At 36.5% G+C, this 57,671-nt stretch carries 51 protein-coding genes and 2 tRNA genes (2 of these 53 only partly in view); 21 read left to right on the forward strand and 32 right to left on the reverse strand.

Annotated features, from left to right (window positions below; translation table 11 throughout):
• Positions 1-691: the 3' end of an RNA polymerase factor sigma-54 gene (gene rpoN, locus OLM61_RS06020; protein ID WP_264525506.1), read on the forward strand. Its footprint begins 770 nt before the window's first position; 691 of the gene's 1,461 nt are visible here — the last part of the coding sequence; its start codon lies off the left edge, out of view; it ends in the stop codon at positions 689-691.
• A 325-nt stretch (positions 692-1,016) separates the two neighbouring features.
• Here the strand turns inward: rpoN and OLM61_RS06025 are convergent, their stop codons facing one another.
• Both OLM61_RS06025 and OLM61_RS06030 read right to left on the reverse strand, forming a co-directional pair.
• Positions 1,017-1,445, reverse strand: a complete 429-nt coding sequence (locus OLM61_RS06025; protein WP_264525507.1) for a hypothetical protein — start codon at positions 1,443-1,445, stop codon at positions 1,017-1,019.
• A gap of 33 nt (positions 1,446-1,478) precedes the next feature.
• Positions 1,479-2,069, reverse strand: coding sequence for a thymidine kinase (locus OLM61_RS06030; RefSeq protein ID WP_264526364.1), 591 nt, complete (start codon positions 2,067-2,069; stop codon positions 1,479-1,481).
• 236 nt (positions 2,070-2,305) lie between these two features.
• On the opposite strand from OLM61_RS06030, the gene OLM61_RS06035 reads away from it, so the two are divergent.
• From OLM61_RS06035 to OLM61_RS06065, 7 genes are all read left to right on the forward strand, one after another.
• Complete coding sequence (locus OLM61_RS06035; protein WP_264525508.1) at positions 2,306-3,445, forward strand: hypothetical protein; 1,140 nt, start codon at positions 2,306-2,308, stop codon at positions 3,443-3,445.
• Between the two features lie 39 nt (positions 3,446-3,484).
• Positions 3,485-4,216, forward strand: a complete 732-nt coding sequence (rsmI, locus tag OLM61_RS06040) for a 16S rRNA (cytidine(1402)-2'-O)-methyltransferase (RefSeq protein ID WP_264525509.1) — start codon at positions 3,485-3,487, stop codon at positions 4,214-4,216.
• Between the two features lie 126 nt (positions 4,217-4,342).
• Positions 4,343-4,687: a HopJ type III effector protein gene (locus OLM61_RS06045; RefSeq protein WP_264525510.1), complete on the forward strand. Its 345-nt coding sequence runs from the start codon at positions 4,343-4,345 to the stop codon at positions 4,685-4,687.
• Between the two features lie 178 nt (positions 4,688-4,865).
• Positions 4,866-6,566: a single-stranded-DNA-specific exonuclease RecJ gene (gene recJ, locus OLM61_RS06050; RefSeq protein WP_264525511.1), complete on the forward strand. Its 1,701-nt coding sequence runs from the start codon at positions 4,866-4,868 to the stop codon at positions 6,564-6,566.
• Positions 6,556-7,836, forward strand: a complete 1,281-nt coding sequence (locus tag OLM61_RS06055; RefSeq protein ID WP_264525512.1) for an MFS transporter — start codon at positions 6,556-6,558, stop codon at positions 7,834-7,836. Before recJ ends, OLM61_RS06055 begins: the two co-directional genes overlap by 11 nt.
• A 141-nt stretch (positions 7,837-7,977) precedes the next feature.
• Complete coding sequence (locus tag OLM61_RS06060; RefSeq protein ID WP_263362077.1) at positions 7,978-8,334, forward strand: hypothetical protein; 357 nt, start codon at positions 7,978-7,980, stop codon at positions 8,332-8,334.
• A gap of 83 nt (positions 8,335-8,417) precedes the next feature.
• Positions 8,418-9,632: a cytochrome c3 family protein gene (locus tag OLM61_RS06065; protein WP_264525513.1), complete on the forward strand. Its 1,215-nt coding sequence runs from the start codon at positions 8,418-8,420 to the stop codon at positions 9,630-9,632.
• Here OLM61_RS06065 and OLM61_RS06070 read toward each other — a convergent pair whose 3' ends face one another.
• From OLM61_RS06070 to OLM61_RS06085, 4 genes are all read right to left on the reverse strand, one after another.
• A complete protein-coding gene (locus OLM61_RS06070) occupies positions 9,633-10,376 on the reverse strand; it encodes a UDP-2,3-diacylglucosamine diphosphatase (RefSeq protein ID WP_264525514.1) in 744 nt (247 codons plus the stop codon). It abuts the gene before it with no gap.
• A 64-nt stretch (positions 10,377-10,440) separates the two neighbouring features.
• Complete coding sequence (locus OLM61_RS06075) at positions 10,441-10,893, reverse strand: 6-pyruvoyl trahydropterin synthase family protein (RefSeq protein ID WP_264525515.1); 453 nt, start codon at positions 10,891-10,893, stop codon at positions 10,441-10,443.
• Positions 10,894-10,924: 31 nt separating this feature from the next.
• The gene (locus tag OLM61_RS06080) at positions 10,925-11,101 is read right to left on the reverse strand and encodes a hypothetical protein (protein WP_249966463.1); all 177 of its coding nucleotides are present in this window, start codon (positions 11,099-11,101) and stop codon (positions 10,925-10,927) included.
• Between the two features lie 179 nt (positions 11,102-11,280).
• Positions 11,281-12,045 (reverse strand): enoyl-CoA hydratase/isomerase family protein, encoded by a 765-nt coding sequence (locus tag OLM61_RS06085; RefSeq protein ID WP_264525516.1) that lies wholly within the window; start codon positions 12,043-12,045, stop codon positions 11,281-11,283.
• A 107-nt stretch (positions 12,046-12,152) separates the two neighbouring features.
• On the opposite strand from OLM61_RS06085, the gene OLM61_RS06090 reads away from it, so the two are divergent.
• Positions 12,153-12,226, forward strand: a tRNA-Ala gene (locus OLM61_RS06090).
• A gap of 57 nt (positions 12,227-12,283) precedes the next feature.
• Here the strand turns inward: OLM61_RS06090 and OLM61_RS06095 are convergent.
• Positions 12,284-12,460 (reverse strand): hypothetical protein, encoded by a 177-nt coding sequence (locus tag OLM61_RS06095; protein WP_264525517.1) that lies wholly within the window; start codon positions 12,458-12,460, stop codon positions 12,284-12,286.
• Positions 12,461-12,734: 274 nt separating this feature from the next.
• Between OLM61_RS06095 and OLM61_RS06100 the strand changes: the two genes are divergently transcribed.
• Positions 12,735-13,133: a hypothetical protein gene (locus OLM61_RS06100; RefSeq protein ID WP_264525518.1), complete on the forward strand. Its 399-nt coding sequence runs from the start codon at positions 12,735-12,737 to the stop codon at positions 13,131-13,133.
• A gap of 97 nt (positions 13,134-13,230) precedes the next feature.
• Here OLM61_RS06100 and OLM61_RS06105 read toward each other — a convergent pair whose 3' ends face one another.
• The 4 genes from OLM61_RS06105 to OLM61_RS06120 all read right to left on the reverse strand — a co-directional run bounded on the left by OLM61_RS06105 (position 13,231) and on the right by OLM61_RS06120 (position 21,059).
• Complete coding sequence (locus tag OLM61_RS06105) at positions 13,231-14,187, reverse strand: lipid A deacylase LpxR family protein (protein WP_264525519.1); 957 nt, start codon at positions 14,185-14,187, stop codon at positions 13,231-13,233.
• Positions 14,177-14,947 carry a monofunctional biosynthetic peptidoglycan transglycosylase gene (gene mtgA, locus OLM61_RS06110; RefSeq protein WP_264525520.1) on the reverse strand — a complete coding sequence of 257 codons (771 nt, stop codon included), beginning with the start codon at positions 14,945-14,947 and terminating at the stop codon, positions 14,177-14,179. Before mtgA ends, OLM61_RS06105 begins: the two co-directional genes overlap by 11 nt.
• A 64-nt stretch (positions 14,948-15,011) precedes the next feature.
• The gene (locus tag OLM61_RS06115; protein WP_264525521.1) at positions 15,012-19,892 is read right to left on the reverse strand and encodes a T9SS-dependent choice-of-anchor J family protein; all 4,881 of its coding nucleotides are present in this window, start codon (positions 19,890-19,892) and stop codon (positions 15,012-15,014) included.
• Between the two features lie 51 nt (positions 19,893-19,943).
• On the reverse strand, positions 19,944-21,059 hold the full coding sequence (locus OLM61_RS06120) for an NAD(P)/FAD-dependent oxidoreductase (RefSeq protein ID WP_264525522.1): 1,116 nt from the start codon (positions 21,057-21,059) through the stop codon (positions 19,944-19,946).
• Positions 21,060-21,370: 311 nt separating this feature from the next.
• Here OLM61_RS06120 and OLM61_RS06125 point away from each other — a divergent pair, with 311 nt between their 5' ends.
• Positions 21,371-23,272 carry a S9 family peptidase gene (locus OLM61_RS06125; protein ID WP_264525523.1) on the forward strand — a complete coding sequence of 634 codons (1,902 nt, stop codon included), beginning with the start codon at positions 21,371-21,373 and terminating at the stop codon, positions 23,270-23,272.
• 175 nt (positions 23,273-23,447) lie between these two features.
• On the forward strand, positions 23,448-25,889 hold the full coding sequence (locus OLM61_RS06130) for an ATP-binding protein (RefSeq protein WP_264525524.1): 2,442 nt from the start codon (positions 23,448-23,450) through the stop codon (positions 25,887-25,889).
• Here the strand turns inward: OLM61_RS06130 and OLM61_RS06135 are convergent.
• From OLM61_RS06135 to pdxA, 13 genes are all read right to left on the reverse strand, one after another.
• On the reverse strand, positions 25,886-27,235 hold the full coding sequence (locus OLM61_RS06135) for a sigma-54-dependent transcriptional regulator (protein WP_264525525.1): 1,350 nt from the start codon (positions 27,233-27,235) through the stop codon (positions 25,886-25,888). The two genes, OLM61_RS06130 and OLM61_RS06135, sit on opposite strands and share 4 nt — an antisense overlap.
• A gap of 129 nt (positions 27,236-27,364) precedes the next feature.
• Positions 27,365-27,661: a PepSY-like domain-containing protein gene (locus OLM61_RS06140; RefSeq protein ID WP_264525526.1), complete on the reverse strand. Its 297-nt coding sequence runs from the start codon at positions 27,659-27,661 to the stop codon at positions 27,365-27,367.
• Positions 27,662-27,674: 13 nt separating this feature from the next.
• A complete protein-coding gene (locus tag OLM61_RS06145; protein WP_264525527.1) occupies positions 27,675-27,980 on the reverse strand; it encodes a hypothetical protein in 306 nt (101 codons plus the stop codon).
• 47 nt (positions 27,981-28,027) lie between these two features.
• Positions 28,028-28,324: a hypothetical protein gene (locus tag OLM61_RS06150; RefSeq protein WP_264525528.1), complete on the reverse strand. Its 297-nt coding sequence runs from the start codon at positions 28,322-28,324 to the stop codon at positions 28,028-28,030.
• Positions 28,325-28,353: 29 nt separating this feature from the next.
• Positions 28,354-28,644 carry a hypothetical protein gene (locus OLM61_RS06155; protein ID WP_264525529.1) on the reverse strand — a complete coding sequence of 97 codons (291 nt, stop codon included), beginning with the start codon at positions 28,642-28,644 and terminating at the stop codon, positions 28,354-28,356.
• 29 nt (positions 28,645-28,673) lie between these two features.
• On the reverse strand, positions 28,674-28,970 hold the full coding sequence (locus tag OLM61_RS06160) for a hypothetical protein (RefSeq protein WP_264525530.1): 297 nt from the start codon (positions 28,968-28,970) through the stop codon (positions 28,674-28,676).
• 73 nt (positions 28,971-29,043) lie between these two features.
• Positions 29,044-29,340: a hypothetical protein gene (locus OLM61_RS06165; RefSeq protein WP_264525531.1), complete on the reverse strand. Its 297-nt coding sequence runs from the start codon at positions 29,338-29,340 to the stop codon at positions 29,044-29,046.
• A 294-nt stretch (positions 29,341-29,634) separates the two neighbouring features.
• Positions 29,635-30,984, reverse strand: a complete 1,350-nt coding sequence (gene accC / locus OLM61_RS06170; protein ID WP_017496276.1) for an acetyl-CoA carboxylase biotin carboxylase subunit — start codon at positions 30,982-30,984, stop codon at positions 29,635-29,637.
• An 84-nt stretch (positions 30,985-31,068) separates the two neighbouring features.
• Positions 31,069-31,557 carry an acetyl-CoA carboxylase biotin carboxyl carrier protein gene (accB, locus tag OLM61_RS06175; RefSeq protein WP_173966028.1) on the reverse strand — a complete coding sequence of 163 codons (489 nt, stop codon included), beginning with the start codon at positions 31,555-31,557 and terminating at the stop codon, positions 31,069-31,071.
• 23 nt (positions 31,558-31,580) lie between these two features.
• Positions 31,581-32,579, reverse strand: a complete 999-nt coding sequence (locus OLM61_RS06180; RefSeq protein ID WP_264525532.1) for a beta-ketoacyl-ACP synthase III — start codon at positions 32,577-32,579, stop codon at positions 31,581-31,583.
• A 174-nt stretch (positions 32,580-32,753) separates the two neighbouring features.
• Positions 32,754-32,948 carry a 50S ribosomal protein L32 gene (rpmF, locus tag OLM61_RS06185; protein WP_007137315.1) on the reverse strand — a complete coding sequence of 65 codons (195 nt, stop codon included), beginning with the start codon at positions 32,946-32,948 and terminating at the stop codon, positions 32,754-32,756.
• A 9-nt stretch (positions 32,949-32,957) separates the two neighbouring features.
• Positions 32,958-33,500, reverse strand: a complete 543-nt coding sequence (locus OLM61_RS06190; protein ID WP_264525533.1) for a YceD family protein — start codon at positions 33,498-33,500, stop codon at positions 32,958-32,960.
• 106 nt (positions 33,501-33,606) lie between these two features.
• Positions 33,607-34,656 carry a 4-hydroxythreonine-4-phosphate dehydrogenase PdxA gene (gene pdxA / locus OLM61_RS06195; protein ID WP_264525534.1) on the reverse strand — a complete coding sequence of 350 codons (1,050 nt, stop codon included), beginning with the start codon at positions 34,654-34,656 and terminating at the stop codon, positions 33,607-33,609.
• Between the two features lie 57 nt (positions 34,657-34,713).
• Between pdxA and OLM61_RS06200 the strand changes: the two genes are divergently transcribed.
• A complete protein-coding gene (locus OLM61_RS06200) occupies positions 34,714-35,304 on the forward strand; it encodes a riboflavin synthase (protein ID WP_264525535.1) in 591 nt (196 codons plus the stop codon).
• 33 nt (positions 35,305-35,337) lie between these two features.
• Here OLM61_RS06200 and OLM61_RS06205 read toward each other — a convergent pair whose 3' ends face one another.
• Positions 35,338-35,550 (reverse strand): hypothetical protein, encoded by a 213-nt coding sequence (locus OLM61_RS06205; protein ID WP_264525536.1) that lies wholly within the window; start codon positions 35,548-35,550, stop codon positions 35,338-35,340.
• Positions 35,551-36,574: 1,024 nt separating this feature from the next.
• Between OLM61_RS06205 and OLM61_RS06210 the strand changes: the two genes are divergently transcribed.
• From OLM61_RS06210 to OLM61_RS06220, 3 genes are all read left to right on the forward strand, one after another.
• Complete coding sequence (locus OLM61_RS06210) at positions 36,575-37,036, forward strand: hypothetical protein (protein ID WP_264525537.1); 462 nt, start codon at positions 36,575-36,577, stop codon at positions 37,034-37,036.
• A gap of 14 nt (positions 37,037-37,050) precedes the next feature.
• On the forward strand, positions 37,051-43,362 hold the full coding sequence (locus OLM61_RS06215) for an Ig-like domain-containing protein (RefSeq protein ID WP_264525538.1): 6,312 nt from the start codon (positions 37,051-37,053) through the stop codon (positions 43,360-43,362).
• A gap of 151 nt (positions 43,363-43,513) precedes the next feature.
• A complete protein-coding gene (locus OLM61_RS06220) occupies positions 43,514-45,697 on the forward strand; it encodes a TonB-dependent receptor plug domain-containing protein (protein ID WP_264525539.1) in 2,184 nt (727 codons plus the stop codon).
• Between the two features lie 186 nt (positions 45,698-45,883).
• Here OLM61_RS06220 and OLM61_RS06225 read toward each other — a convergent pair whose 3' ends face one another.
• Both OLM61_RS06225 and OLM61_RS06230 read right to left on the reverse strand, forming a co-directional pair.
• The gene (locus OLM61_RS06225) at positions 45,884-46,225 is read right to left on the reverse strand and encodes a LytR/AlgR family response regulator transcription factor (protein ID WP_264525540.1); all 342 of its coding nucleotides are present in this window, start codon (positions 46,223-46,225) and stop codon (positions 45,884-45,886) included.
• A 227-nt stretch (positions 46,226-46,452) separates the two neighbouring features.
• Positions 46,453-47,043: an outer membrane beta-barrel protein gene (locus OLM61_RS06230; RefSeq protein WP_264525541.1), complete on the reverse strand. Its 591-nt coding sequence runs from the start codon at positions 47,041-47,043 to the stop codon at positions 46,453-46,455.
• A 126-nt stretch (positions 47,044-47,169) separates the two neighbouring features.
• Between OLM61_RS06230 and OLM61_RS06235 the strand changes: the two genes are divergently transcribed.
• From OLM61_RS06235 to OLM61_RS06245, 3 genes are read left to right on the forward strand one after another with little or no spacing between them, the layout of a single operon-like run.
• Positions 47,170-47,751, forward strand: coding sequence for an RNA polymerase sigma-70 factor (locus tag OLM61_RS06235; RefSeq protein WP_264525542.1), 582 nt, complete (start codon positions 47,170-47,172; stop codon positions 47,749-47,751).
• Between the two features lie 2 nt (positions 47,752-47,753).
• Positions 47,754-48,710: a FecR family protein gene (locus OLM61_RS06240; RefSeq protein WP_264525543.1), complete on the forward strand. Its 957-nt coding sequence runs from the start codon at positions 47,754-47,756 to the stop codon at positions 48,708-48,710.
• A complete protein-coding gene (locus OLM61_RS06245) occupies positions 48,700-51,195 on the forward strand; it encodes a TonB-dependent receptor (RefSeq protein WP_264525544.1) in 2,496 nt (831 codons plus the stop codon). The genes OLM61_RS06240 and OLM61_RS06245 overlap by 11 nt, the downstream gene beginning before the upstream one ends.
• 71 nt (positions 51,196-51,266) lie before the next feature.
• Here the strand turns inward: OLM61_RS06245 and OLM61_RS06250 are convergent.
• From OLM61_RS06250 to OLM61_RS06265, 4 genes are all read right to left on the reverse strand, one after another.
• Positions 51,267-51,340, reverse strand: a tRNA-Ile gene (locus OLM61_RS06250).
• Between the two features lie 147 nt (positions 51,341-51,487).
• The gene (mce, locus tag OLM61_RS06255; RefSeq protein ID WP_264525545.1) at positions 51,488-51,892 is read right to left on the reverse strand and encodes a methylmalonyl-CoA epimerase; all 405 of its coding nucleotides are present in this window, start codon (positions 51,890-51,892) and stop codon (positions 51,488-51,490) included.
• A gap of 22 nt (positions 51,893-51,914) precedes the next feature.
• Positions 51,915-54,287 (reverse strand): hypothetical protein, encoded by a 2,373-nt coding sequence (locus OLM61_RS06260; RefSeq protein WP_264525546.1) that lies wholly within the window; start codon positions 54,285-54,287, stop codon positions 51,915-51,917.
• Positions 54,247-55,251: a hypothetical protein gene (locus OLM61_RS06265; protein WP_264525547.1), complete on the reverse strand. Its 1,005-nt coding sequence runs from the start codon at positions 55,249-55,251 to the stop codon at positions 54,247-54,249. Before OLM61_RS06265 ends, OLM61_RS06260 begins: the two co-directional genes overlap by 41 nt.
• A 174-nt stretch (positions 55,252-55,425) precedes the next feature.
• Here OLM61_RS06265 and OLM61_RS06270 point away from each other — a divergent pair, with 174 nt between their 5' ends.
• Together OLM61_RS06270 and OLM61_RS06275 are read left to right on the forward strand one after the other, a co-directional pair.
• Positions 55,426-57,114, forward strand: a complete 1,689-nt coding sequence (locus tag OLM61_RS06270; protein ID WP_264525548.1) for an Ig-like domain-containing protein — start codon at positions 55,426-55,428, stop codon at positions 57,112-57,114.
• A gap of 24 nt (positions 57,115-57,138) precedes the next feature.
• Entirely contained in the window at positions 57,139-57,582 is a 444-nt protein-coding gene (locus OLM61_RS06275; RefSeq protein ID WP_264525549.1) for a cytochrome c oxidase assembly factor Coa1 family protein, read from the forward strand.
• Between the two features lie 15 nt (positions 57,583-57,597).
• On the opposite strand, the gene OLM61_RS06280 is transcribed toward OLM61_RS06275, so the two are convergent.
• On the reverse strand, positions 57,598-57,671 hold the end of the coding sequence (locus tag OLM61_RS06280) for an amidohydrolase (RefSeq protein WP_264525550.1). 694 nt of this gene lie beyond the right edge of the window; the window shows 74 of its 768 coding nt (coding positions 695-768); its start codon lies beyond the right edge, outside the window — the gene reads right to left on this strand; its stop codon occupies positions 57,598-57,600.

Below are 57,671 nucleotides of genomic sequence, written 5' to 3' on the forward strand. Positions count from 1 at the left end.
AAAACCGGGAGGATCTTATACCGGAAACAATAAGGTAACAGAGAATGTAGTTCCCGATTTTGCGATTAGAATTGTAGATGGTGAACTGGAATTGACTTTAAACGGACGAAATGCTCCTTCCCTGCACGTTTCTAAAGATTATCAGGAAATGATGCAGACGTACAAAGATTCCCGTGATAAATCGTCGGCACAAAAAGATGCCGTTCAGTTTATCAAACAAAAACTGGATTCGGCTAAGTGGTTCATCGATGCGATCAGACAACGTCAGGAAACTCTTTTTGTGACGATGAATGCAATTATGCATTATCAGGAAGAGTACTTTTTGGATGGAGACGAAACCAAACTAAAACCAATGATCTTAAAAGACATTGCAGACATGGTTGGTTTGGATATTTCGACCATTTCGCGTGTCGCCAACAGTAAATATGTCGAAACACCATACGGTACAAAACTAATCAAAGAGTTTTTCTCTGAGGCCATGAAAAATGACCAAGGAGAAGACGTCTCGACTTTAGAGATTAAAAAAATCCTTCAAAACACCATTGAAGAAGAAGATAAGAAGAAACCTTTACCTGACGATCAATTAGCCGAAATTTTAAAAGAAAAAGGCTATCCAATTGCCCGAAGAACCATTGCAAAATACCGCGAACAATTAGATATTCCGGTAGCAAGGATGAGGAAAAAAATCTAATCCACAAACCCGACAGCTTTTTAAAACCTGTCGGGTTTAATTTTATAGAGCAAGAAAAGTTTACGCTACTAAATAAAAAACCTAACTGATTTTTAAATCTCGTTAGGTTTTTTTTATACCCAAAAACAACAAACCCGACAGGTATTGAAAACCTGTCGGGTTTAAATTTATAAAGCGAGAAAAATTTACGCTACTAAATAAAAAACAACAACCAATTTACCACCTTGTCTGGCTGAGCGAAGTCGAAGCCCGACAGTCGTTTTCAAAAACAACAAACCCGACAGGTTTCAAAAACCTGTCGAGTTTAATTTATAACATCCTTAAATTATTTATACTGATCCGGCGTTATCGTAATCTGAAACAAATAATTTTCTTTTTTATCATCGTAATTATAGATCAGGGTAAAACCACTGTCCCGAAAAGCTTTAAGCCCAGGATTTGCTTTAACCGTACTCAAAAGACTTGCTTCAATATTTTGTTTTATCGTTTCAATTTCTGCAGTCTCTTTTTCAACATTTAACAAAGTCAAATTGTACTGAACCACTTTATCTTTAGGCAAAGTAACATTATCCAGACGAATTCCCTCCTGAATGATTAAAGGACAATTTTCATTGTATTTATTAACCAATTCAACCATTGCCTTATCTTTCACAGGTTCTTTAAAAGAACGATACAAAACTAAAGCCAGCAATAATGCCGCAATGGCACTTACAATTAAAATCGTTGAATTCTTTTTTTTAGTAGGTTGCTGCATCTTTTAATTTGTTGGGTTAGAAAGAAAAAATCGTTATTTCTCCTGAATCTTTTTCATGGCATTATAATAAGCGGCACGGCTCAATGGCTCATACTCTTCGGTTTCACCAAGCATTACTAACTTATCGTTATCTGTTTTACGAAAACTATAATTGGCAAGATTTCCGGTACGGGTACAAACGGCGTGAACTTTTGTTACGTATTCGGCCGTCGCCATAAGTGCCGGCATAGGACCAAAAGGATTTCCTTTAAAATCCATATCAAGTCCTGCAACTATCACACGTATTCCCTGATTGGCCAGATCGTTACAAACCGTAACAATTTCATCATCAAAAAATTGTGCTTCATCAATCCCGATAACATCACAACCTTGTGCTAAAATAGAGATATTGGCTGCAGCCGGAACCGGAGTAGAACGAATTTCGTTGGCATCGTGAGATACCACCATTTCGTCATGATAGCGGGTATCAATAGCGGGTTTAAAGATTTCGACTCTTTGTTTGGCAAATTGGGCGCGTTTTAATCTGCGGATTAATTCCTCGGTTTTACCCGAAAACATTGATCCACAAATAACTTCAATCCAACCAAATTGTTCTTTGTGATTTACTGTATTTTCGAGAAACATTTTGTATTTTTCTACCTTTAAAAATGAATAGTTTTTATTACTTTGTACTGGTAATAAATCGACGTGAAAAATTGCAATTTTACACTTTTTCAAAAGTAGAAAATTTTTATCAAATCGGAGATTCGCAAACGCTTATTAACAGAAATAAAAAAATATCTTTCCGTTTTCGATCGCGAATAAAGACATTCAAATACAAAATATACTAAAATACCGTATTCACTATAATTTCAACAGTTATGAAAAAAAAATTGGAAGCCGATTTAATCAGCATTGCACATCGAATTTTAAAACTTAAAAACAAATCCGATATCAATCAATTGTATCTTGAAACGCAGAAATTATATGAAAAACTAGCGGTTTTAAAATTTGTAGACGAGAATTTCGATACTCTGAAGCCAACAATTGGTCACAACCAAATCCATTCTGAAATTGAATCTATCTTTGAAAAAGAAGAAACAATTGCAACAGAAGTTAAAATTGAAACTCCAATAGCAACGGAAGAAATAGCAGTAGAAGAAGCTATAGTTGCTGAAGAAATTGCGACTGAAGAAATCGCTGCTGAACCTGCAGAAGATCCAAATCCGGAACCGGAAGCTCCCGAAGAAGTAATTTCGGAGCCTACGGAAGATGCAAGTCCCGAGCCAGAAATTCTTGAAGAAGTAACCGCTGAAATTCCTGAAGAAACCGCAGCAGAGCCAATTATCGAAACTGTTCCGGAAATTGTTGTTGAAAAAGAGGAAGAACCGGTTGTTGAAAAAGAGGAAGAAGCAATTTCAGAAACAGCACAAGAAACAGAACCAGCCGAAGAACTTTCGTTTAGAACCGTTAGTGACTTTAAGCCAATTCCAGATTTCGTTCCGGCTTTTGAATTAGATAAATTAGAAGAAGTAGAAAAAGAGGAAGAACCGAAAAAAGAAGAGCCAAAAGCAGAAACTTCTTCAAAACCGGGCCCTGTACACATTTCTTTTGAAGAAATATTAGGGATTAATTACGCTGATGCCCATTTTGTAAAAGTAGACAGTTTCGAGGCTGTTTCTCCTACTTCAACACCATCAATCAATGAGTTGAAAGAGCCAAAAACTACTCAAACAACGGTATTAGAAACTCCTGCTGAACCCAAAGCGGTTACGTTAAATGAAAAACTGGCAAAAGGTTTTCACATTGACTTAAACGACCGTATTGCTTTCACCAAAAACCTTTTCGGGAACAGTTCAGAAGATTACAGCCGTGTTTTAAATCAGTTACTAACTTTTGATTCTTATGGTGAAGCAAAAGAATTTATTGAGGATATGGTAAAACCCGATTACAACAACTGGGATGGAAAAGATGATTACGCCGAGCGTTTCCTAGGAATCATTGAGAAAAAATTCTCCTAACCTCTCACATTTTACATTTCACATTTCACAAATAAAAACATGTCAAAATTATATATCGTTCCTACGCCAATTGGCAATCTAGAAGACATGACCTTTCGTGCCATCCGGATTTTGAAAGAAGTCGATTTGATTTTGGCCGAAGACACCCGTACCAGCGGTAAACTGCTGAAGCATTTTGAAATTGGCACGCACATGCACAGTCATCACATGCACAACGAGCATAAAACGACCGAAAATTTAATTGCACGTCTGAAAGCCGGTGAGACCATTGCTTTAATTTCCGACGCAGGAACTCCTGCAATTTCAGATCCCGGTTTTTTACTCACACGTGCCTGTGTTGAAAACAAAATCGAAGTTGAATGCCTTCCGGGAGCAACAGCTTTTGTGCCGGCTTTAGTCAACAGCGGATTACCCAATGACAAATTTGTTTTTGAAGGTTTTCTCCCTGACAAAAAAGGACGTCAGACCCGTTTTCTAACATTAGCCGAAGAAACCAGAACCATGATTTTGTATGTTTCACCACATAAACTGGTAAAAACATTGGCCGAATTCATTCAATATTTCGGAGAAGACAGACAAGTTTGTGTTTCGAGAGAATTATCGAAACTGCACGAAGAAAACGTACGCGGAACCGCAAAAGAAGTACTGACTCATTTTGAAAAAACAGCACCACGAGGCGAAATTGTCGTAGTCGTGGCCGGAAAAACCATAACAAAAGAGCCCAAGAAAAGTAAGTTTTCGAAGGATGATGACGAAAAAGAAGAAGATTAAAAACTCCATTGTTTTTTAAATCCCCGTTTGTCCCATCGAGCGAAGTCGAGATGCTGCAACCGGTTCTAGACTTCGCTCGAACTGACAATAAGATTATACATAAAATAATAGCAAAGCATAAACATCATGAGCATACAAGCCTTTTTAGAAAAAGTAAAACAAACTCCAAACGAAATAACCTTCCCGGAAACTATAGCAGTAATCGAAAACCACTACAACTTTACTCCAACAGCCTTCCAAAACGGAACACAACATAATGCAGCCGGAGAAAACTCTGGTTCATGCAAATTATTTTCTTTCGCAAAATTGCAAAACCTGACTAAAGACGAAACTTTGGCTTGTTTTGGTGCATTCTATTTTGATGAAGTTCTGGGAGATCCAAACGGTACGAACCATCAAAACATTAGAAATTTCATCAACTTAGGCTGGGACGGAATTCAGTTTGAAGGAAATGCTTTGGAAGCAAAATAACATTTGTCAAGCTCAGTAAAATCGAAATCTTTTCAATGCCAATATTTCCGCCACAGATTTCTCAGATTAGCACAGATTAAAATCTTTTTAAATCCTCTAATCTGTGGCAATAAGAACACCTACCCGATTAAACGATTTCAAAAATCTGAAATCTGAAATCTAAAATCTAAAATCAACCATGCGCTGGACCTTAAAACCAAAACCTTCTGAAGAAAAAATCAAACATTTGGCGCAAGCTTTAAATGTAGAAGATTTTGTCGCAACTCTTTTGATTCAGCGTGGCATTGAAACTTTTGACGAGGCCAGGGATTTCTTTCGTCCTTCCTTAGAACAGCTGCACGATCCGTTTTTGATGAAAGACATGGACAAGGCGGTTTCCAGAATCGAACTGGCCATTAAAAATCAGGAAAACATTTTAGTTTTTGGTGATTATGATGTCGACGGAACAACTGCCGTTTCATTGGTTTCGGCTTATTTGAAATCACATTATCCCCATATTGCCACTTACATTCCCGATCGTTACGATGAAGGTTACGGAATTTCTTTTAAAGGAATTGACTTTGCCGACGACAACGGCTTTTCATTAATCATTGCGTTAGACTGCGGAATAAAATCTATCGATCATATCGCTTATGCGAAAGAAAAAAACATAGATTTTATCATCTGTGACCACCACAGACCCGGAGATTCTCTTCCTGACGCTGTTGCCATTTTAGACCCGAAAAGAAACGACTGCTCCTACCCCTACGATGAATTGTGCGGTTGCGGAGTTGGTTTTAAACTGATTCAGGCTTTAGGGACAAACAGAAACGAAACCATTCAGGATCTCTTGCCCTACCTCGATTTAGTCGCGACTGCAATTGCTGCGGATATTGTACCGATAACAGGCGAAAACAGAATCCTCGCTTTTTACGGTTTACAGGTAATCAATTCCAATCCGAGGCCCGGAATTAAGGCTTTGGTGCATCAGGTAAAAAAGAAAACCTTAGACATAACCGATGTTGTTTTTATCATTTCACCCCGAATAAATGCCGCAGGACGAATCAAACATGGGAATCATGCTGTTGAATTGCTTACCGAGTTTAATTTTGAACAGGCGCAGCAATTTGCATCAGAAATTGAACAATACAATGCAGACCGAAAAGATCTCGATAAAAAAATAACCAAAGAAGCTTTTCAGCAAATCGCAGAAAACAACGAACAAGACCGATTTTCCACTGTTGTTTTTCAGGAAGACTGGCACAAAGGTGTCATCGGAATTGTAGCTTCCCGATTAATCGAGACGTACTATCGTCCAACTTTGGTTTTTACCAAAAGCGGTGACAAATATGCGGCATCTGCAAGATCGGTAAAAGGTTTTGACGTTTACAATGCTCTCGACGCCTGCTCTGAACACTTGGAACAATTTGGAGGGCATATGTACGCCGCCGGAATGACGCTCAAAGCTGAAAACTATAAAACCTTTAAAGAGGCTTTCGAAAAACAAGTCGAAGAAACCATTTTGCCCGAAATGCGAACTCCCGAAATAGAAATTGATGCCGAAATTAATTTCAGCGATATCACGCCAAAACTAATCCGGATTTTAAAACAATTTGAGCCCTTTGGCCCTTTAAATATGACTCCTGTTTTTATGACTAAAAGCATCAAAGACACGGGCTACGCCAAAACCTTAGGAGCAGAAGAGGAACATTTGAGACTTTTTGTAAAACAAAATAATTCAGATGGAATTGCTGCGATAGGCTTTGGTCTTGGAAAAAAATTAGACATCGCAAAAAATCAAAACCCGTTTCAACTGGCTTATTCCCTTGCTGAAAACGAATGGAATGGAACGGTTTCGAATCAACTTATGCTAAAAGACATCAGAACAAATGAAAACTAAACCACACAAGCAAGATCCTTATCAGGCGTTACGCTACAGAGAATTTAATGTATTCCTTATCTTGCGTTTTGCAATGGTTTTTGCCTGGGCAATGCAGTTTATTGTAATCGAATGGGAAGTTTACAGTATCACTAAGAATCCATTATCTCTCGGAATTATTGGTTTAATGGAAGTGATACCGGCTGTTTCAATGGCCTTATTTGCCGGGCACATCGTCGATCAGAGCGAAAAGAAAGGTTTGTTGGTAAAATGTATTTTAGGCTTTTCCGTAATCAGTTTTGGATTATTTTTAGTCACCTGGCCTAGAGTTGTCGGCGGCTTATCTTCAAATGTAATCCTGTATTCCATCTACGCTTTAGTCTTTTTGGGCGGTTTGGTCAGAGCTTTTCTCGGACCTACTATTTTTTCTCTTCTATCACTGATAATTCCTAAAAAAGCATATCCAAATGCAGCTACCTGGAGCAGTTCTGTTTGGCAAATTGGAGCCGTATTAGGCCCTGCAGTTGCCGGTTTTTCGATCAATTGGATTGGAGTTCACTGGTCAATGTGTCTTGTTTTCGGATTCTCAATACTTTCCTTAATTGCATTATCACAAATCAGTAAAAAGCCAATTATAAATCCAAAGATTGGAGAATCAATCAAAGACAGTTTAACAGAAGGTTTAACATTTGTATTCCGAAATCAGATTGTATTAGGGGCTTTGTCTCTGGATATGATCGCGGTACTTTTTGGCGGTGCCGTTGCTTTATTACCCATTTTTGCACAGGATATTCTAAAAGTTGGTTCAGAAGGTTTTGGTATCTTAAGAGCTGCTCCGGCAGTGGGTTCTTTTATAACGATGCTCATATCTGCATATGTACCTTTATATAAAAACGCCGGAAAAAAACTTCTAATTGCCATATTTATCTTTGGATTATCCATTATTTTATTTGGCTTTTCTACGTATTTCTGGCTCTCTGTTTTTGCTTTATTTTTAAGCGGACTTGCCGATGGAATTTCAGTAGTAATCCGCCAAACCATTTTACAGCTTAAAACTCCGGATCATATGCGTGGCCGCGTGGGGGCTGTAAACTCCATCTTTGTTGGATCTTCTAACGAGCTGGGAGCCTTTGAAAGTGGTGCAACTGCCAAATTAATGGGAACCGTAACTTCCGTAATTTTTGGAGGCAGTATTACACTCCTGACCGTTTTAGGTTTTGGGCTAATATCCCCTACGTTTAGGAATTTAGATCTTCAAAAAGACATGGACGATCATCAAAATATGGAGTAAGGAACAATCGATTAAATAAAACTCCAAACAGCATTAAACTGACATGACCAATATCTTGTTTATTTTTTCCAAATTTTAAGACTTTTTTATTTAGAATTAATATAAATAATATTTATATTTGTTGAAATAAAAGGATCTGTAATGAGAGAAATAGAACAATTATACCACAATAATTTTGGAATTGCCTTTTACTGGAAAAAGGAAAACGAAACTATCACTGACAAAATACAATTGGTTTTTAAAGAAACCGGATTTTACTTCACCGTTCAGGAACTCAATTATTTTTGCGATTTAATTGAGGACAGTATGATTGAAAATGCATGTTGCGAAGCTTGCGAACTAAAAAACTCTTGTCACAAATTTTTGCTTAAAACCCCATACGCAGCAATAGATTTGGCCGTTTCTATTAAAGAACTAAAATCGATCAAAGATTTAGTAGAAGGCTCTTTATTTAGAATTGAGCTAGACGAATATGTTTATGGAGTTGGCTTAAACTAAGAAGTATTCTAAACATTTTAACAACATCTTTTCGTTATTGAAATATATTTTGTTTGTATTCAAAATAAAGTATATTTACAACAATGAAAAAAACACGCATTCTTTTTGCCGTTGTTGCATTACTCTTTTTTGTAACGGGTTGCAAGAACGAGTCGGATAATTACATTGACCCCAGAGGAACTGATTATGCAGGTTCTGAAAGCTGTATTCAATGTCATAAAGTGCAATACGAAAATGCTTTTCACAGTTCACATTTCAAAGCCACCTCTCCCGCTTCTAAAGAAAACATACTGGGTCATTTTACAAAGGGACACAATACTTTCGTGTATGACAAAACCACCAAATTAGTCATGGAAGAACGCAATGACAGTTTGTATCAGGTACTTTACAAAAACGGAAAAGAGGTAGAAGCCTATCCTTTTGATATTGTATTTGGAACCAAACATGCCCAAACAAGTGCCTTTTGGAAAAACCATACTACTTACGAACTGCCAATATCCTACTACAAATCACTAAACAGCTGGGCTACAAGTCCCGGATATCCTGCCGATGCGGCTAACTTTACCCGAGAAATCCCCAAAGACTGTTATGCCTGTCACAGTTCGAATATTGCAGGCAGTTTTGTAACTACAAGTTCAGATCAAGTTAGAGGCATGTCAATGGAAACGGAACCTTTCCTGAATAAAAAAACGTTGGTTTACGGAATCGATTGTGAACGCTGCCACGGACCGGCCAAACAACACGTTCAAACCCATTTGAAATTTCCCGATTTAAAAAACAAACCCCAAAGTATTGTTTCTTTTAAAAAGCTGACCAGACAACAAAGATTAGATGCCTGTGCCCTCTGTCACTCCGGAAATGACAAATTAAAAATGAAGTCCCGTTTTCAATTTAAACCCGGGGATAATATTAGCGATTATTTCAGAGCTACTCCTACTTCAAACGACAGCATTCATTTTGATGTACATGGGAATCAACTGGGCCTGCTTGCCCAAAGTAAATGTTTCCAGAAAAGCGAAACTATGGATTGTATGAGCTGTCATAATCCGCACGCAAATGCTTCGCAAAATCTTGCGAGTTATTCGAAAATATGCATGAGTTGCCATCAGGATTTAAAACACAACGCCACAACTTTAAAAAACAGCTCTGAGCGTTTACTGGCAGACAATTGCGTAGCCTGTCATATGCCAAAGCAGCTGTCGAATGCCATCACATTTCAGCTTTCAAAAAGCAAACAGAAGTCAAATTATGTTTTGAGAACACACAAAATCGGGATTTATCCCAAAAATAAAAAGTAGTTATTGTTCGAATTTTTTAAGTTCAAAAGTCTCTCCGTCAAAAACTCCGTATGTAAAATAACCAATCCAATCGCCCAAATTGACATATTTGGAATCTTCTCCAACCGGAATGATCATTGGTAAATGGCGATGACCAAAAATAAAATAATTGTAGTGTTTGGTTTCCAGTTTGCGTTTGGCATACAAGACCAGCCATTCGTTTTCTTCTCCCAGGAATTTGACATCTTCATCACCCGAAATCAATTTGTTTTTGACTGATAAATACTGCGCCAGACTTACGCCAACATCGGGATGAAGCCATCGAAAGAGCCATTTTGAAAACGGATTCGTAAAAACCTTTTTCATACGTTTATACCCCTTATCACCTGGACCTTTTCCGTCGCCGTGACCAATTAAGAATGTTTTTCCGTTAAAGGTAAACTCCTTATTGTCATGATATACCGGAATATTCAATTCGGTTTCAAAATAATCGTTCATCCATAAATCATGATTTCCTACGAAAAAATAAACCGGGACACCGCTGTCACGAATTTCCGCCAGTTTCCCTAAAATACGCACAAAACCTTTTGGAACGACCGTTTTATATTCAAACCAAAAATCAAACAGATCCCCTAATAAAAAAATAGCTTCTGCATCTCCTTTCACCTCATCCAGCCATGCAACAAATTTCTTTTCACGTGGCAAACTCAACTCTGGCGTTGGAGCTCCGAAATGCTGATCAGAAGCGAAATATACTTTTTTCATTTAGTTTTTTTGTGAGATGCGATTTGTTTAGATGTGAAACGTTTGACCTTTCACCATTTACGTTTTAGTTATTATCAGAAGCGTACCATTCTGCAAATGAAGATTCTGTTTCCTGAAGTTTTAAGGAGAAAAGAGAAATTTCTTTTGGTAAACGCGCCATGATTCTATCGGCAAAATCTACGACCATATTTTCACTTGTTGGCTGGTAATTCACCAAAATAACGTGATGACCACGATTTTTTAGTTCATTTGCCAATTCGATATGTGGTGTTGTTTCATTAAAAACCGTAGCATGATCAAACTGATCGACGATTTCTTCTTTTACAATTTTCTTTAGATCTGAAAAATCAATTACCATCCCAAATTTCACATTCGATCGGTCCGTAATTGGCGAACCAATAACCGTTACCGATAATTTATAACTGTGCCCGTGAACGTTTTTGCATTTTCCGTCGTAACCGTATAAAGCATGTCCGGTTTCGAAACTAAATTGTTTTGTAATTCTGATATTACTCATCGATTTGAATTTTAGGTTGCAAATTTACAAATTAATAACCGTTCTCGTCTCTTTTTTTGGCTCTGTTATACATCCAATACGCAATTCCGATTAAAACAACGAAAGGAATAAAGGATCCGATCACTACTCCAATCTGATAACTGCTATCGGGAGCAGCCTTAATTTTCTCTGCAACATCCACTTGCTGCAACAACGAAATAATCCTCATCTTGATTTATTGTTTATGTTTCACTTTAAAAAAATCATTTCCAAACCTGAAAAGATTAATTTCAAGCTGTCATTGAAACCGTTTTAACATCCTTCAAAATTATACTTCTCTGCCGCTGCGTCCAATGACAAATGTCATAATTTAAACTGCTATAAAGAATCGGTTATTAACGAAACACTCTATTTCTTAAACTGTTCTAAAGCTTTTCTGCTAAAATCAGACAAAACTAGTTTTCCAGTAATTCCTGCACGCTCGATCAGCAATGATTCCCAGTTTTCCGTTCCTTCCCAAATAATTTTCTTCATTTCGTACAAAGCATCAGGGTTATACGAACTTAATTGTTGTGTGAAATTGACCACTGCCGTATCTAAATTTTCTGCATCATGGATTTCTGTAAACAATTTGTTCTCTAATGCCCATGCCGCCGATTTCCATTCGTGCGCTGCCAAAGTCATTTCGGTCATTGCGGCTTTGCCAATCTTACGCGAAACAGCAGGTTCAATCACAAAAGGCCCAATTCCGATCGCCAACTCCGATAATTTAACCGCACTTTCAGGAGTCGCTAAAACATAATCGCAAGCCGAAACAATTCCAACACCGCCACCAACTGCTTTTCCCTGCACACGTGCCACAATAATTTTAGAACAATTGCGCATTGCGTTTAACAAATGAGCAAAACCGGAGAAAAAGTGCGCCCCCTGCTGTTCATTTTTCACCGCCAGCAATTCATCAAATGAAGCACCTGAGCAAAAAACCTTAGTCCCTAAGCTCTTCAAAACAATAACCGAAACTGTTTTGTTCTCACTTAAAGTATTAATCTCTGAAGTCAACCGATCTAATAATTGTCTTGGGAAAGAATTGCCGGCCGGATGTCCAAATTCAACCGTTGCAACCGCATTATGGAAAGTAGTTTGTAAAGAACCGTCTTGTATTTCTGCACTCATAAAAAATAAATTTGATCGTAAAGTTACACTTTTGAAAAATATTTTCGGTTGAAGTGATTTGAAATTTGCTTTTTGAAAATTAATTGACTTAATTTGCTCTCGCATTTGGGGGATTAGCTCATTTGGCTAGAGTACTTGCCTGGCAGGCAAGGGGTGACCGGTTCGAATCCGGTATTCTCCACAAAAAAACCGTATTACTTTATTGGAATACGGTTTTTTTATTTTGAAAGAAATTTTCTTACTGTTCATTCGCAGAGTCTTCGGAATCTACCCTTTTTTTCTCCGCTTTCTTAAAATCATTATTTAACAAATCCGTCAGTTTCTTTTTCTCTTTCTGATTTTTTCTGATGGTAAATACGATCACGACAATTACAACTGCCGCTACAATCCCAATCACTATCCAATTGATTTCCATAACTTTAATTTTGAGTTAAAAATAAAGATTTAGATTTTTTACAACATTACCAAAAGGTTAAACCTTTGAACTATAAAGATTCAGAGTAGAGAATTTTGCCGACAAAGACCAACCTCTCTCGCTTATTACTGAATACTTTATCAAAAAGATTGTAGTCTGCTACTTTCATAAAAATGGAAGCTTTACCTATAAACAAAAGTTAAATCCATCAGAAAAACAGAGTTCGGAATTGTTTTTGTTAGACTTATCGAATATTACTTTTAAACTCCAAAAAATGAAAAATTTAATTTTACTTCTAAGCCTTATTTTTATTACTTCCTGTTCGTCAAGCGACGAAGATACACAGGGAGTTTTTTATTCTCCTTCCTGGATACAAGGAACCTGGAAAGATAATACAACGGGAGCTACCTTAACTTTCACAAAAAATGATATCAAATACAATTTGAAGGGAAGTACTTATTCTTTCAGTAAAAATCAAATCAAAACGGCATCAAATCAAACAATTCCACAGCAAATAGCCAAAACCGATGATTTGTATATTGTAGATTTTGGTCAGGGTCTTGAAGGATCTCTAATCCGATTTAACTTTTTGAGAAAAACAGACATCACTATTGAATCAAAAGGACATTTACCCGCAACTATACCAGGCAATAAACCCAGATGCGGCAAGTAAACAACAAAAAAATGCCCCGCCTTATAACAATAGTACAAAGACAAAGCTTTGCGCCTTAGCGTCTTTTCGAGCCAAAAACCTCCGCGACTAAAAAAAACTAATTCAACAAATACCCAAATCGAATCGACCCGTAAAAGTATCCCGCATTGGTATTGGTATACGGATCATTTAATTCTCTGCCGCGATACATAAACGAGTACGACATATTGAAGTTATTGTGATGTAATTTCAAACCCGCTTCCGCATTAAAACGAAGCGGTTCCAGATCAAAGGTCAGCGGACTGGAATTGCTAAACATACTTCCCTCAATTGTAGCATCATAAAACTGGTAATTGACGCTGGGCATTGCATAAAAATAAAACTCGCGAACATTATATTGCGGCACATCACTTACAGAAGCATCATGCAAATTAGAATCATAAATCGGGCGTAATTTTTTGAAACCAATTCGAGCCAGCAATCCCGTTGAAACCCCGGTAAAAATAGTCCCAACATTTGCTTCCGACTGAAAGTGAAGATCGACAAAATCATTGTGTTTTGCGGGAAATAATTTCTTCGAATACATGACATGGGCCTGAACAGCAATTGCATTGTGCAACTGATTGCCCCAGCCATATACTTTTTTGTAACCAATAAGATGGTGAAAACTTTCCTGAGTTTCCCTACCAAAAGCATTGGGCCCCATAAAACCCAACTGAAAATCAGTTTTCAAAACCGATTCGCTTTTATAGAAACAACTTTGCCCCCCTTCTACAAAAAGATAACTGGTAAAAGGGCGGTCATTAATCGTAACGGCTTCTTTGTTTATAAATCTCGGATTATAAATATACTGTCCGATACGAAATTCCGTGATCTTCTTGCTGATTTTATCGTTGTTATTCTCCGATAAATAACGATAAAAAAGCTCAATACCATTGGTGTAATACATATCGTTTTTGGACGAAGTGTATAAATCGTTATCTGTAATTAACCCCGTCTCTGTGGTTTTTATCTGTCCGAAAGTCAGAGTTGTTAGCAACAACCCACATAAAACAAAGACCTTTTTAGTTTGCATGGTAATTTATTTTCCCAACCGAACGCATTTCACGAACAATTCGTTCTTTTCTACGGTTGATATAACTGGAAGATCCTGTGGCTTTAAACTTTCTTGGATTTGGCAATATTGCTGCAATTCCCGCAGCCTGCATAGGCGTTAAACTCGAGGCATCGCGACGGTACCAATGTTCCGTAGCGGCATAAGCTCCGTAAACCCCATCTCCCATTTCAATGCTGTTCAGGTACACCTCCATAATACGCTCCTTACCCCAGATTAATTCAATTAAAACGGTAAAATAAGCTTCAAGTCCTTTCCGGAAATAACTTTTACCCTGCCATAAAAATACATTCTTGGCGGTTTGCTGTGAAATAGTACTTCCACCACGAATACGACGTCCACGTTCGTTGCTTTTATAGGCTTTTTGCAGTGCTTTGAAATCGAAACCATTGTGTTTTAAAAAGGTTCCATCTTCGCTTGCGATAACTGCTTTTTGCAGGTTCATTGAAATTTTATCGATTGGCTCCCAGTCATGGTCAAAATAGACTTCCTTACCGGCCATTTTGTTCTCTATGGCACGAATAATCATTAAAGGCGTAAAAGGCACGGGCACATATTTAAAAAATACCACCGACGCAATCGAGATTCCGAAGAACCATAAAAATAATTTGATAAAAAACCACTTTACTTTTTCACCAAATGTGCGACTGCCTTTCTTTGGTGCCGGTTTTGGTTTACTGGCGGTTGTTTTTTTTGGTGCCGGTTTTTTGGGTGTTGCCATTATATTAAATCTGCTAATTCTGTTAATCTAAAATGTAATTCTAAAAATAGTACAACTTAGAACATTACTTCTTTATTACTTTAAACGTTTCTTTTTTATCATCCTGAGTTACAACCAACAAATATACGCCTGAAGTATGATTTTTAAAATCAATACTAACTTTAGAATCCGAGTAGTTATTTATAGAAAGCAATTGTCCGCTTAAAGTATAAACTTCTACTTTCGAAAGTACCGAATTACTTTCTATATGTAAAACATTTTCTACGGGATTTGGATAATATTTAAAATTGGAAAAATGAGTTCCGTCAACACCCAGTGACGACGTTTTATCAAACACAAGATTGTCCAGATAAGCATTATCTCCGGCCTCAGATTTACCAATATGCTGTAATGACATTCTAATATCTGCCCCAACATATGGTGTCAGATCAACTGTGTATTTTTTATAATCATCACCGCTGGCCGACTCTGGTTTTATTACATCTCCCACTACATTCCCGTTTACGACAACTCTAAACATTGATTCTGTATTTGAAGAAACAAAGGTCTGTTTTAGATCAAAATGCATAAATAAACTGCTTGCATTTGCTGCATTTACTTTTGTATTTATCTTGGCGATACTACTTTCATTTCTTTCCCATACCGAAGAATTCTCAACAGCGGCTCCTTTCTTTATTTGAGAAGTTCCATTAACATTCTTCCATTCTGATGGTGTACCGTTTCCTTTCATCACCAGTATATTATTGTTAGAATCTAAAACAATTCTCTTGTTGCCCCCCTCAAAAATCAATTCTCCTGACGGCATTTTTGTAAAGTCATATGTTATTGTTTTTCCACTTCCATCAATAGAAGACGTATATCCTTCTTTCAATTCAAAATCATCAACAAGTAATCGTGAACCACCCGTATTGGCAAATTCCATCAAAAAGCTATAGTCTCCCGATACCAGAGGCGTGAAATAATAAGATACATCTCTATAATTGTATTCGGTCAGTCTATCGTTGTTCCCTGTTTGACTAATATTAAGTGACATATTGTAATCGTTTTGCCCTTTTCCAACATATAACCCAACACCCTGAATACGATACTCATAACTATTTCGCCCTTTCAGGTTAAACTTATAAGTAGTCCCCGCATTTAAATAAAACATAGGAGTCATGATCTGAGTCCAAAATCCACCGTTAAGATATAAATAACCGGTATCATCAAATCCGGACCTTTTATAATCCGGACTAAATCTATAATTAAGATCATCCTGAGCTGTATTTTCTAAAATAAGTTCACCTCTTAAAAACTTAAAACAATCCGGAAGGACATTTGTTCCGTAACGACTCAGATTGGTAAATTTCTCTTTCCACGGCAGTGCCAGTGCTTCGCATGTCGTTTCTATTTTTCGCGGTCCAGCTTCTAATGAATTACCGGATGCACAAGTGGTTTTGAAATAAAACTCATACGAGGTTCCGGTTTGCAGCTTAGATATCAGAATCTCATTCTTTTTGGTGATTACAATAGTTCCTGTACCTTTAGTAAAACCGGTTAATCCGTATTCTATCTGAACATTTTCTGTTGCCTGATTTTTAGAAGTCCAGCTTATTAACGTCGAATTATGATTAATATCAGAGAAAACTATATCTATTGGTTCGTAACATGCTGAAGTCTGATCATAACGAAAATCATCTATTAAAAGAGTGTTTCGTACGTAGTCTCCATTAGTTGATTCGGCCATATATTTAAAAACGATCTGTTTGTTTGCTCCCTGGTACTGAGAGAAATCAATATTAACCTCTTTTCCGTACAGTGGTAAACTATTAATTTCCTGCTCTGTAATGGTCAGATAAGGTTCGAATGTACTAAGATCCGCAGCATTTTTGATTGTTCCTACAATTAAAGTTCCGGCTCTCGAACTACCCGTCTGCGAACCTCTAAGCCAAAATTTTACTTTTTTGTTTTTATCAAAATCATCCAGATAAGGAGAAATCAACATTGCACTGTCTTTGTTTGTATACAATGCAAAAGCATAAGGCGCACTGGTAATATTCGTCAAATTAAATTCTGCTAATTGCGCATAAAGCTGAATATTGTAACTCCAGCAAAAAGTAGTACTTTGATCTAAATTCCTGCCATGTTCATCAAAATCCTCAACAAAAGGTGCTGTTTTTGAACAAGAAGTTTTAAAGGTATATCTATCACTCCAATCTGAGGTGATATTGGTATCGCAATATGCTCTTACTCTATATTCGTAAGTGCCACGAGCTAATCCCGCCAAATTATACGGATTTTCAGTGACCTTAATTATCGTTCCTGAACCACTTACAAAACCTTTAGATCCATACTCAATATCAAAACTTTGGGATGGTTTTAGGGTATTATTATCTTTCCAATCCAGCAAAACACTATCAGGACCTGACTGTCTTGCACCTAATACTCCGGGAATTGGACAGTTATTCTGAATGTATTGAAAATCATCTATAAAAAACCTGGTTGATCGGTGATTACTAATCTTTTGTTTGAACCCGATATATTTATCCGTTCCAAAATAATTAGAAAAATCAACATCATAGTTCAGCCATTTAGCCTTATTTGCAACCGGAACTACAATAGTTTTATAAGCTTTGAAAGTAGAATAATCTTCCGGATCTGAAAGGGTTCCTATGATAAGTTCCACTGATAGGTCATCTGAATCTTTAGGAACCTGCATCCAAAAGTTGATCTTTTTATAATTGTCAAAATCTTTAAATCTCGGAGAAACCAGCACTACTCTATCCGTTTTCTCTCCTGTTCCTGGAGGGTAAACAAGATCTAACTGACTTGAAAGCAAAACGGATTGGGAACCATTATGCACCGTAGAACTATTGTTAGTGATCGTATTAATATTCACAAAACGATCCTTACGATAATACCTCTGATAAATATAAGGCACAATTCTGGTCCAGCATCCATTTTTTTCAAAAACTGTATTTTCAAAATTTTCAGTATACCCGGCCGTTAATCCTAAACATTTGGTTTTAAAATTACCTCTGTCAGACCACGCGCTGTATTCACTTCCACATTTTGCACGAACATAAAAATCGAAATCTGTATCGTCCTGAAGCGATTCTAACTTAAACGGAATTGCTGCCGCATCAACGATCTTTCCTGAACCATGAGCAAATCCTTTTGGTCCGTATTCTATTTGAAATTGCGATGCAGGTTTATAATTTTCCCAACTAACAGTGGCAGAATCATAACCCAAACTGATGGTTTTAGGATTAAGAGGTTCCAGACATACAGGTGTCTTTTCATATGTAAAGTCATCGATACTAAAATAGGAATCACTTTCATTATTGTATCTCAAAGCAATATAATTATGGTTATTGCTCTTTACATAATTATCTAAATAAACGGTATGCTCTTTCCATAACGAAGACTTATATTCGTTTTCAGTCTCGTTCATCTCTGAAGGCAGAATTGTTTTTAAAGCAACAAACGTAGCTGCATTTTTAGGATCAGACATTGTTCCTATGGTCAGCGAAGTTTTGTTATACTCATCGTCGCTACTATAAGCTAAAAGACTAAATCTTATTCTTTTATCAGAATCCAGATCCGCAATATATGGTGTTACAAGATAGGCTTTATCAACATTTAAAGCACCTACAAATTTCGACATTACAATCGTTGTCGTACCTGTTTTGGGTGCGGGCTTTCTTGCCCAGCCTGTATCTTCCAAACTGCTCTGAATCAAGCATTTTCCTGCAATCACACTCCAGCAAGGATCAATATATTTTGTCCCTTCAAAAGAGGTACTGTACCTATCTGTAATTACGGTACAAGGCGTTTTGAAACTTATTGTCTTAGTCCAGTTAGAGAACAAATCATCAATACAATTCGCACGTACCTTTACTTCATAATCTGTATTTCCAACCAATTTATCCAAAGTAAAAGAGCTGCTCTTAATAGTAAAAATTTCAGTAGTTTTCTTAACTATATTGGTCAGACTCACTTGAAAGTTATTTTGATTAGGAGCATCAAAACTTATCTGGGCACTATTTTGCTGAACGTTTGATACGGCAAAATTAGTCTGATCGAAACAATCTGATGCTTTTTCGTAACTAAAATCGTCTATATACAAACTGGTACCGTTACTCCCATAATATCCTCTCTTAAAAAAGAACACCACATATTGATCGGTGCCATTATAATTAGTTAAATAAACGGTTTCCTGTCTCCATTCTAACCCTGATTTTGGCTCTATTTTTTGCAGGAGATGAAATGTATTTTTGTCATTGGGATCACTCATAGTCCCCACCAACAATTCTGTATCCGAATTATAATTTCCGTTTACCCAGAATTTTATTTTTCGATCGGTGGCTAAATCATTGAATCTTGGAGATATCAAACCAATATGGCTTTTATCGTCATAGTTATAACTAGCCATCATCATCGAAGAACCTGCCGCATTATTTTCGCTATGATTCTTATAGGTTGTAAGAGATACAGTGGCTATACTACTGCTATTGTTATAGATAAGACCTCTCCACTCTAAATTTGTGGTGTTTTTATCATTAAAGTTTGTGGCATAACCCACAGAAAAGACTTTATCACTTGATCCCTGTACTGTTTTTGTGTCTGACCAGTTTCCCCATAAAAAAACTGTCCCCTGCAAACGTCTCTCTCTGACTCTAAAATCATATTTTCTTAATGGATCTAATGTAAATCGATAAAAGTTTATACCGGAAAAAGTCTTAGTGATCCCCTCCCCAGGCTTAAAACCTGCAGGCCCATATTCGAACTGCCATTCGTAAGTATTATAAACATCATATGCATGATATTCGACCAAAACTTCACCAATAAGTGAAACGGTTACATCAAAAACCGGATCGGCTACAATAGGTTTAGTTTTATTAGTGGCATGTGTAAAAAGAAAGGTAAAAAAAGAAAAAAGAACAACTAGAGTAGTTTTTTGCATGTATTATCTATTTTTTGGGGTTGTGGTATTTTGAATTAAATTCTTTTAAAATTATATTAAATCTGCTAATTCTGTTCCTATTAAACTCCCAATTGCTACTCCCATTCCGCCTAATCGAACGCCACAAAACACGTTTTCAGACAATTGAGTAACAACAGGATTTTTACTATTTCCGATTCCCATGATCCCGCTCCAACGATGGGCTATCTGGAAATCCTGATTAGGTAAAATTACATTTTTAAGTAAATCCTCCAATTTATTTTGTACAATTTTAGTCTGGCCAAATTCTGTAGTCGTTTCGGTTTCAAAATCAAGATTTCGCCCCCCTCCAAGTAAAATCCGATCGCCGATATTTCTGAAGTAATAATACCCTCGATCCAGGTGAAAAGTGCCTTTGATTTCTAAGTTTGCAATAGGTTCTGTAATTAAAACCTGAGCTCTGGCGGGCTTTACAGCACCTTTTGTTAGTTTATTGGCAAAACCGTTGTTTGCAAAAAGAACTTTACCAGATTTAAAACTAAAATCATCCAGTACGAGTTCTACCTGGTTTCCCAAATCAGAATAAGCAGTAAGAGTTTGCTGATTTAAGATCAGTATATTTTCAGAAACTGCTTGTCTCAACAGCTCCTGCATCATATTTCCGGTATCAATTTGCGCCTCAAACGGGTTAAAAATTAAATCCTTCTGAATATTTCCAAACCCAAAGCGATTTGCTTCTTTGGTAAAAACATCGGTTTTAAAAAGTGGTTTTAAAATTTCATTGACAAAAGACAGTCTCGAAATACAAGATTCAAAATTAAGATCATCCTCTTTTAAAAACACCTCATATCCTCCATAAGGTTTAAAGTCTATTGCGGCGTCTCCCAGTCTTTTTCGTAGCAATTGCAAACCTTTCCATCGTTTTTCAACTAGTTGAATCACCTCTTCTTCTGAATGTGTTTTGAGATCTTCCATAATTTCGGAAAGACTTCCAAAACAGGCAAAACCAGCATTTTTGGTACTTGCACCCTGAGGCAACATTCCTTTTTCCAATACCAGAATTTTTGCTGTCGGAAACCTTTCTCGCAGGCGTAATGCGGCATGTAGCCCTACGATGCCACTGCCTACAACAGTATAATCAACATTTGTAAACCAATTTTTAAGCTCCCAATAACTTAGTTCAGTCATAAAATAATAAATTCCAATTAGTTAAAATCCAAATCCCAATTTAGGAAATAAATTTAAGATAGAAATTTCTATTTATGAAATTCCAATTTTTCGAAATTCCAAATTCCAAACTCCAAAACACACTAAAGTTTTTCTCGCCACGAATCCTCAAAGATTAGCAAAAATAATTCGTGAATTCGTGGCGAAAAAAAATTCAATCCAAATTTTGAAATTCAGCTTGATAAAATTTAACAATTTTTGGAATTTGGAATTTAGCTAATTTGGAATTTAATTGTTGTATTTTTAGTCCCACGAAAATTAGAATTTTATTTATGAAAAAAGTATTATTTACAACCTTAATAATGATGAGTTTAAACGCTATCGGACAGCAGGTAATGTCTCCGGAATTGTTATGGAAATTAGGACGAGTGAGTGCACTTGGACTTTCGAAAGATTCAAAAAATGTTGTTTTTAAGGTTTCGACCCCATCCATTGAAGAGAACAAATCGTCTTCTAAATTTTACATCATTCCTGTAAATGGTGGAAATGCCACCGAAATTAAAGACACTAAAGAAGTTTTGGCTGACAAAAACGTTTCGCCTGACGGGAAATTTTTAGTGTACAACGAAGAGGTAAAACTGGAAAAAGTTTTAGGGAAAGATTTTTATCCGAAACTGGACAAATCAGACGCTCAAATTTATGACGGATTGGATTACCGTCATTGGGATACCTGGAATGAAGGTAAATTCAACCACGTTTTTTACAAAGAAAACAAAGAAGGTGCGGTTGGAATCGACATCCTGAAAGGTGAAAATTTTGATTCTCCGCAAAAACCTTTTGGTGGTGACGAAGATTACATCTGGTCTCCTGACGGAAAAAGCATCTTGTATGTATGCAAGAAAAAAGCAGGAACTCAGTATGCGATTTCTACTAATACCGATATTTACGAGTACAATTTAGAAACTCAGAAAACGATAAACAGAACCGAAGGTAATTTAGGTTACGATACAGCGCCACAGTTTTCTCCAACCGGAAATTTAACCTGGCTGCAAATGAAACGTGACGGTTATGAAGCCGATAAAAACGACCTTATGGTTGAATTTAAAGGAATCAAAACAAACCTTACAGCAAACTGGGACGGAACTGTTGACAATTTCATCTGGAGTAAAGACGGTAAAACTGTCTTTTTTGTAGCTCCGGTTGACGGTACAAAACAGCTTTTCTCTGTTAACTTTCCAGGATTGACCAAAATTGCGATTCAGGTTCGTCAATTGACAAATGGAGATTTTGATGTGAATGATTTAGTAGGTTTTGCAGGTGACGATATCATCGTAACCCGAAACGATATGAATCATGCTCCGGAAATTTATTCTTTTAACTTAAAGAAAAATACCTGGAAACAACTCTCAAATGTAAACACAGAAACCTACAAAACATTAGCACTTAGTAAAACTGAGAAGCGTTATGTGACCACTACAGATGGTAAAAAAATGTTGGTTTGGGTAATTTTACCTCCAAATTTTGACGCTACAAAAAAATACCCAACTTTATTATTCTGCCAGGGAGGACCTCAAAGCGCCCTGACGCAATCGTATTCTTTCCGTTGGAATTTTTCATTAATGGCCGCAAAAGGTTATGTGGTTGTAGCGCCAAACCGTCGCGGAATGCCGGGTCATGGTGTTGAATGGAACGAACAAATCAGTAAAGACTGGGGCGGACAGGTTATGGACGATTACCTGTCAGCAATCGACGATGTTGCTAAAGAAAGTTATGTTGACAAATCCCGCTTAGGTTGTGTGGGAGCAAGCTACGGAGGATATTCTGTATTCTATTTGGCCGGAATTCACAAAAACCGTTTCAAAACTTTTATCGCTCATGATGGTGTTTTCAATACCGTAAGTATGTTGGGAACTACCGAAGAGGTTTTCTTTAACAACTGGGATTTTGGTGGCCCTTACTGGGAGAAAGACAATGCTGCAGCTCAAAAATCATATACTGTTTTCAACCCTGCAACTTTGGTACAAAACTGGAACAGACCTATTTTAATTTTCCAGGGCGGAAAAGATTTCCGTGTGCCAATCGGACAAGGACAAGAAGCTTTTCAGGCTGCTCAGTTAAGAGGAATCAAAAGTAGATTTGTATATTTCCCTGATGAAAATCACTGGGTTTTACATCCACAAAATGCTCAGGTTTGGCAAGGCGAATTTTTCAAATGGCTGAACGAGACACTTTAAATCGAAATACTTAAAATAAAAAATAGCCGCAGGTACTACAATCTGCGGCTATTTTGTTTTTAAAATCTTTTAATTATATAAAATATTAGCATTATTTTATATTTCTAAAACCGAAATTTTAGATAAATTGCGGTTGTTTCCCCAATAAACTTCCTAAAACTTATAACACTACCAGATGGAGAGTAAAAAAAGTTACATGCCGATAAAAGTACTCTTCAGTTATATTGCTTTACTGGGATTAGTTGTTACCGTAGGATGGTTCTTGTATGCTGAAAATGTGGTGTACAACAAACTCGAAAATAAAATTGCTTTTGAAAAGACCAAAATCCTTAAAGTAAGCAAATTATTTTCGAACGTGTACAAAACCGAAAGCTTAGCCAGAAAAACCATTCAAACGAATTCAGAGGAAGATTTTAAAAGTTACCTTACCGAAACAGACTCTCTGAAATCCAGAATCGATACTTTAAAACAAATTGTTACCACACAATATCAAAAAACGCTATTAGACAGCGTTACCTACCTGTTGTCGGAAAAGACAAAAAACATCAAACAATTAAAAACCATAAAAAACAAAGCCGACGATGAAGTTTCGGTCAATACCGCGATTGATGAAATTACTAAAATGGAGTTTAAACTCCGAAAATTAGAACTTCAGGATTTCAACAAAAACCCAAATCAGTTAGGCAGTTACCAACGAAATGTACTTCAAAAATATGTAGATTACCTCAATCAGAATATTCCTGATGACAGTACCAACACCTTAAGCAAACAAGCCTCGGATTCAATTCTGGCCAATTCGAAAAAACTGTTAAGCAACGTAAAACTAAAAGCCGAAAAGAAAAAAGAATCGCTGAATTTTGAGGAAAATAAGTTACTAAAGAACGAGATCGCCATTTCAGATCAGCTTCGAAAAGTACTTCGAATTATCGAAAGAGAGATCATCATCAACTCGATAAAAAACAACTCTTTAAAAGAAAAATCGCTTAAAAAAGTAAATGAGATTGTAACCGCTTCTGCCATTATTGGCTTGGTCCTGACCTTGTTTTTCTCTATTTTAATTGTGAGCGATTACTCTAAATCACAGGTTTACAAAAAGAAACTCGAGATCGCGAATTTCAAAACAAAGAACCTGCTTAAAAGCCGTGAGCAATTAATTTCGACAGTGAGTCACGATTTAAAAACTCCTTTGAGTACGATCGTGGGTTATTCAGAACTCCTGGGGAATTCTGATGTGAATACCAAGCAGTCTTATTTCATCAAAAACATTAAAAATTCTTCGGAATACATCACGCAGCTGGTTCAGGATTTACTGGATTTTTCTCAGATCGAAGCCGGGAAAATTACCATTGAAAAAGTCCCTTTTCTATTGCCGGAAGTAATTGATGAAGTTGCCAAAAGCATTCAAACCGTCTACAAGCAAAAAAACATCGATCTTATTATTAATGTTGATGACAAACTAGGCACCCGTATCGTTGGAGATCCTTTCAGATTAAAACAAATCTTAAGTAATATTATTGGAAATGCTTATAAATTCACCGAAGAAGGGTTTATAAAAATCAGTGCATATATTACTGAAAACAATGATTTCTTTGTGGTTTCCATTCAGGATTCCGGAATTGGAATCGAAAAAGGAAATCAGCAATTGGTTTTTGAAGAATTTGCACAGGCAAATGAAAATATAGAAAAAAAATATGGCGGGACCGGTTTAGGATTATCCATCTGCCAGAAAATAATTTCAATTTTGGGTGGAAACCTGCGTCTTGAAAGCACTTTTGGAAAGGGGAGCACTTTTCAAATTCAGCTGCCTTTATTGTTTGATCATAGTCAAAACACAAATATTGAAGAAAAAAAGCCTGTTATTGCGAACACTCAAAAGCAGACGTTTATTGTTCTTGACGACGACATTAATCTGCTGAATTTAACGAGTGGCGTTTTAAGACAGGAAAAACATGAGGTATTTTCTTTTAACAGCGCCGAAAAAGCTTTAGAAGCGATTGAAAACACTCCTTTCGATTTTATTATCACCGACATACAAATGCCCGAAATGGACGGTTTTATGTTCCTGGAAAAACTAAAAAACAGCGGTTATTCGACTTTTAAAAACCAACCCGCAATTGCCTTAACCGGAAGGACCGATCTCGATGCTGCGGTTTACACAGAAGCCGGTTTTACCACAGTAATTCAAAAACCATATTCCCCAAAAATACTGTTGGAGACGATTCATCGTATTCTGGAACACGATACCTTACCAACGGCTGATATTAATGAGAAGGAAGAAACTGTTACTTCAGAATTGTATGTTCTTGATACGCTAAAAGAGTTTTTAGGCAATGATGAAGAAGCACTGAAAGAAATTCTGAAATCGTTTATCGAAAACAGTTCTCAAAATCTGAATGCTTTAGAAATTGCTGTTGAAGAAAAAAACACAGCCGAGATTAACTCGATTGCACACCGAATGGCTCCTATGTTCAAACAAATTCAAACACGTGAGATTGGGGATATTTTGAGGGTTCTGGAAAGCAAGGCTCTTGACCTTTCGGAGGCAGCAGCCATTTTTAGTGCGTTGAAATCAAAAACAACAGTGCTTTTTGATGCCTTGCGTGAGGAAGTAGTTTAATCGATATTGTAGTGCTTCAATTTATTATAAAGCGTTTTTCTGGTAATCTTAAGTAGTTTGGCAGCTTCCGATTTATTATTCTGTGCTTTTGACAGCGCCTGAATAATGGCTTCTTTTTCATTGTCAGACAACGAAAAGCTACCACCCGAGCCCGACTCTTTCTGTATCTGAAAAAACTCTGCGGGCAGCACATCACTTTCAATAAACTCGCCTTTAGACAGTAATGTCGAACGTTTGACACAATTTTGTAATTCCCGTAAATTTCCCGGCCAGTTGTAATTTTGAAAAATAGCAACCACTTCCGGTGAAAACCCGATAACCTCTTTGTTCAGCTGTTGATTGGCTTTTTCCAGAAAATAATCGGCAAAAACCATCAAATCTTCGTCTCTCTCTTTTAAAGAAGGCGACAATATCGAAAACTCGTTGATTCTATGGTATAAATCTTCTCTGAAATCACCGTTTTTTACTGCCTCGCGTAAATCTTCGTTTGTAGCAGTAATGATGCGTATATCGACGTTTATTTCTTTATTACTTCCAACGGGTTTAATTTTTCGTTCCTGCAGCGCACGCAACAATTGAATTTGGTTTTCATAAGACAAGTTTCCTATTTCATCCAAAAAAAGAGTTCCGCCATTGGCCGCTTCAAAATACCCCATTTTGTCGCTGATTGCTCCCGTAAAAGATCCTTTTAAATGTCCGAAAAATTCACTTGCCGCCAGTTCTTTTGGAATAGCTCCGCAATCGACCGCAATAAAATTGTTGTTTTTCCTTAAACTTTGCTGATGAATACTTTTAGCAATAATTTCTTTCCCGGTTCCGCTTTCTCCTATAATTAAAACCGACATATCCGTTGGACTTACCAATTGAATATGATCCAGCAATTTTTTAGAAGCAACAGAAATTCCTTTTACAAATTCGTTTTCAGCTGTAGTTTGTTTTTTAACTGCTTTCTTCTCCTTCACAGGAGGTTCTTCCGTTTCGGTTTCCGAAGTCTTTAAAGCATTTGTAATCACCAATAAAACTTCATCGGGATTAAAGGGTTTTGAAATATAATCGGCTGCGCCATTTTTTATGGCTTTAACCGCGGTATTAACATCCGAATAGCCTGTCATTAAGATTACAGGGACCTGAGGGTACTCCGTTTTGATTTCCGACATTAGTCCAATACCGTCAGAATCAGGCAAACGAAGATCTGTTAAAATCAAATCGAAAGATTCTTTTTTGATCGCAATTCTGGCTTCGGCAGCCGAAAAAGCAATGGTTACATCGTATGCTTTTTTGATTAGAAATTTTTCTAATAATTTGCAGAACGAAATATCATCTTCTATCAGTAATATCTTTGGCATTTGCGTTTGAGGACTTTTTTGCTAAAATAATACTAATAAAATTGTCTTTTCATAAAATTATGTAAAAAAAAAGAGATTGCATCTCTGCAATCTCTTTTTCACCAAAAACATAAATCTAAATTCACCTAATTATATCTTCAACCAGTTGCCATTGACATCTGAAAAAACAGTAGCCTTTTGGTCACCAACTGATATCTCAAGTTTATATTCTTTTTTCTCGTTTACCGCTGCTTTTACAAGCTTAGCACCCGGATAAGCGGTTTGCAATGCTGTTTTTACAGCAGCAGGTACGGCATCTGCACTAACTTCAGTATACTCTGTCTGAACAGAAACAGTTACTTCTTCCAATTTCGGAGTAGTTATTTTATAAGCATAAATTGACATACTTCCTAAAACTATTGCTGCCGATAAGATTAATTTTTTCATATTATTCTTTTTTTTAGTATTTCGGGGCAATGACTCCTTTGTCATCTGTAAAAACAAAATGTTTGTCCTGATCGACCCCGGAATTAAGTTCTAATTTGTATTGCTTTTTCGAGTTCACATAAGCCTTTACAAGCTTTGAACCAGGAAAAGATTTTTCTAAAGTAGCTTTAACTTCAGCAGGAAGTGCCTCCGCTTTAATTTCCTTAAAATTGTCCTGAAATTTAACGACGCTCAAAACCGATTTCTTTAATGTAGTCGCTTCTGCATTCGTTAATAAACCTCCTAAAATGATGACAGCTGATAAAATTAATTTTTTCATAAGTATTTGCTTTTTTTTAATTCGTATTAGCTGATAAAATTAGGTAATTATTTTTTAAGGATGTTCCCCGAAGCATCTGTAAATACAGTATACTTTTTATCTCCGGTTGAGATTTCCAGTTTGTACTCGTCTTTTTCGTTTTTATACGCTTTTTCAAGTTTCGTATTCGGAAAAGATTTTTCAATTGTTGATTTTACTGCTGCGGGAACAGCATCTGTACCAATTTCTTTGTATTCATCCTGAACAATTACAGATTGAATAGCTGATGTTGATACTACCGGACTTGCTGCCTGAACAGACAAACCTCCCAGAACAATTGCTGCTGATAAGATTAACTTTTTCATTATAAATGGTTTTTATGGGTTACTAACAGTTATTTTTTAAGAATGTTTCCGGAAGCATCTGTATAAACTATAGATTTTTCACCTCTAACGGTTATTTCTATTTTATACTCTTTCTTCGCGTTTACATAGGCTTTATCCAGTTTTACACCAGGATAAGCATTGTCTAATGCTGTTTTAATTGCAGCCGGAACTGCATCAACTTCTTTATATTCGTCCTGAACGCTTACAGTTTGTACCATTGAACTTGTCGGAGTTACATTTCCTGCCTGCATTGACAACCCACCTAATAAGATAGCTGCCGATAAGATTAACTTTTTCATAATGTTCCTTTTTTATAGTTCTTTATTACTTATTTTTTGATCCAGGTTCCATCTGCATTTGCATATAGAGCCCCTACTTTGTCACCTACTGTAACCTCAAGTTTATATTCTGACTTATCGTTTTTGTATGCTTTTGAAAGCAGGGCATCCGGATACGCTTTTTTAAGAGCAGCAGTTACAGCTGCAGGAACTTCTTCCACTTTAATTTCAGTGTATTCTTCCTGAAGAGATACTGCTTTTACGATTGTATTTGATATTGGAGAAGTTGAAGCAAATGATGTTAAACCTCCCAAAACGATTGCGGCTGATAGAAATAAATTTTTCATAGTGTGTATATTTTAGTACTCTTAATTTTATTTTGATGTTCTTAATTTGAATAAACATAAGAACTGTTTTAAATTATTTTTTGATCCAGGTCCCGTCTGCATTAGCAAAAAGGTTACCTACCTTTTCTCCTACTGTAACGTCTAGTTTGTACTCTGATTTCTCGTTTTTATACGCTTTTGTAACTACTGCACTTGGGTATGCTTTTTTCAAAGCTTCTGTAATTGGAGCTGGCAATTCTTCTAATTTGATTTCTGTATATTCGTCTGAAACAGAAACCGTTTTAACGATAGTACTTGCCATTGGAGCATTTGATGCAAATGATGTTAAACCTCCTAAAACAATTGCGGCTGATAAAAATAAATTTTTCATAATGTGTATATTTTAATTATTAATAGTTGTTTACGCTTTAGATAATGAAATTATTATGCCGTAACGAAAACGTTGTATCTACAATTGCTTAAATCCTTATTTTTAAAGGGATTAAGTCATATGTGCCAGAATTTCAACTTTACAAAAAGTGTGTAACTCAGGCAAAACATGTATAAAAAATACACACCAGAAGTGTTTACTTCATTAAAAAGCAAACCCGATAAGCTCTTCAAACCTATCGGGTTTACCATGTGGTAAAATAAAAAAGGCCGTCGTAATCGACAGCCTTTCGTTTTATTCCTCTATAGGTTTCATTTTAAATGTATCCATAAAAGCAGTAGTATAATCTCCTGCAATATATCTTGGGTCATCCATTAATTGTCTGTGGAATGGTATTGTAGTTTTGATGCCTTCAATAACAAATTCATCTAAAGCTCTTCGCATTTTGCTAATAGCTTCTTCTCTTGACTGCGCAGTTGTAATTAACTTAGCAATCATCGAATCGTAGTTTGGAGGGATGCTGTAACCAGAATATACGTGAGTATCTAAACGTACTCCGTGTCCTCCTGGCATATGAAGCGTAGTAATTTTTCCTGGTGAAGGGCGAAAATCGTTATAAGGATCTTCAGCATTAATACGGCATTCGATAGCGTGTAATTGTGGCAAATAGTTTTTTCCTGAAATTGGAATTCCGGCTGCTACCATAATTTGCTCACGAATTAAATCGTAATCAATTACCTGCTCCGTAATTGGGTGCTCTACCTGAATACGGGTATTCATTTCCATGAAATAGAAGTTTCTGTGTTTGTCCACTAAAAACTCTACCGTTCCGGCTCCTTCGTACTTAATGAATTCAGCCGCTTTTACAGCTGCTTCTCCCATTGCTGCACGCAACTCGTCGGTCATGAATGGCGAAGGTGTTTCTTCCGTTAATTTTTGGTGACGACGTTGTACTGAACAGTCTCTTTCAGAAAGGTGACATGCTTTTCCGTATGAATCTCCAACTACCTGAATTTCGATATGACGTGGCTCTTCAATAAGTTTCTCCATGTACATTCCGTCATTTCCAAATGCAGCAGCAGCTTCCTGACGTGCACTTTCCCATGCTTTCAACAATTCATCTTCTTTCCATACTGCACGCATTCCTTTTCCACCACCTCCGGCAGTAGCTTTAAGCATTACCGGGTAACCAAATTCTTTAGCTAATTTTTGTGTTTGTTCGAAAGATTCTAATAATCCGTCAGAACCTGGTACACATGGAACTCCTGCAGCTTTCATTGTCGCTTTAGCAGAAGCTTTATCTCCCATTCTATCGATCATTTCAGGAGCTGCACCAATAAATTTGATTCCGTGCTCCTGACAAATTTTTGAGAATTTAGCATTCTCAGAAAGAAATCCATATCCTGGATGTATTGCGTCTGCGTTAGTAATTTCGGCAGCAGCAATAATATTTGACATTTTCAAATACGATAAGTTACTTGGAGGGGGCCCAATACAAACCGCTTCATCAGCAAACTTAACATGTAAACTTTCTGCATCGGCTGTAGAGTAAACTGCTACAGTTTTGATTCCCATTTCTTTACATGTACGAATTACACGAAGTGCAATTTCTCCTCTATTTGCAATTAATATTTTTTTAAACATCTTATTTATATTAAAAATTACAAATTCCAATCTTCAAATTCCAATAATTGGATTTTGTGATTTGTCTATTGGAATTTTTAAAAATTATGATGGATCAACTAAGAATAAAGGTTGGTCAAATTCAACAGGAGACATATCGTCAACAAGAATTTTTACAATTTTACCTGAAACTTCTGATTCGATTTCGTTGAATAATTTCATTGCTTCAATTACACAAAGAACATCACCTTTAGCGATAGTGCTTCCAACTTCAGTAAATACTGGTTTGTCTGGAGATGGTTTTCTGTAAAAAGTTCCAATAATTGGAGATTTAATAGTAATGAATTTAGAATCTTCAACAGCAGCAGGCGCCTCTGCATTTACATTTACAACTACCGGAGCTGTTTGTTGAGGAGCAACTGCCTGTGGCAATGCAGCCTGAGCTGGTAATTGCTGTACATAAGTAGCTTCAGTTACATTTGTTTCTAAAGTTGTTCTGATGGTGATTTTTACATCATCCATTTCTAACTTTACTTCTGCAACTCCCGAATTTGCTACAAATTTGATTAGGTTTTGAATTTCTTTTAAATCCATAATGATTCGTTTTTAGTTTTGATTTATTTTTTATCGTATGCCCATTTTAAGTAAATAGATCCCCAAGTGAATCCTCCACCAAACGCAGCAAAAATAATATTATCTCCTTTTTTAAGCAAGTGTTCAAAGTCGCTTAATACTAATGGCAATGTAGCTGAAGTGGTATTACCATATCTTTCAATGTTCATCAGTACTTTTGACTCTTCAAGATTCATTCTGCTTGCAGTAGCATCAATGATACGCTTGTTTGCCTGATGTGGCACTAACCAGTTTACATCCTGATTCGTAAGATTGTTTCTTTGCAGAATCAATTCACTGGCATCAGCCATATTGGTTACAGCATATTTAAAAACGGTTTTTCCGTCCTGAATAATATTGTGTTGTTTGTTTTTTACGGTCTCTGCTGTAGTTGGAGTCAGAGAACCTCCTGCAGAAATTTTAAGAAAATCGCGTCCTACACCGTCGCTTCGTAAGTATTCGTCCTGTAAACCAAGACCTTCATAATTGGGTTCGAATAAAACGGCTCCCGCTCCGTCACCAAAAATAATACAAGTTGCTCTGTCTGTGTAATCTACAATTGATGACATTTTATCGGCACCAATTAAAAGTACTTTTTTGTATCTTCCTGACTGCACATAAGCTGCAGCAGTTGACATTCCGTACAAGAAACTTGAACATGCCGCCTGCAAATCGTAAGCAAATGCATTGGTAGCTCCAATTTCTGTTGCAACATAAACCCCTGTAGAGGCTACCGGCATATCTGCCGTAGCTGTTGCCATTATGATCATATCAATCTCTAACGGATCAATATTAGCTTTTGCTATTAAATCCTGTGCTGCTTTTATGGCAAGAAACGATGTTCCTTTATCAGCATCTTTTAAAATTCTTCTCTCTTTAATTCCGGTACGAGTAGTAATCCATTCGTCATTAGTTTCGACCATCGTTTCCAATACCTTGTTCGAAAGTACAAAGTCGGGAACGTAAGCTCCAACAGCGGTAATTGCGGCTGTGATTGTATTCATTATATTCTATTATTTCGTTTCAAATACAGTGTATTTGAAAAATTTTTAAAAGACTTGAAAATTACAAAAAAAAAACGAAATTAATTTGTAGAAATTTTCTTAAAAAAAGAAAATTATAACCAACAAAAAAAACTCTCACTATGTGAGAGTTCCAGTATCATTTACAAAAACGTATTAAGCAACCGCTACAGATTTATCGATAACAACTTGCCCTCTGTAATACATTTTACCTTCATGCCAGTAAGCTCTGTGGTATAAATGTGCTTCTCCAGTAATAGGACATGTAGCGATTTGAGCTACAGTAGCTTTATAATGTGTTCTTCTCTTATCTCTTCTTGTTTTCGAGATTTTTCTCTTAGGATGTGCCATTTTACTATATTATTTATCCGTTAATAGTTGCTTTAATTTGTCCCAACGCGGGTCAATATCTTCTTCTTGTTTACTCTCTTTTTTCTCTTCTTTGACCGTTAGCTCATTCAGTTTCTTTAAAGCGTCAGTTTGTAAACTTCCGTCTTTCACTCCTGGATGAACTCGTTTTAGCGGCACCGACAGTGCAATCATTTCATAAATGTATTGTGCTACATCTATTTCATGCTCTCCGTGCGGTAAGATTAAAAGCTCTTCATTATCGTTATTAAACTCCTCTCCAAAACGAACAATTAACTTCATTTTACCTTTTAAAGGCAAATCAAAATCTTCGCTTGTCAGATCACAAGGTACATTTACAGTTCCTTTGTGTTTGAATTCCAACTCTAACATGTTGCTCTTCTTCTCTAAAACTAAACCTACTTTGATATCCGAACTTTGAAATTCGTCGTAATCAAAGTTCGCAAAGAACGTGTTACTTATTTGATACTCAAAATGGTGTTTTCCTAGTTTTAATCCTACGAAAGGAATTAAAAAATCTTTTGTTTTGCTCATTTCAACATCAATTTGACCAATCCGTATCTAAAACTCAGATACCTGAATTGGGGTGCAAAGATATAAAATTATTATAAAACTAATAATCTTATTCACCTTTTTTTGTTTATAACTGTTTTTCTTTTATTTTGAGTGGTTTTTCAGTAATCTCCTCATACTGATTACGCGAGCGAAAAATATCTATTCCGAGATAAACTGCTTCTTTAAACGAGTTAAAATCAGCCATGTCTTTTCCGGCAATATCATAAGCCGTACCGTGGTCTGGCGAGGTTCTCACCTTATTTAAACCCGCTGTATAATTCACTCCTTTTCCAAATGATAATGTTTTAAACGGAATCAATCCCTGATCGTGATAAGTCGCTACAATCGCATCGTACTTTTCATACTGACCGCTTCCAAAAAAACCATCTGCCGAAAACGGACCAAAAACCATCGTTCCTTTTTCAAAAATTTTCTTCAGGGTTGGTTTTAAAATCAAATCCTCTTCTTTACCAATCACTCCTCCATCACCACTGTGCGGATTCAATCCTAAAACAGCTATTTTTGGCTTCACTATACTAAAATCCTGAATCAGAGATTTTCGGATCGTTTCAATCTTTCTGGTGATCAGCTCTTCGGTCAAATGCGAAGAAACCTCACTCAACGGTACGTGATCCGTTAGCAAACCTACCCTCAAATTGTCCTGAACCATCATCATTAAGGCATTTCCATCTAACTCCTGATCTAAATAATCGGTATGTCCCGGAAATTTAAAATCTTCCGACTGAATGTTGTATTTATTGATTGGTGCTGTTACCAGAACATCTATCAAACCTTCTTTTAACGCTTTGGTAGCCGCAACAAATGATTTAATCGCATATTGGCCAATTTTTTCATCATTTTTACCCAGATTGATATCCACTCCTTCTTTCCAAAGGTTAAAAACATTGACTTTTCCAGGCAAAATCTGCTCTAACTTATCCACACCATGAAACTGAACTGAAGATGTAAAGCTCTTTTTAACAAAAGAAAGTATTTTAGCGTTTGCAAAAATAACTGGCGTACACATCTCCAACATACGGGAATCTTCGAATGTTTTCAATATAACTTCGCTTCCAATACCGTTTAAATCTCCAATTGAAATTCCAACAATTATATTTTCTGCTTTTTTATTCATGAGCTCAGGTTATTTATTACTAATTTTGATGTGCAAATTTAGTAAAATAAAACAACAATGTTCACAGGAATTATAGAAACCCTAGGAAGGATTCACGAAATAAAAAAAGATCAAAACAATCTTCACATCACAGTTGACTCATCTATTACAAATGAATTAAAAATTGACCAAAGCGTTTCCCACAACGGAATCTGTCTGACAGTGGTAGCCATAAAAGATTCATTTTATACGGTAACCGCTATAGATGAGACCATTTTAAAAACAAATATCGGCGAATGGAAAGAAGGCGATATTGTAAATCTAGAAAGAGGAATGAAGCTTGGCGACCGTTTAGACGGACACATTGTGCAAGGACACGTTGACCAAACCGGGACCTGTATTAAAATTGAAGAAGCGCACGGAAGCTGGAATTATACTTTTGAATACGACAAAAACCTCAGCAATATTACTATCGAAAAAGGTTCTATTACAGTTAACGGAGTAAGTCTGACGGTTGTAAACTCTAAAACAAACGAATTTAGCGTTTCCATTATACCGTATACTTTTGAGAATACCAATTTTAAAAATTTCAAAGTTGGAACCAAAATCAACCTTGAATTTGATGTTGTTGGCAAATACATTTCAAGACTTTATGCGATAAACAAGTAGTGCTTGAAAACCACACATAAAAAAAGCTTCAATTTACATTGAAGCTTTTTTCATTTTATTTCTGTATATAATTGTAATTCCTAAAACAATAGCCACTATTGCTAAAAAAACTAAGTGATCGTCTATTGGAACTATGTCAGGATCATCCGGATCATCTGGTGGTGGCGGTATGGATTGTGCCAAAGCACTAAACCCACTTATCAAAGTCAGGCAAATTGTAAAAAAAACAGTCTTGATTATCTTCATAATTTTAACATGCTGCAATACAGCAAGGTAGGTTGTTAAATTTAGCTAATTTCATATAATTCGCACAAAAACAGGGGCTTACAACGAATTATTTGGCAAATGTATAAGTTTTTTGCAGAAACACAAGATTTAAAACAAAAAAAGAAAAACAAAAACGATATAGCATTTTTAACGTAAGAATAACCCTTTAAAACAGTAATCCCCTCATTACTACATACGTATATTTCTGTTCCTTAGATTCTTTTCCTACAAATCTAAATTTCAATTTCAATATTAAATCCAACTTTATCATCTCAGCGAACAAAAATCCATCTGAATAATTCAAAATTATTGTCTTTTACTGTAATTTTTAATTTTCCAAACCGACTTAAAGCATAAAAAACGATTCGCTGTCAACTACCCCAAAAAAATTATATTCTTTTTAATGAGTTACATTGTCATTACGTACAAACCTCTACTCTAAAACACTACCAACTTTTTTGTGTTCAAAAAACCAAATATTAACACGAAATAACCAATCATTACATACAAATGGCAGTTGTTACAATAGCCAAATTAAAACAAGGCTAAAACTATACTTTTGTCCCATAATAAAACAAAATTTGAGTCTATTTTAGATCAAAGCAGGTTTTAAACCACATTTTAAATCAGAGCTCTCAGAAAGCAAAAATACCTGATTGAAAGACAATTGACTTGAATTTAACCGCTGAACTTATACCTGTTGACCATGAGAATTTCTTTATTTAAAGAAATTAACAAGCAACAAGCTCCTAATCTAATTGAGTAAAGTCAGTTCACTAAAAGAAAACGAAAATTGTTTTTGTGTTTCTCCAAACATTTAAAACAGCGTTTTAGCAAAAATTAAAGCATTAACAATTGATAGGATATAATAAATCCATCTTCAATCGACCTATAAACAATAGTAAGAATCAAATAATTGAATTACGTCCCAACGGATTGTTTATTCAGGTTATTTAAGCAATGGATCTGCAAACAGATCATCAATCTCAAACCTATTTATAAAATGAAAAAACCTACTATTATATTGCTTCTATTATTGTTCTTTTTGCAACTGTCAATTGCACAATCACAAATTGGAAAGGAAAAATTGAAAGAGTTTCGTAAAAGTCCGAAATGGAAAGAAATGATGAATGATCCCAATGCTAATTTCAATGAAACCAATGTTGCTTTTAAGGAATTTTGGAAAGGAAAACCCAATCCGTTAGAATTGATGGAGGGAGAAGAAGAAGCTTTAGAAGAATTAGAAGAAAGATCCTTTATTTCCAGACTCTTTAAAAGTAATAAAACATTAAAAAAAGAATCGCTTCAGCATGCTGAAGATTTTAAGAAATTTAATTTTTGGAGAATCAAAAGCGAAGGTTTCATAAAATCTGACGGAAGCGTAATGACTCGGGATGAAATTCAAGAGATGGTCCGGCAAGAACTACAAAGCAGACAAAAAAACGAAAAAATAATCCCCCAATAATCTTAAAATAACCCATGCAAACAAATTTACGTATTGCAGTCTTACTTGTATGCTCTCTTTTCTTTAACGTTACAAGTGCTCAAACTCCCAATTGGAAAAATATTGGACCTATACTCTTTCCAAAGAAGACCGTTGATCAGATACAAGGTATTGGGCGTTGTATTCAGATTAAATTTCACCCCTCAGATCCTAACAAAATGTATGTTGCCAGTGCTTCAGGGGGATTGTATCAGAGTAATGATAAAGGTCTTCATTGGACTTCATTAGGAACCGATCAGGTTGCTAACACAACGTCTTCCTCTATAGCCATAGATCCTACCAATGATCAGGTGATTTATTGGGGAACAGGTGATGCAAATAATTCTTATGATGGTTTGGGTGTCTATAAAACGATCAATGGAGGAACCACCTGGACCGTATCTAATTCCGGAATGGGCAATCGATTGGTGATACACCTGCTTATTCTTCCTACGGATCACAACACTATCATTGCGGCTACAAGTAACGGTATCTATAAATCGACAGACGCGGGTGCTAATTGGAGCTTAAAATCTGTTCCTCGTATTGAAGTTCAGGATATGTGTTACAAACCAGGCACCAATGGTCAGGTAATTTATGCAACGGCTTCTAAAAAATTTTATCGTTCACTAGATGCCGGAAACAGCTGGACTGAAATCACTTCTCCAGCCTTTGTATTCGGAGCTAACGGAACAAGAGTATCCGTTTGTGAAGCCGATCCAAATGTTGTTTATGTTGCTAATGTTGGTGCTAATACGATAGGAGAAATTTATAAATCAACAGATGGAGGAAGTACCTTTACCAACATGCGTTCGACTAAGGAGTGTCTTGCCGCATATTCGGCATCCGGGGGAGGTGGTCAGGGAGATTATAATTTTGATTTTGAAGTCAACCCTGCTAATTCAAACGAGCTTTATGTATGTGCTCATTTGATATGGCGTTCTACAGATGCAGGTGTTACCTGGGTGCAGCAACAAAAATCCTGGTCATCCGACCTTCATACCGACCAACATCATATTGTATTTGATCCTTATGTTAGCGGTCAGCTGTGGAATGCCAACGATGGCGGAGTCTGGAGCAACATCGCTAATGGCACAGGAGAGTGGACTCCAAAGTCTGACGGTATCGCAGCCACCGAAATTTATCATGGTGCCATTTCCAAAACAAATCGAAATCTATTATATATAGGCACACAAGATAATGGCGGAATTTATTATAATAACGGTACCTTTTATAATAACAGGGGAGGCGACTTTGGTCCGTTTATGTGGTTTGATTATTCCGGTAATTTTTACTCTGAATCAGACGGAAGTAGACACATATATCCTTCGGATTCTGACATAAGCTTGAATCTGCCGGAAACTCCATCGGGTGGAAAATTTACTTTCACTGCCGTCAATGCCGACATTGCTTACCATGCTAATGCCGGAAAAATTTATCGTTGCATTAACCTTACTTCAGCTTCTCCTTCCTGGACACTTATTTACACCATACCATCTGGTAAAGTCAAAGACCTCCAGGTAGATCCTGGTAATGCCGATCGCTTGTATGTATTTACAGATTCACCTGCATTATATCGATCTGACAATGCGATGACTGCTGCCTCTTTTGCTCAGATAACTCTCCCTGTTCAATCCACTAATGGTTCTGTAGCTCCCATACCTAATTCAGATGTTGTATACTTAGGACTTGGAAATACGATCTATCGCTCTGCGGATAAAGGGACAACATGGACCACCACAAAAGGATTTCCTGCAGCAAAAGTGTTAAAAGTGGTAGCTGATTATAAAAGTACCAATGAGGCTGTCTATGCTTCTTATCCCTTGGGCGTATATTATAAGGACAACACTAAATCATCCTGGATAAATTATTCTTCAGGCCTTCCTATAATTTCCGAAATAGTAGATATGGACATTTACAATGATGGTATCTCTAAAGGGATATTGAATGCTTATTTTTATGGAAGAGGCGTATGGCAGAGTGATTTGGTTCCTCCTCCGAGTAACATTACGGTGGCTATGACTTCGCCTGCCAACAATACAACATTTAGCAGTCCTGCTACTATCAATCTTCAGGCAACAGCTTCCGTAAGCTCAGGAAATATTAGCAAAGTAGAATTCTATAATGGCACTACCTTACTAGGTACAAGCCTGTCCTCTCCACATGTTTATTCGTGGAATGGAGTATTGCCTGGAAATTACGATCTGACTGCCGTGGCTTATGATAATTTGGGAAATAAAAAAAGCTCTGCCTTAGTGACTGTTACGGTGACTTTTGTTTGCAATAAAGTTTCAGGGACTCCCTTTGGTACTTCTCCTTATGTAGCAGGCAGTGAATATGATAAAGCATTTGACGGAGATATAAATACAAATTTTAGTGCTAAATCAGCCAGTTCAGGTTATACCGGATTAGATCTTGGAACCGCAAAAGTTGTTACAAATGCCAGATATTATCCAAGATCATCGCAAGCAATAAGGATGAAAGATGGAAAATTTCAGGGTTCCAATACGTCCACTTCTGCTGGTTTTGTAGATCTCTACACCATCCCAACCGAGCCAAATTATGCCTGGCAAGACGTTAGTATACCAAACAGCACAGCCTACAGGTATTACAGGTATTTATCGCCAGTAGACGGTTATTGTGATGTGGCTGAAATTGAATTCTGTACTCATAATGAGCTTCCAACCATAAACCTTACAGCACCAATCCATAATGAGCTTTATACTGCTATTCCTGCGAATATAAATATTACGGCAGCTGCTTCTGATATGGATGGATCGATAAGTAAAGTTGAATTTTATCAGGGTGAGACTTTGCTTGGTATTGATACGTCAAGTCCTTATTCGTTTGACTGGACGGGAGTTCCCAGCGGTACTTATCAACTTCTTGCAAAAGCTTATGATAATCTAAATGCTGTAGTGGTTTCCTCTCCTATTACCGTCGTAGTAGGAAATCAAAAACCAACAGTTTCAATTATTTCACCCGACGATTATGCTGTCTTTGCAAATCCTGCAAATATTACTATTTATGCAACAGCCTCTGACGCTGACGGTACTATCAGTAAAGTCGAGTTTTACAATGGCTCCTCTTTGTTAGGGACTTCAACAACTAATCCATACAGTTACCATTGGGCAGATGTGCCTGTAGGAACTTACACGCTTACAGCTAAGGCGTATGATAATAATGGTGGAACTACAGACTCTTCACCCATAACTGTTAATGTTCCTTTCACTTGTTCTCCGCTTTCGGGCAGCCCTTTTGGCACTCCTCCCTATTACACATATGCTACCTATGACAAAGCATTTGACGGAGATCTAGGAACAACTTTTCAAGCCAGTACATCTAATAACGGTTATACCGGATTAGATTTTGGAACAGCAAAAGTTGTTAAAGCAATACGTTTCTATCCAAGGGCATCTAGAGAAAGTAGAATGAACGGAGGGAAATTCCAAGGGAGCAATGTTGCAGATTTCAGTAGTGGGGTAGTCGATCTATACACCATCCCTTCTATTCCAGTTCTAAAATGGAATGAGGTTGCGCTTTCCAATGAAACTACTTTCAGATATGTGCGTTATTTATCTCCGGCAGGGGGATATTGTAACGTAGCGGAAATTGAATTTTGCGGGTTAAACATTGTGCCAAAGGTAAACATTACTGCTCCGGCAAATGCTGCTACTTATGTTGCTCCGGCAGCAATTAATATTGCTGCTGATGCAAATGGTTCTGTAAGTAAAATAGAATTCTATATAGGAGCTTCTTTAATTGGTACCTCCACTAGCAGCCCATACAATTACAACCTTACAGGAATAAGTGGCGGAACTTACAATCTGACAGCAAAGGCTTATGACCCTGCCGGGGCAGTTGTTTCTTCAGCTCCCGTAAACTTTACTGTCATCAATAATATTGCTCCAACAGTAAGCATTACCGCTCCAGCCGACAATGCAATTTATGTTGCTCCAGCCACTTTCGCTATATCAGCTACAGCTAACGATGCCGACGGAAATATAGACAAAGTAGAATTCTACAATGGTCCTGCACTATTAGGAACCGTTAACGCAAGTCCGTATACTTTTAATTGGACCAGTGTAGCTGCCAGAACGTACACCTTAACGGCCAAAGCTTACGATAATAATGGAATTGTTACCACTTCGTCTGCGGTTTCGGTCAAAGTAAACCAACCGCCTACAGTGAATATTAGCAGTCCGGCCGACAATACAATTTATGTTGCTCCAGCCACCTTCGATATATCAGCCACCGCTAACGATACCGACGGAAGCATAAACAAAGTAGAATTCTATAATGGCCCTACACTATTAGGAACCGTTAATGCAAATCCGTATACTTTCAACTGGAACAGTGTAACTGCCGGAACATACACGTTAACGGCCAAAGCTTACGATAATAATGGAACTATTACCACTTCTTCTGCAGTTTCAGTCAGAGTGAACCAACCGCCTACAGTAAGTATTACCACTCCAAAGAATAATAGTAACTACATTGCTCCTGCTTCTGTTACCATTAATGCTACAGCTGCAGATACAGATGGAATTGTAAATAAAGTAGAGTTCTATAATGGAACTAATTTAATCGCTACTTCAACCACCTCTCCTTACACTTGTAATCTAACAAGTATTTCCGCAGGTGCTTACTCATTGACCGCTAAAGCCTGTGATGATAGAGGTACATGCACTACTTCTTCTGCAATTGCAATTACGGTAAATACACCTATCAATCAAGCTCCTTCGGCAAGCATTACTTCTCCTGCAACTAATACTGTATTTATTGCCCCTGCAAACATTACAATCAATGCTGTAGCTGCCGATTCTGACGGAACAATTTCTAAAGTAGAGTTCTATAACGGAGCAACTTTATTATCGTCTTCGACAACAAGTCCGTATACATACAATTGGGAAAATGTGATTGCGGGAACTTATGCCATAACGGTAAAATCATATGATAATGAAAATGCGACAGCAACATCAGCTGTGGTAAACGTGGTCGTTAATAATAATCAGGCTCCAACAGTAAGTGTTACTTCTCCGGTTAATAATACGGCATTCATTGCTCCTGCAAGCATTATAATCAATGCAGCAGCAGCCGATGCTGACGGAACAATTTCTAAAGTAGAATTCTATAACGGAGCAACCTTATTATCGACTTCAGCAGTCAGTCCGTACACCTACAATTGGGAAAATGTGACTGCGGGAACTTATCAGATAACAGCAAAATCATATGATAACGCAAATGCAACAGCAACATCAGCTGTGGTAAACGTAGTCGTTAATAATAATCAGGCTCCCACAGTAAGCGTTACTTCTCCTGGAAACAACACTGTATTCATTACTCCTGCAAGCATTACGATCAATGCCGTAGCAACCGATTCTGACGGAACAGTTTCTAAAGTAGAGTTCTATAACGGAACAACTTTATTATCGACTTCAATAACCAGTCCGTATACATACAATTGGGAAAATGTGACTACGGGAACTTATCAGATAACAGCAAAAGCCACAGACAATACAGGAAACCTGACCAGCTCTACTCCTGTAAATATTGTTGTGAAAACTAACCCGATAATTAGTATGATTTCTCCCTCTGAGAATGATCAGATAGTAGATCATGGAAGTGATGTTTTGTTCAAATTCAAGGTGACTGATCCTGATGCTGTAGTATCATCCATTATCATTAAAGACAATGGGGCGGTAATTTCTACAATAAGTAAACTTCCTTATTCATTTACCCTTACTAATTTAAGTTCGGGAGACCATTATTTCACCGCAACCGCTGTTCTTGAAAATGGTACCGAATATACATTTACAAGTTTGAATATAGTAAGTAAAAATTGTAAAAGTATGGAATGGAATACTTCAACTGATTATTTAATTGGAGATCAGGTAATCTACCAAAATAGTATTTACAGGGCTTTGGTAATTAACAAAAACAAACAACCGGATCAAGATAAATCCATTTGGTCTAAGATAGGAACTTGCGAGAATCTCTCCGTTGAAGATTTTCCTGCACCTAAATCTAAATACATCTTATATCCAAATCCATGCACCACACATTTCAACATCAAATTTATGGATTGTGCCGGAAAGAGTTTTTACTATAGCATAATGGATATGAACAGCAGGGTAATTAGAGAGAACAAAAGCGAGAGTATCAACAATGTTATATTTGAGAAAGAGGTAAACATTCAGGGGTTATCTTCAGGAACTTACATTGTAATTATTCATTTAGATGAGAAAGTATATAATGAAAAAATAATTATCATAGAAAAGCCTTCTATGTATAAGAAAAAGAGATAATGTTCTTTATCATTTTATGTTACGCAGAGAAAAATATTTAACATTTATAGCTTTTAGAAGTTGTGTAATCCTAACGCTTTACAATACTATAATCTATACCCTTTTTATTCAAGAGAAATTTCAAGTCAATTTATTACAAACCCCAAATTAAATGAAAAAAGCACACCTTTTAATAGCATTCTTTGTTGCTATCACAGCTTATTCACAACAAATTACCGACACTACCGAGCCAAAGAAATTAAATGAAATACATCTAATTACAGAACGCTACTCGAGGTCCACTCAGGATATGAAACACATTTCGAAAAAGGAAATAGAGTTTCAAAAAAGCCAAAATACTGCCGATTTACTAGCCAACACAGGTATAGTAGCTGTTCAAAAATCGCAGCAAGGCGGAGGAAGTCCCGTGTTAAGAGGGTTTGAAGCCAATAAGATTCTGCTTCTCGTGGATGGGATCAGAATGAACAACCTTATTTACAGAGCAGGGCATTTACAGAATATAATTACTGTTGACGAAAACTCGCTGGAACAGATTGATGTACTTTTTGGCCCCGCATCTACTATTTTTGGAAGCGACGCGTTGGGTGGTGTTATTAATATGAGAACCAAAAACCCCATGTTTCTTACCCAAACGAATAACAAGGTGTTTTCAGGAAATTTAATGTCAAGATACAACAGTGCCAATAAAGGATTAACACAATATTTTGATCTTAATTTTGCAGGTAAACGATGGAGTTCTCTATCGTCTTTCTCGTATAATAGTTATGGAGATTTGAGAATGGGAGGTAATCCTAAGGGAAAGAATGAATCTTTTGGCGAGCGCCCTCAATATGTTGAAACTTCGAATAATGTAGATTATTTGGTGCAGAATGAGAATCCGCTTATTCAGAAGTTTTCCGGATATAAGCAATATAATGCCATGCAAAAGATCATCTTTCAACAGGATGAAAATACGCAGCACAGCCTGAATCTACAGTATTCGACTTCTACAGACGTGCCAAGATATGATCGTCTTACTGACCCATCGGGTTCGGGGCTGAAATATGCTGTTTGGAATTACGGTCCGCAAAAAAGATTTCTTTCGGCTTATAAATTTTCGAAACAAAAGGCCTTGTTCGACAGTGATATGAATCTTGGCGTAAGCTACCAAAATATTGAAGAAAGCAGAATCTCAAGAAAATTTAACGATAACAAAACTAAAACTCAGCTCGAAAAAGTAAATGTATTTGCTGTTAATGCCGATTTCAGAAGAAAACTTGGCAAGGGTGATTTTCTTTACGGAGCCGAATTCTTTTATGACAATCTGAATTCGACTGCTACTAGTTCAAACCGCGTCACAGGTATTGTGACTCCAACAGATACTCGTTACCCAAACGGTATAAACCACACTTTAAGAGCAGATATTTTTGCAACTTATAATGAAAAAATAAACGAAACTACTTTCTATAATTTGGGTATGCGTACCGGTTATTCTGCCTTAAAAAGCACTATTGCCAATAATTCTTTTTTCCACCTTCCGTATAACATCATCGAGCAGAGCAACTTCACGTATAGCGGTACTGCCGGAATTATGAAGAATATTAAGAGCACTAAATTGGTTTTCAATCTGGCTTCGGGTTACAGAGTTCCAAACGTGGATGATTTAGGAAAGCTTTTCGAATCAATGCCTGGAACCTTAATTGTACCGAATAAGGATATTGCTCCTGAGAAATCAGTAACGGCCGATTTGACTGTAGCATTTGGGCAGGGAAAGAGAATTCAGTTTGACAATACGGTGTACTATACCCGCCTTTTTGATGCCATTGTTACCGATCATTTTTTGTACAATGGACAGAGTTCTGTGATTTACGAAGGAGTAAACAGCGAGGTATTTGCCATGCAAAACAAAGGAAATGCTTATATAGGCGGTTTTTCTTCTTCCCTGAAAATCGCCATTACAAAACCACTGACGATTTATGGTATGGCAACTTTTACCAAAGGGGAAATAATGAACAGTACAGGGAATACTCCGTTGGATCATATCTCTCCAATGTACGGAAAAACAGGATTGAAGTATGAAAATAAAAGGATGCTTCTGGATTTCTATATGTTATTTAATGGCAGGAAAAATAGTAGTGATTATGCCCTGAATGGTGAGGACAACGAAAAATATGCCCCTAAAGGAGGTATGCCGTCATGGCAAATCCTTAATTTCAAAACAGCCTTTTTTATCGATAAGAATCTGTCAGTTTATGCCGGAATTGAAAATATTTTAGACCTGCAATACCGTGTTTTTGCATCGGGGATCAATGCATCGGGCCGAAATATATCCGTATCAGCAAAATACCAATTCTAATATAAAATTCAGATTTATAATCTCAACGAACAAAAAATCCATCTGAATAATTCGAAATTGGTTGCTTTAAATAAAAGCTCCGGTCCTTCAAAATAACTCAAAACACAAAAAGACCGTTTCGTTACCCGAAACGGTCTTTGTTAATACTATTTAAAAGCTGGTTTCTCTTTTGCTGTTTTTTCTACATTATTTTAATCCAATAAATTCACAAAACACCTTGTGCTTTCTATTAGAAATGGGCAATCTCATGTTATTTGTCATTTCACAGAAAAACCCCTCATTTTTTTTAATCCTATTGACATGAGCTATATTAACGATATACGATTGATGAATTCTGAAAAAAAACTCATCCCCAAGATCACTTTCATATTTACCTAAATTCTGACATGCAACATATTGTTTACCATCAAGTGTAAAAATACTTGTGTATCGCCCATCTGCAATACAACAAATAATTTGATCCGTTTTAATAAAATCAACTTTATCAAAAGAGGATATCAGAATATACTTTTTCACTTTACTATCCATAGCTTATTTTTATTAATTGATACACAAATTAATCTTAACCTTCTACCAAACGTATATTCGTTAAATTTTTAGACGGGGTTAATTCAATACCTATAAATATAGGTTCCGGGTCTCCAAAAAAGACGTCTCACTTCATTACAAACTCGCCTACTAGACAAAAAAAGTATTCCTTCTTTTCGCTTCCTTTTCACGCCCAAAACCTATATTTCTATGGGTTAAATTATTATTTAAAACTTATAGTTTAGTCCCGCACTGATAATTCCCCTATACCCGAATCCTACTTCGGCAAACGCTCCAAATTTTTTACCTACGCGAATACCTGCAGGATTAACCTGGAAAGCAAAATCAGTAGTATTGTCTTTAACAGCTGCTTTGTTCGGTTCTGTACTTGTATACTTGTCCAGAATAACACCTGCAGCAGCCGAACCATAAAAATCCAGCCAAGCTGTTTTTATATAACTAAACGACATGGCTGGCATCACCATAAAATAGTTATTGGTTCTCTTAGCAATAGCTTTGTTATTTTTGTCAAATTGCTCGGTTTGTTCCTGCTGAAAAGCGACATCACCACCTACTCTTATTCGTTCGGTAATTTGATTTCTATACCCTAACCCAAAATTCCCGGAAGATGTGGTCTTAGAATTTAGTTTTTGCCCCAGAATTGCGGAAGACAATGCATTCGAAAAACCATCAGCAAAGCTAATTGGTATACCATCGCTATAGGTTAGGTTTACTTCATGCTTAGCTGTTTCTTGTGCTTTTACGACCAGTGTACTGAATGTTAAAAAAACGGTACTTACAATAATTGATTTTTTCATCTGTTTTAATTATTTTAGTTAAATTCGTGGCAAGAACTATTTATTGCCCTATTACTAATACGCTAAAAATTAAAATACCCCTACGCTACACTAAAATTTTAAATTTTATCCCTATGTTTTCAGGATATGAATGAGGACTTAAAGCATTTTAAACAATTATTCTCCGAGCTTTACCAGCCATTGTGCAATCATGCCTATAAATATCTTCAGGATAGGGACGAAAGTGAAGATGTGGTGCAGGAACTGATGATTAAAATATGGGAAACCCGCAAGGATTTACTTTCTGAAAAGAGTCTTAAATATTACCTGTATATAGCGGTTAAGAACCGGTGCATAACCCTTCTGAGAAAAAAAACTTATATGCTTGACATTGATGAAATGTCGATCGATATTGCCGAAGAAATTCCCGAAACTAAACCCTTACCAGATGCGAATCAGCTTATAGAAGAGGCGTTTAACGGAATTCCACCAAAATGTCTTGAAATTTTTAAACTGAGCCGTATTGAAAATTTAAGCTATAAACAAATTGCGGAGAAATTAGAAATATCAATAAAAACAGTAGAAAACCAGATGGGTAAAGCCATCAAACACATACGGGAGTTTGTCAAACAGCATCCCAACTTAATTCTTTTATTTAAGATATGGTATTTTAGTCATTATATCGTGGGGGTTTTGAAAGAATTTGTGTTTTATTTAAAAGAGGTATAACCATGGACAACCAAGATATTAATATATTATTAGCAAAGCATTTTTCAGGAGAAACGAAACCTGAAGAAGAAGCCGTATTAATGAATTGGATCAAAGACAATCCTGACGAATATATTTCGCTTAAGATTTTCTTTGCAGAAAGTCAGCAATTAGATTCTCCTCAGTTATTTGACACCAACCATGCCTGGGAACGTATCGCTCCACATTTATCCTCCACAAAGGGAACTGTATTTCAATTGTACAAAAAATACATCTATGCCACAGCAGTTGCCGCCGTTTTCATTTTAATAAGTACGTTTACTTTTTTGTATGCGAATGCCGAGATAACGGTTCAGACCGCTAATGGACAGGTAAAAAGTATCGAATTGAGCGATGGTTCTTTAGTTACGCTGAACGACAACTCGAGTATTACCTATAAAAGATTTTTATGGAACAACCGTACTGTCAGCTTAAAAGGAGAAGCTTTCTTTGAAGTAGAACACGACAAAAGCAGACCTTTTTCTGTAAATACAGGTACCCTATTAGTAAAAGTTTTAGGAACTTCTTTTGTTGTAAAAACAACAGAAAAAGAAAAATCGGTGGCAGTGGTTACAGGAAAAGTGAACGTTACCGCCAATCCTATCCAACAAACAGTCATTCTGGAGAAAAACCAGGCGGTTCATTACGCTTCCAACAAATTAATTAAAAGTGATACAGCCGATAAAAACTTACTTTCATGGAAAACAAAGTCTCTTTCTTTCGAAAATACCCCACTTCAAAAAGCATTTGAGGATATCGAAAACTGTTATCATATTAAAATACAGGTGGAAGGAAAAATCTCTGATTCCTGTACCGTTACCGCCAATTTTAAAAACGAATCGATAAAAGAGATATTTGAAGAATTCCGTTTATTGTTTGGGCTTAGTTATACACAAAAAGGCAATACGATTTCGGTGAAAAACATATCTTGTGAAAAGTAATTTTTTCAAAAATAACTGGTTAACCATTACCTCCTGTTTTATACTTTTTTTTGGTGCCGGATCCGTACAAGCTCAAAAGATAAGCTTACTGGAAAAAAAGATTACTATCGAAAGAGAAAATGATAGTATCGGAGCTTATATTACCTCGATTATAACACAAGGTGTAAATTTATCTCTAAGCAACAACAAGCTCAATCTGGGCAAAAAGATAAAGATCAGCAAAGGAACCTATAAATTGAGAACGCTTCTAAATCTTCTTTTTGCATCAGAATCCGTAAAATTTCTGGAAAGAGACAGTAAAATAATTATCTACACGGTTTCGCGAGCTCCCGATCCCTTTACTATTAGCGGATTTGTTTATGCAGGAGACAGCAAAGAAGCGCTACCCTACGCTACCGTACGGGTTTTAAACACAAACATTGCTGTTAATTGTAATGATTATGGTTATTATACGATAACATTACCCGAAAACAAGTACATTATAAATGTGAGTTATACCGGTTTTACTTCGCAAACCGATACGATAACCGTAAACAATACCATTAAAAAAAACTTCAATCTTGCAATGGGGCTGTCCCTTGCTACGGTTGAGATCAAATCATCAAAAAAACCTCTAAATGAGCTTTCCAGCATAGTAGATACTCAGCATGTCAACACTCTTCCCTTTCTAATGGGGCAGTCAGACCCGCTAAAACTTCTTACGTTAAAACCAGGCACCTATGGCAACTCTTTAAATGTAAGAGGAGGCTCAACCGACCAGAATTTGGTTTTATTAGATGGTGTTCCAATTTACAACTACAATCATTTTACCAATTTATTATCTATTTTCGATTCGCAGGCCATCAAACAAATCAGTTTTTTCAAAGGAGGCTTTCCGGCTCGTTACGAAGGAAGACTCTCGTCAGTCATAGATATTAAAACAAAAGATGGTGACATGCAGTCCTACCATGGGGCGGTTAATATTGGCTTACTAACGGGTTCTGCAATGATTGAGGGACCTATTGTAAAAGACAAGGTATCTTTTATGATTAGCGCCAGGAGAAGCTGGATCGATGCTTTGACTAAAGTGCTTTTTGACAAGGATTTTAATTTTAAATATCGGATGTACGATGCCTATTTTAAAATTAACTATTTTATTGATCCGTCGAACAGAATCTATCTGGGTGCCTATACCGGCGGAGATCTTATCGGTGCAAATTTTTTTTCTTCCGAACCACCCCAGCTTACCTGGAACAACAGAACACTTTCTTTACGCTGGAACAGGGTGTACAACCCCAGACTGTTTCAGAATTCGGTTTTATTGTTAAGCAACTATGACAACCAGTTTGCAAATGATGGTATAGAAGAAATCAGAAAGTTTCGTATTACAGACGTTGGTATTGAAAACAACCTGAATTATCACTGGTCGTCTTTCCTAAATAGCGCAATCGGTTTAAGAGTAAACATGACCTCTTTTTCCAGTAAAAACACAGGTAATGATCAACATATAAAGTCATTACATTTCAAAACCTATTGGGATAATGATATAACCTTGTCGGATAAATTTCGAATGAAAGCCGGTCTTCATTATGCAACATTTTTTACGCACGACAAAGTTTACAATTCTTTCCAGCCCCGTACCAATTTGGTTTATAAGTACAATAATTCTAATAGTTTCTTTGCCTCCTATGCTATAATGGAACAGTTTTATCATCAAATTGTCGAAAATACCTATGCTTTACCCTCAGATTTACGCATGCCGAGTTCAGATCAGTTACCTCCCGAAAAGGCTTTTATTTATGAGGTAGGCTATGAAAAAACTTTAACCAAAGGATATATCAGACTGCAGTTTTACGAAAAAAAAGTATCCAATATTTTAATGTATAAACCTCTTTATGATACTTCAGATCAAAACAAAACACAGCCCCCTCTGATCGGGTCCGGTAATTCAAGAGGTTTGGAACTTGAATTTTCCAAGCAGTTCAAAAAATTTGACGTACAGGCATCCTATACCCTGAGCAAAGCAACAGTGAGGTTTCCAACGATAAATAACGACCAGACCTTTAATTCTCCAAACGATATAACCAATCAGATAAAAGGAGCCGTTACCTGGAATATTAATCAATCCTGGGTACTATCAACCCTGTTCAATTATAGCTCCGGCGTTTTAATCTCGGCGCCAGATTCTTTTTCCTATAGCGATAAAAAAGACTCCTATTTACTGGATCCGAACCAAAACAATGAAATATCGAAACCCAATAACTACCGCTTACCGAGAAATTACAATGTCGATATTGGCGTCTCAAGAACCAAAAAAACGAAATCCGGCAACCAAGCGAGATTGTATTTTGGAGTTAACAATCTCATAGGACAATCTCCACCGTTTATCCTTGAAACAAGTTTAACTAATGGTGTATTTAATTTAGAACAAGTTAGGATGTTTAAATATTTTCCTTACGTTGGCTATACTTATATTTTTGGGGCGGCTAAGGAAAAGTTAAATTAATTCCCGGAATCTCTAAAAAGCAAAGCACAAAAAAAAGCCTCTACATTACTGTAAAGGCTTTATTCTAGTAGTGGTCCCACCTGGGCTCGAACCAGGGACCACCTGATTATGAGTCAGGTGCTCTAACCAGCTGAGCTATAGGACCGGTTTGAGGATGCAATATTACTACTATTTTTCATTCACTCCAAATATTTTGGGAGATGATTTGTATTTAATTTCAAACAACACCCTATGTTTCTTGAAACACAATTGATTTTCAACTGCTTATTTCCAATCCAAAAAAGATTTTTTTTTATCTAATTTCCTGACAAAGCTCCACCAAAACACCATTCGTATTCTTTGGATGTAAAAAAACTACCAACTTATTGTCGGCGCCTTTCTTCGGAACGTCGTTAATCAACACAAAACCTTCGTTTTTCAGGCGGGCAATTTCGGCATGAATGTCTTCGACATCAAAAGCGATATGGTGTATCCCTTCTCCTTTTTTCTCCAAAAACTTCGCAATAGGACTTTCCGGATTGGTCGCCACCAAAAGCTCAATTTTGTTGGTTCCGGTTTGGAAAAACGAAGTTAAAACGCCCTCGCTCTCTACCGATTCCATTTTATACGACGGAACTCCTAATAATTTTTCGAATAACACATTGGCATCTTCCATATTCTTCACCGCGATTCCGATATGCTCAATTTTATTTACCATAATCTCTAAAATTTAATTCCAATTATTGATTTACATACGTATTAAAGTAACCACATTCAGCAATAACATCCTGATAGTACTTCGTATCCGAATAGTCTTTTTTCAAGGCTTTAAAACCGCTCCAGGCAAGAAAATTAATTTTATCCTCGTCGGCTTCCCACCAGTTCTTAAGATTGTTGTACTTGTTATTATAGTATTCGTTACGCTCACATTTTGCCAGCATATAAATACATTTTGCTTTTTGCTCCTTTGTGGTTGCCGCTTCCAGTGCTTTTTGATAGTACATTTTAGGAAGATCACAATTGGTAATCATTCGCTTCATCGAATCTCTAAACGAATACGGACTTGAACCATAGCCCACAATACTCGTTTCATAAAAAGTTCTTGCGTTTCCAAAATGGGTAATGTTGTAAAACGCATTCCCCAGCAACAAACTATTGGTGTACACCTCTTCTTTTTGAGCCAGCTTGTCCTGCATGGCTTTAATAGTATTCAAAAACTCAATTTGAGAATATTTCTTTTTCTGATTCGCCGTATGATCACAATCGTGACAGTCTTTGATATTTCCATTAAACGGATTTCCTAAGAGAACCGCATACTGCACAGAATCTGCCTGTTGAATAAATGTGATTGCCTCTGCAATTTTATTTTTGTAAGTCGCCTGAACCGCCTGAAAACTATTGATGTCTTTTAATTTCAGATAATAAATCCCCACTCCGATCTTCTCTATCTCAGATTTGTTGGACTTGGTCAAAAATGCTTTCATGTCGAGTAAATTCTTTTCGTTGTCATAATAGGCATTTCCTCCACCCCAATAATAAGAATTAGAATGTGAATCACCGCCAAACAACTCTACCATCACCGGATTTGATTTTGCTCTGTACAATGTGGCTAAGTAATTTTTACTCCATTGTGCTGCATTTTGATAACGAAACTCCTGTCCTTTATAGGTTTTAGGAAGCTCCTGATACAGCCAGTTCAAATCGGCCAAAATCGTCTTTTCATTTTTATCGGTAAGCTTATCAATTTTACTCAGATTATTTACAAAACGAAGCAACCTCAACTGATAGCCCGCCAATTCAGTTTTAGGCATTGTTTTCTCTGCTTTATTAAGATTGCTATCCGCCACAGCATAATCTCCTTTTAAAGTTTGCAAATACCCCAATGAAATATCCCATAAATAAGGCTTCTCTGTATTTCCGGCAGCTGCAATTTTCGCTACCAAATCAAAAGCTTTCGTTTTAATCACGGCTTTATTGGCTTCCCTGTTTTCCACAATCGTCTGCTTTTCCGCTGGTGCGTTGTAGTCGTCAGAATTGGTTTTTACTTCAAACGAATTATTAATATCCTGCTCCTGTTGGTTCACCAATCGCGTTAACAGGTAATTCAAATGTTCGCTTTTAGGATCTAAATCGTAGATTTTTGCGATTGCCTCCGCCTCATCTTTATAAAAACCATGAACGGCCCAAAGCGCTGCTTTTTCTTTATTGTTTTTAGCCATCGCCAATGACTTAATCCAATCGGCATCGTTTTTCGGTTTGAAACAATAAGCCGTAACGGTTCGCAATTGCGGACATTTATCAAACACTTTTGCGTACAAATAATTAGAGGTTGCAAACTTATTTTGCTGATGATTAACTCCGGCCACATACGAAAGCGCACGATAGTACAATACATTTTTAGGAACCGAGGCTTCGGTTTTATTAAAAAATTCAATTGTTTTTTTCTTATTGCTGCTATAAAAATAAGCCTTCGCGGTAAGAAACCAATACCTGTTTTTCAAAAACGGATCGGCGGTTGTATTGTACACGTTTTCAATAGACTGAATCATCTTCAGGTCTTTAAACGTTTTTGCCACAGCCGGATCGTAACTCCAGTAATCTTCACCAATAGAAACGGTTTCGATTTTTTGTGCCAGATACAAAAACTCTATAAAGCTTTTAATTTTAGCCTCTTTCAGGTTGATTTTTTTCCCCCATTTCAAAGAGGTCTGATTTTCTTTCTTGTTCTTATAAAAAACATGAAGCTGTGTAATATCTGCTTTATTTTGAGCCGTTTTTTTCTCTGAAGAATACATCGGTGTTTTCTCTCCAATTAAAAAATAATTGACTGTTGCAGTATCTGCCTTGCCTTTTAAATAAGTCTCCCAATCGGATTTTATATCTTCATTAAATCTGGAATTGTGCTCGGTATCAAAACCAATTCCATAAAAAATATCACCCGATAAGAAAAGCGGGGCATACGATTTATCTGCAAAAGCTTCAGGCGTAAAATTGGAATTATAACCAAAAAAGTCCCAATCATCCCCACCTCCACAGGCATAGATTATCCCATATACAAAAAGTAAAGCGGCACTAGAAACAAGAAACAACTTGTTCAAAAATATTCTTTTCATAGTTTTTTAAATTGAATTCGTCTAAATCGTAAAATATAATTTCTTTTGGCTTTTGAGCTACATTTTCTTCCAGCTCTTCTGCCATTTGTTTTAAATCTTCTGCTGCAATCGCCTCTATTTTCAACAGATCATTTTCTTCGTAAAATACTCCGTTTTTATAATTGGACTTTTTCACTTTAAAAAAGATCTTGCTCAGCTGCTGAAAATTTGGATCGCTTTTAAGTTCGCTCACATTCATTTTGGATCGCAAACCAATCACTCTTTGGTTTCGGATGTGCACTCCCCAAGAATATATAGGCAAAGCAAAATCAAGGTGCAGTGGGTAATTTTTAAGGCTCTTCAAATACCGTGCAGCGATTTTCTGATCGTATATGGAGTTTAGCGAATCAGGCGCAATGGACCCCATATTGTAATACATCAAAACTCCGGAATCAACATTCGGGATTTTGGTTTTCTTAAAATATTTTACCTGATGCAAGCGAATTGTAGCCGAAAGTTTTTGCTTCGAAAGTTCTTTCACACGCTCTATAAACTTAAGATAATTGTCTTTGCTCTTCAACGTCCAGTCACAATCAATTTGGATTTCATGAGAGGCGATTTTATTCTTTGTATTGATTTCTTCTACCAGATGAACTGTTTTTTGAGCCAAATCATTAACATCAAGATGAGGCATAGACATCACTTTGTTTTGAATAAAAACTACCGGAACAACTTCAAAAGCTTTGATATTTTCCTGAAAGCGTATAGGACTTAACGGAATAGGTTCCCGCGTTTGAGGATGCAAACCAATATCAAAATACCGAATGTAAAGTTTACTAACATCATTATCTTTCAACAGCTGTTTTTCTGTTTCAGATAGTTTCAGGATGGTTTTCCAATAATAAAAAGCAACAATTGGCTTTTCATTTTTACTGCAGGAAATCAGAAAAAAAATCAGGAAACCAATAAAAAATCTTTTTATCAAAACTCAGGAGAAATTATATTTGAACCCAAAAGTAAGAAATTATATGCTGTTATGGTCCTGAAATTTCAAAAAAACAGCAATTGGCGAAAGCTGTAAATCCTAATAAATGGATAAAAAATTTCAATTAAAGCAAATATAATCGTTATTTTGTGCTATTAAATTTTAGAAACCGTTATGTTGAAAAACAACCTCAGATATATTGCATTTTTATTGGTCTTTTTTATGTTGAGCTGTGCCAAACGAGGCAGCATTACCGGTGGCCTAAAAGACACTTTGGCTCCCGTTTTAAGATACAGTTCGCCTAAAAATTTCAGCACTAATTTTACAGGAAATGAAATTATTCTGGGATTTGATGAGTATGTAAAACTTAAAAACCTCAACAAACAGCTTATCATTTCACCTCCAATGAAACGTGAGCCGTTAATTTTACCCACTACTGCAAGTAAGGTAATCACTATAAAAATAAAAGATACTTTACAGCCTAACACGACTTACAGTTTTAACTTCGGACAAAGTATTGCAGACAATAATGAAGGGAATTCGATGAATCAGTTTAAATATGTTTTCTCGACAGGACCCCATATTGACTCGCTTTCGATCGGCGGACAAATTAAAGATGCGTATGAAAAAAACGTTGATAATTTTGTTTCGGTAATGCTGTATGAAGTCAATGATACTTATAAAGATTCTTTGATTTACAAACAAAGCCCACGCTACATCACAAACACGCTGGACAGTTTGCGTACTTTTAAATTAGAAAATTTAAAGGCCGGAAAATACCTGTTAGTAGCCCTGAAAGACAAAGGAAACAACAACAGATACAACCCTAAAGACGACAAAATCGGGTTTATCAAACATTATATCACCGTTCCGAACGACACTATTTTTGAGCTCGAATTATTTAAGGAAACACTTCCTTTTAAAGCCGTAAAACCCATACAGGCATCGGGAAATAAACTCTATCTTCCTTATGAGGGCAAACAAAACTTCAAACTTTCCAAACCAAAAGTTGTCCTGAAACATGGCAATGAAACTTTGGAAACTATTGTTACTGCTCTTCCTAAAAAAGATTCATTACAAATTTGGTACAAACCTTTAAAAGCAGATTCTTTAGCTGTAGAAGTCAGCAAAGAAAAATACAACAAGAGGTTTAGTTTAAAAGTGAAAGACCAAAAGAAAGACACGTTAAACATAACTGCCGTACAAAACGGAACGATCAATTTCAGAGATCGTTTTACCTTAGAATCGGCCACTCCGCTGGTAAAGTTTGACAAAGCAAAAATCCAACTAACTAACAAAGATTCGCTTGGGGTAGCTTTCACCACAGAATATGATGAATTTGAACAAAAGTTCTATGTTGATTTCAAAAAAGAACCTCTTGAAAAATACACTATGACCTTTTTACCGGGTGCACTGACTGATTTTTATGACAAATCGAACGACACCCTGTCCATCAAACTAAGCACAAAAGAGCCTGCCGATTACGGAAATCTTGTTTTGAACCTGCAGAATGTAAAACGTTTTCCAATTATAGTCGAAGCTACTAATGCAAAAGGCGATGTGGTATATGCCAGCGATTACTCGGAAGGCAAAACTAAAATTGAATTTAATTTATTGGTTCCTGATAAATTTACAATTCGAATAATCTACGACGACAATAAGAACAAAATTTACGATTCGGGAGATTTCCTAAATAAAAAATATGCCGAAGAAGTATTCTATTTCCAAACCAGTGTAGACGTCCGAACCAATTGGGATGTCGATCAGGCCATTGATTTAAGTGTTCCGTACAATCCTGAAGTGGAGAAAAAACAAATCGAGAAAAAGAAAAAAGAGGAAGAGAAGAAAAGAAAAGCATTCTAGATTTTAATCCCTGAGTACCGCGCTATGGAAAACGATTTGATTGAAAAAGAAAACTGGCTGAAAAGAAACTGGAAATGGTTTTTACCCTCCACTCTTTTCTGTATCCTTTTGATAGTGCTTTTGGTCAGCTCAACTTCTAAAGAAGGCATAACCGATATCGCTCAGGCCTATTCGGACCAGCTGCTTTTTGAAAAGGCAATTGATAAGGCCAATGAAAATGCAAACACTCTTGAAAACATAGGGAAAATTGAACCGCTCGACAAACTCGCTATCCTCGAAGGAAACATCGTTTATTCGAACAACCACAATACGGTCAACTTGTCCGTGAGGATTAAAGGAACCAAAAAGAAGGGCAAACTAGACATAGCTGCCGTGAAAAAAGGAGCTGAATGGGAATACAAAAAAATTGCTGTTCGCACTAAAAATCCCGAAAATGAAATCGTAATCTTAGACGAACTTCAAAAATAATCTTTACAATTAGCGTCAAAAATCAATACTAAACTGGTCTTTATCGCTTAAAAAATCGAGTTTTTTTCGGGTTTCCAACATCACATTTT

This window comes from Flavobacterium sp. N502536 (assembly GCF_025947345.1).
GTDB lineage: Bacteria > Bacteroidota > Bacteroidia > Flavobacteriales > Flavobacteriaceae > Flavobacterium.

Coding starts and splice junctions, on each gene's coding strand:
- OLM61_RS06025 (WP_264525507.1), bottom strand. CDS start 1,445: ATGCAGCAACCTACTAAAAAAAAGAATTCAACGATTTTAATTGTAAGT.
- OLM61_RS06030 (WP_264526364.1), bottom strand. CDS start 2,069: ATGTTTCTCGAAAATACAGTAAATCACAAAGAACAATTTGGTTGGATT.
- OLM61_RS06035 (WP_264525508.1), top strand. CDS start 2,306: ATGAAAAAAAAATTGGAAGCCGATTTAATCAGCATTGCACATCGAATT.
- rsmI (WP_264525509.1), top strand. CDS start 3,485: ATGTCAAAATTATATATCGTTCCTACGCCAATTGGCAATCTAGAAGAC.
- OLM61_RS06045 (WP_264525510.1), top strand. CDS start 4,343: ATGAGCATACAAGCCTTTTTAGAAAAAGTAAAACAAACTCCAAACGAA.
- recJ (WP_264525511.1), top strand. CDS start 4,866: ATGCGCTGGACCTTAAAACCAAAACCTTCTGAAGAAAAAATCAAACAT.
- OLM61_RS06055 (WP_264525512.1), top strand. CDS start 6,556: ATGAAAACTAAACCACACAAGCAAGATCCTTATCAGGCGTTACGCTAC.
- OLM61_RS06060 (WP_263362077.1), top strand. CDS start 7,978: ATGAGAGAAATAGAACAATTATACCACAATAATTTTGGAATTGCCTTT.
- OLM61_RS06065 (WP_264525513.1), top strand. CDS start 8,418: ATGAAAAAAACACGCATTCTTTTTGCCGTTGTTGCATTACTCTTTTTT.
- OLM61_RS06070 (WP_264525514.1), bottom strand. CDS start 10,376: ATGAAAAAAGTATATTTCGCTTCTGATCAGCATTTCGGAGCTCCAACG.
- OLM61_RS06075 (WP_264525515.1), bottom strand. CDS start 10,893: ATGAGTAATATCAGAATTACAAAACAATTTAGTTTCGAAACCGGACAT.
- OLM61_RS06080 (WP_249966463.1), bottom strand. CDS start 11,101: ATGAGGATTATTTCGTTGTTGCAGCAAGTGGATGTTGCAGAGAAAATT.
- OLM61_RS06085 (WP_264525516.1), bottom strand. CDS start 12,045: ATGAGTGCAGAAATACAAGACGGTTCTTTACAAACTACTTTCCATAAT.
- OLM61_RS06095 (WP_264525517.1), bottom strand. CDS start 12,460: ATGGAAATCAATTGGATAGTGATTGGGATTGTAGCGGCAGTTGTAATT.
- OLM61_RS06100 (WP_264525518.1), top strand. CDS start 12,735: ATGAAAAATTTAATTTTACTTCTAAGCCTTATTTTTATTACTTCCTGT.
- OLM61_RS06105 (WP_264525519.1), bottom strand. CDS start 14,187: ATGCAAACTAAAAAGGTCTTTGTTTTATGTGGGTTGTTGCTAACAACT.
- mtgA (WP_264525520.1), bottom strand. CDS start 14,947: ATGGCAACACCCAAAAAACCGGCACCAAAAAAAACAACCGCCAGTAAA.
- OLM61_RS06115 (WP_264525521.1), bottom strand. CDS start 19,892: ATGCAAAAAACTACTCTAGTTGTTCTTTTTTCTTTTTTTACCTTTCTT.
- OLM61_RS06120 (WP_264525522.1), bottom strand. CDS start 21,059: ATGACTGAACTAAGTTATTGGGAGCTTAAAAATTGGTTTACAAATGTT.
- OLM61_RS06125 (WP_264525523.1), top strand. CDS start 21,371: ATGAAAAAAGTATTATTTACAACCTTAATAATGATGAGTTTAAACGCT.
- OLM61_RS06130 (WP_264525524.1), top strand. CDS start 23,448: ATGGAGAGTAAAAAAAGTTACATGCCGATAAAAGTACTCTTCAGTTAT.
- OLM61_RS06135 (WP_264525525.1), bottom strand. CDS start 27,235: ATGCCAAAGATATTACTGATAGAAGATGATATTTCGTTCTGCAAATTA.
- OLM61_RS06140 (WP_264525526.1), bottom strand. CDS start 27,661: ATGAAAAAATTAATCTTATCGGCAGCAATAGTTTTAGGAAGTATGTCA.
- OLM61_RS06145 (WP_264525527.1), bottom strand. CDS start 27,980: ATGAAAAAATTAATTTTATCAGCTGTCATCATTTTAGGAGGTTTATTA.
- OLM61_RS06150 (WP_264525528.1), bottom strand. CDS start 28,324: ATGAAAAAGTTAATCTTATCAGCAGCAATTGTTCTGGGAGGTTTGTCT.
- OLM61_RS06155 (WP_264525529.1), bottom strand. CDS start 28,644: ATGAAAAAGTTAATCTTATCGGCAGCTATCTTATTAGGTGGGTTGTCA.
- OLM61_RS06160 (WP_264525530.1), bottom strand. CDS start 28,970: ATGAAAAATTTATTTCTATCAGCCGCAATCGTTTTGGGAGGTTTAACA.
- OLM61_RS06165 (WP_264525531.1), bottom strand. CDS start 29,340: ATGAAAAATTTATTTTTATCAGCCGCAATTGTTTTAGGAGGTTTAACA.
- accC (WP_017496276.1), bottom strand. CDS start 30,984: ATGTTTAAAAAAATATTAATTGCAAATAGAGGAGAAATTGCACTTCGT.
- accB (WP_173966028.1), bottom strand. CDS start 31,557: ATGGATTTAAAAGAAATTCAAAACCTAATCAAATTTGTAGCAAATTCG.
- OLM61_RS06180 (WP_264525532.1), bottom strand. CDS start 32,579: ATGAATACAATCACAGCCGCAATTACCGCTGTTGGAGCTTACGTTCCC.
- rpmF (WP_007137315.1), bottom strand. CDS start 32,948: ATGGCACATCCTAAGAGAAAAATCTCGAAAACAAGAAGAGATAAGAGA.
- OLM61_RS06190 (WP_264525533.1), bottom strand. CDS start 33,500: ATGAGCAAAACAAAAGATTTTTTAATTCCTTTCGTAGGATTAAAACTA.
- pdxA (WP_264525534.1), bottom strand. CDS start 34,656: ATGAATAAAAAAGCAGAAAATATAATTGTTGGAATTTCAATTGGAGAT.
- OLM61_RS06200 (WP_264525535.1), top strand. CDS start 34,714: ATGTTCACAGGAATTATAGAAACCCTAGGAAGGATTCACGAAATAAAA.
- OLM61_RS06205 (WP_264525536.1), bottom strand. CDS start 35,550: ATGAAGATAATCAAGACTGTTTTTTTTACAATTTGCCTGACTTTGATA.
- OLM61_RS06210 (WP_264525537.1), top strand. CDS start 36,575: ATGAAAAAACCTACTATTATATTGCTTCTATTATTGTTCTTTTTGCAA.
- OLM61_RS06215 (WP_264525538.1), top strand. CDS start 37,051: ATGCAAACAAATTTACGTATTGCAGTCTTACTTGTATGCTCTCTTTTC.
- OLM61_RS06220 (WP_264525539.1), top strand. CDS start 43,514: ATGAAAAAAGCACACCTTTTAATAGCATTCTTTGTTGCTATCACAGCT.
- OLM61_RS06225 (WP_264525540.1), bottom strand. CDS start 46,225: ATGGATAGTAAAGTGAAAAAGTATATTCTGATATCCTCTTTTGATAAA.
- OLM61_RS06230 (WP_264525541.1), bottom strand. CDS start 47,043: ATGAAAAAATCAATTATTGTAAGTACCGTTTTTTTAACATTCAGTACA.
- OLM61_RS06235 (WP_264525542.1), top strand. CDS start 47,170: ATGAATGAGGACTTAAAGCATTTTAAACAATTATTCTCCGAGCTTTAC.
- OLM61_RS06240 (WP_264525543.1), top strand. CDS start 47,754: ATGGACAACCAAGATATTAATATATTATTAGCAAAGCATTTTTCAGGA.
- mce (WP_264525545.1), bottom strand. CDS start 51,892: ATGGTAAATAAAATTGAGCATATCGGAATCGCGGTGAAGAATATGGAA.
- OLM61_RS06260 (WP_264525546.1), bottom strand. CDS start 54,287: ATGAAAAGAATATTTTTGAACAAGTTGTTTCTTGTTTCTAGTGCCGCT.
- OLM61_RS06270 (WP_264525548.1), top strand. CDS start 55,426: ATGTTGAAAAACAACCTCAGATATATTGCATTTTTATTGGTCTTTTTT.
- OLM61_RS06275 (WP_264525549.1), top strand. CDS start 57,139: ATGGAAAACGATTTGATTGAAAAAGAAAACTGGCTGAAAAGAAACTGG.